We start from the raw sequence: 57,671 nt of genomic DNA, 5'->3' as shown, positions 1-57,671 counted from the left end.
ACGTAGCCGCCCATACCCAGCACCACATCAGGCTTAAACTGCTTCATGATGGCGCGCGCCTGACGCCAGGCATTAAAAATACGCACGGGGGCGGCAAGCAGCGCGTTAACACCTTTGCCACGCAAACCGGAGATGCGAATAAAGTCAATTTCAATGCCGTGTTTCGGCACTAAGTCCGCTTCCATACGATCGGCGGTGCCCAGCCAACGAACCTGCCAGCCCTGGGCCATTAAATGGTGCGCAACCGCCAGCCCCGGGAAGACATGTCCACCGGTACCGCCCGCCATCACCATTAACCGCTTCGGTTGACCACTCATCGTGCACCTCGTGTAAACGCCTGGGCTTTTTCCAGACGCGTTTCATAATCAATACGTAACAAAAACATGATGGCTGTCGACATGATCAACAAACTTGAACCACCATAACTGATCAACGGCAACGTCAGACCTTTCGTTGGCAGCATACCCGCCGCCGCGCCGACGTTTACCAGCGCCTGGAAGCTAAACCAAATCCCGATGGAGCAGGCTAAGAAACCTGAAAAACGGTGGTCAATTTCCAGCGCCTTACGACCAATCGACATCGCGCGAAAAGCGACGAAGAATACCATTAAAAGAGCGAGTACCACACCGATATAACCCAGCTCCTCCCCAATAATGGCGAAGATAAAGTCGGTGTGCGCTTCCGGCAAATACTCCAGTTTTTGGACTGAATTACCCAATCCCTGGCCCCACACTTCACCGCGACCAAAAGCCATCAGAGACTGTGTCAGCTGATAGCCGCTGCCAAACGGATCTTCCCACGGGTTCCAGAAGGAAGTTACGCGGCGAATACGATACGGCTCGGCAAGGATCAGCAGTACGACCGCCGAAATCCCCATGCCGATGATGGCGATGAATTGCCACAATTTGGCGCCAGCCAAAAATAGCATCGCCAACGTGGTAACAAACAGCACCACCACCGTACCGAGGTCAGGCTGCGCCAGCAGTAAAATAGCCAGCACCAGGATCACGCCCATCGGTTTTAAGAAGCCGCGCAGGTTGTTACGCACCTCATCCACTTTACGCACCAGATAATTGGCGAGATAACAGAACAGCGACAGCTTGGTAAATTCCGCAGGCTGAATACGCAGCGGGCCCAACGCAATCCAGCGCGACGCCCCGTTAACGGAGCTACCCACCACCAGTACGATCAGCAGCATGATGATTGAGGCTATCAGCATCGTCGTACTGTACTTTTGCCAGAACTCCATCGGCAGACGCAGCGTCACCATCGCCAGACAAAACGCGAGAAAGATGTACAACGCGTCACGCTTAGCAAACAGGAAAGGATCGCCCGCCAGGCGTTGCCCTACAGGCATCGATGCTGATGTCACCATCACAAAACCAATCGCTGCCAGACCAAAGGTCAGCCACAGCAGCATGCGGTCATACATGATCAGGCTGTCGGCGTCTTTATCACGCGAAGCCATCACCCAGCCTTTAAGCGCCGCAAAGATCCACGCCAGGACACCCAATCCCGGTACGCGCGGCATTCTCAGACGAGGGAGAGATAAACGCATCAACCCAACTCCTTCGCCAGACGGGCAAAGACGTCGCCACGTTGCTCAAAGTTCTTGAACTGGTCAAGGCTGGCGCAGGCTGGCGACAGCAGCACCATATCGCCCGGCTTCACGCGCGGCGCAAGCAGACGCATAGCCTGCTCCATGGTTTCAGTTTGTTCCGCAACATCAGGTCGCAGAGCGGCGAGTTGCGCGCCATCGCGACCAAAGCAGTACAGACGAATATTGTTGCCGCTCAGGTAACGTTGCAGCGGCATAAAATCAGCGGATTTTCCGTCGCCGCCCAGCAGCAGGTGCAGCGTGCCGTCAACGTGCAGGCCATTCAGCGCGGCTTCGGTACTGCCCACGTTGGTGGCTTTCGAATCGTTAATCCAGCGTACGCCGTTATGGTTCAGCACCAACTGAAAACGGTGCGCCAGACCGGTAAAGGTGGTCAGTGCTTTCAGGCTCGACGCCCGTGGCAGACCCGCAGCATCCGCCAGCGCCAGCGCTGCCAGGGCGTTGGTATAGTTATGCTGGCCGGTAAGCGTCATCTCTTTCACGTTGAGGACTTTTTCCCCTTTCACTCGCAGCCAGGTTTCGCCCTGCTGACGATTCAGGTGATAGTCCCCCATATTGACGCCAAAGCTCACGCAACGCTCATCTGCACCACGAACCGGCATAGTCAGCGCATCATCGGCGTTGACCACGCATACTTTCGCGTTCTCATAGACGCGCAGTTTGGCTGCACGGTACTGCTGCAGTCCAAACGGATAACGGTCCATATGATCTTCAGTGACGTTCAAAATGGTGGCCGCGACAGCCCGTAAGCTGGAGGTTGTCTCCAGTTGGAAGCTGGACAGTTCCAGAACATACAGTTCGCGTTCGTCATCCAGCAGCATCAGCGCAGGCAGGCCAATATTACCGCCAACGCCGACGTTTACTCCGGCCGCTTTCGCCATTTCGCCAACCAGCGTCGTGACGGTGCTTTTACCGTTGGACCCGGTGATCGCGACGATCGGCGCCTGTGCTTCGCGACAAAACAGCTCAATGTCGCCAACAATTTCAATCCCTGCATCAGCAGCGGCGCTCAACGAAGGATGCGCCAGGGCAATACCAGGGCTGGCGACGATGAGATCGGCAGCCAGCAGCCAGTCATCATTCAGGCTGCCAACATGACGCTCAACCGCTTCCGGTAATTTATCCAGGCCAGGCGGCGTCGCACGGGTATCCATCACGCGCGGCGTCACGCCACGCGCCAGAAAGAAATCCACGCAGGACAGCCCGGTCAATCCCAGACCGATAATGACGACTTTTTTACCCTGGTAATCAGCCATGATTAACGTACCTTCAGCGTTGCCAGGCCAATCAGCACCAGCATCAGCGAAATAATCCAGAAGCGCACAATAACGCGCGGTTCCGGCCAGCCCTTCAGTTCATAGTGATGGTGAATCGGCGCCATACGGAAGATGCGCTGTCCGCGCAGCTTAAAGGAGCCCACCTGCAGAATGACCGACAGCGTTTCTACAACAAATACGCCGCCCATGATCACTAACAGGAACTCCTGACGCAGCAGTACGGCAATAATGCCCAGCGCGCCACCCAGTGCCAGTGAACCGACGTCGCCCATAAAGACCTGCGCCGGATAGGTGTTAAACCACAGGAAGCCTAAACCTGCGCCGACAATCGCCGTACAGACAATCACCAATTCGCCAGCGTGGCGTAAATAAGGAATGTGCAGATAGTTAGCAAAGTTCATGTTACCGGTCGCCCATGCCACCAGCGCAAAACCGGCGGCCACAAACACGGTCGGCATAATCGCCAGTCCATCCAGGCCGTCGGTAAGGTTTACCGCATTCCCGGTACCGACAATCACGAAGTACGCCAGCAGCACGTAGAACAGCCCCAGTTGCGGCATCACGTCTTTAAAGAACGGCACCACCAGCTCGGTCGCCGGAGTGTCTTTACCGGCCAGATACAGCGCAAACGCGACCCCTAATGCAATGACCGACATCCAGAAGTACTTCCAGCGGGCAATCAGGCCCTTGGTATCTTTGCGCACCACTTTGCGGTAGTCATCGACAAAACCGATAATGCCGTAGCCAATCAATACCACCAGCACGCACCATACGTACGGGTTCGACGGATATGCCCACAGCAGTACGGAGATAACTATCGCGGTGAGGATCATGATCCCACCCATGGTTGGCGTACCGCGTTTACTGAAGTGCGATTCCGGACCGTCGTTACGTACGACCTGTCCAAAGGACATTTTTTGTAAGCGGGCGATCATGCGCGGGCCCATCCACAAAGAGATGAACAGCGCGGTCAGCAGGCTGACGATGGCGCGAAACGTCAGATAGGAAAAGACGTTAAAGCCGGAATAATATTTGACCAAATGTTCGGCCAGCCAAACTAACATGTCCCATTCTCCTGTAATGCGCGTACTACCTCTTCCATGGCGGCACTACGTGAACCCTTCACTAAAATCGTCATGATCTGATGTTCTGCAATCAGCGCTTTAAGATGCGCGGTCAGCGCGGTTTTATCCGCAAAATGCTCACCAACGCCGCTGGCATGGCTAATTGCCTGACTCAGTTTCCCTGTACTCAGCACACGGTCGATACCCGCCGCCTTCGCAGCGATACCCACCTGCACGTGGCAGGCTTCGCTTTCCGCGCCAAGCTCTGCCATATCGCCAACCACCAACACGCGGTAGCCAGGCATTTCAGACAGCACCTGTACCGCTGCGGTCATTGAGCCGACGTTAGCGTTATAGGAGTCGTCCAGCAGCAGCTGATTTTCCGCGAGTTGAATCGGAAACAGACGTCCCGGGACCGCTTGCAAATCTTTCAGACCCGCTTTGATCGCCTCTGGCGTCGCGCCTACCGCCATAGAAAGCGCCGCCGCCGCAAGGGCGTTAGCGATATTATGGCGACCCGGTAACGGCAGCAGGACATCAATGCTTCCGGTCGGCGTTTGCAGAGAAAATTCCGTGCCATGCGAGGTCACATGTACGTTGGCCGCCGAAAAGTCGCTGTTAGCCGCATTCGGCGAAAAACGCCAGACTTTGCGATCGCCGATGATGCTTTGCCAGTTCAGCCAGTCGTTGTTGTCGGCATTCATAATGGCGATACCGTTCGCTGACAGGCCGGTAAAAATCTCACCTTTTGCCTTCGCCACGCCCGCCAGAGAACCGAAGCCTTCCAGATGCGCGGCGGCCAGGTTGTTCACCAGCGCCGCTTCCGGACGCGTCAACCCAACGGTCCAGGCGATTTCACCCTGATGATTGGCGCCAAGTTCAATCACGGCATAGTCATAATCGTTGTTTAAGCGCAGCAGCGTCATCGGTACGCCGATGTCGTTATTCAGGTTGCCCGCGGTATATAGAGTGTTACCACACTGGCTCAGAATGGCAGCCGTCATCTCTTTAACGGACGTTTTACCGGATGAGCCGGTCAGCGCGACAACGCGCGCCGGAACCTGGGCGCGTACCCACGCCGCCAGTTCACCAAACGCCAGACGCGTATCTTTCACAATCAGCTGCGGCAGGTCGGTGTCCAACGGGCGGCTGACCAACAGCGCACCGGCCCCGCTCTCTTGCGCTTTGTCTGCAAAATCATGGGCATCAAAGCGTTCGCCTTTCAGCGCCACAAACAGGCAGCCCGGCGTCACTTTACGCGTATCGGTTGTCACCGCATCAAGGGCCAGATCGGCCCCTTTCAGTTCGCCACGGAGGATCTCCGCCAGTTGGCTGAGCGTTACGCTAATCATGCGATAACCCCCAGCAGACGTGCTGCCGTCACGCGATCGGAGTAGTCGAGACGGTGTGCACCAACAATCTGGTAATCTTCATGGCCTTTGCCAGCGACCAGCACCACGTCATTTTCTTTTGCCTGCATGATGGCGCTAGTGACCGCTTCAGCACGGCCTTCCATTACTTTGGCCTGCCCGGCATCCAGCATCCCCGCCAGAATGTCATTGATAATGGCGCGAGGCTCTTCGGTGCGCGGGTTGTCATCCGTAACCACAACGACATCGGCAAACTGCTCGGCAATGGCGCCCATCAACGGACGTTTACCTTTGTCGCGATCGCCGCCGCAGCCAAAGACGCACCACAGCTTGCCGGTGCAATGCAGACGGGCCGCCTGCAGCGCTTTTTCCAGTGCATCCGGCGTATGGGCGTAATCAACTACCACGGTGGTTTTGCCCGGCGCGCTGAACACTTCCATGCGCCCGCAAACCGGCTGCAGTCGTGCCGCCGTTTTCAGTAAATCAGCTAACGGATACCCCAACGCCAACAGTGTGGCCAGCGCCAGCAGCAAATTGCTGACGTTAAACGCCCCCATCAGGCGGCTTTCAATTTCGCCGTCGCCCCATGAGGAAGCAAATCGAATCGTCGCGCCGCTATCGTGATAATCCACGTCAATCGCTTTTAACCAACGACCGTGACAGTTCGGGTTAATGTGGTCTTCCATTGATACGGCAACCGCATCGGGAAGTTTAGCCAGCCAGCGGCGACCGACTTCATCATCCGCATTAACAATGGCCTGCCCGCAATGGTGCGTGGAATACAGCAGCCATTTCGCGGCTTCGTAGTGCTCCATATCGCCGTGATAATCGAGATGGTCACGGCTTAAGTTGGTAAATACTGAGGCCGCAAATTTCAGCGCCGCCACGCGGTGCTGAACCAGACCATGCGATGAAACTTCCATCGCGCCAAAGGTCGCGCCCTGTTCAACCAGACCCGCCAGCACATGCTGAACGTCAACGGCTGAACCAGTAGTATTTTCCGTCGGGATCACTTTACCCAGCAGGCCATTACCTACCGTTCCCATTACCGCACTGGTTTCACCAAGCAGTTGGCTCCACTGTGCCAGCAGTTGGGTGGTGGTGGTTTTACCGTTCGTTCCGGTCACACCGACCAGACGCATTTTTTCAGAAGGCTCGTGGTAAAAACGGCCCGCCAGTGCAGATAAGCGTTCGTTAAGCTGGCTCAGATAGATAACCGGTACACCGTGCATTTCGCGGATTTCACCGTCAGCAGCTTCATCTTTTGCTTCTGCAATAATGGCAGCCACACCTTGCGCTATCGCCTGCGGGATATACCGACGCCCGTCCGCCTGATGACCCAATACTGCGACAAAGAGATCGCCCGATGCAGCCACACGGCTGTCGAGTGTCATCTCTCGCAGTGCTCGCTCCGGTGCACCCGGCACCCATGGAGCAAGAAGGTCGCGCAAATTACGATCTGCCACCTGTTGCCTCGCCTTGATTATTCACAAATTCATTTTTATCGCCCGTTGTCAGCGCATCCGGCTCGATGTTCATGGTGCGCAAAACGCCGCCCATGATGGCACCAAAGACCGGCGCGGAAACGGCGCCACCGTAATATTTACCCGCCTGCGGATCGTTGATAACAACAACCAGCGCGAAGCGCGGCTGACTCGCAGGCGCAACACCTGCGGTATAAGCAATGTATTTATTGATGTAGCGGCCATCTGGCCCGACTTTTTTCGCCGTACCGGTTTTAATGGCGATGCGATAGCCTTTAATCGCCGCCTTCACGCCGCCGCCACCAGGCAGCGCCACGCTTTCCATCATGTGCACCACGGTGCGTACGGTCGCTTCCGGGAAGATACGCTCGCCCGGAACAGGAGGGTCAACTTTGGTAATCGACAGCGGGCGATAAACGCCATAGCTGCCGATCGTTGCGTAGACTCGCGCTAACTGTAACGGCGTTACCATTAGCCCATAGCCGAAAGAGAAGGTGGCCCTCTCTATGTCAGACCACCGTTGTTTTTGAGGATATAAGCCACTGCGTTCTCCGACCAACCCCAAATTGGTCGCTTTTCCCAGCCCAAAACGTGAGTAAGTATCTACTAACGCTGAGGACGGCATCGCTAACGCCAGCTTGGAAACACCGACGTTACTCGACTTCTGCAAAACCCCGGTAAGGGTCAATTCGCTATAACGCGCCACGTCTTTAATTTCGTGGCCATTAATTCGGTAAGGAATGGTGTTAAGTACGGTATTTTCACGTACCACGCCACGCTGCAGCGCGGTCATCACCACCATCGGTTTAACGGTAGAACCCGGCTCAAACACGTCGGTAATGGTACGGTTACGCATCGCGTCTTTCGGCGTACCGGTGAGATTGTTCGGGTTGTAAGACGGACTGTTGGCCATTGCCAGCACTTCACCGGTGTTCACATCCACCAGCACCGCACTGCCTGACTCAGCCTTGTTAAACGCCACGGCGTTATTCAGTTCACGGTAGACCAGCGCCTGTAAACGCTCATCGATACTCAGCGCCAGGTTGTGCGCCGCCTGGCTGTCGGTAGAGGAGATATCTTCAATGACGCGGCCATAGCGGTCTTTACGTACAATACGTTCACCCGGTTGTCCGGTGAGCCATTTATCGAAGCTCTTCTCAACGCCTTCAATGCCCTGGCTGTCGACGTTGGTAAAACCGATGAGGTGAGCGGTCACTTCTCCCGAAGGATAGTAACGGCGGGACTCTTCACGCAGGTGAATACCTGGCAGCTTCAGTTTTTTGATGTAGTCAGCCATGTCAGGGTTTACCTGACGCGCCAGATAGATAAAGCGCCCTTTCGGGTTGGCGTTAATGCGGGAAGCCAGTTGATCGAGCGGGAGATTCAGCGCGGTTGACAGCGCTCTCCAGCGTTCGCCAACGCTCACTCCGCCTGCATCATGTACTTCTTTCGGGTCGGCCCATATAGCTTTAACCGGAACGCTCACCGCCAGCGGACGACCAGAGCGGTCGGTAATCATTCCGCGCGATGTAGACACTTCCTGGACGCGTAAAGAGCGCATATCACCCTGACGCACCAGCATGTCCGGCGCGATGATTTGCAGCCAGGCAACGCGACCCAGCAGAAAACCCAGTGCCAGCAAAATACAGCCGCACAGTAACGCAAAACGCCAACTGATAAAGTTGGCTTGTTCTTCCTGGCGTTTTGGTTTGTGCGTTTTTGCCGCTGCTTTCATGCGTCGCGTTTATCCTTATTTTTGTACTACGATGTTTTCTTGTGAGGGATCAACATGCTGCATTTGCAGCTTTTCCGTTGCGATCCGTTCAACACGGCTATGGTCGCCGAGCGCGTTCTCCTCAAGGATCAAGTTGCGCCATTCGATATCCAGCGCATCTCGCTCCAGAACCAACTGCTCACGCTGCGCGGTCAGTAACCGCGTATGGTGTGCTGTTGTCACGACGGTAACCGCCGTCAAAATAATGCAAATGAACAGGCAGAGTGGCAGCTTCCCAAACCGCAAAAGATCGTCACCGATCACACCAGGCAAGGCATGGCGCTCGTTGCTTCCTATCGATCCCTTAACTTTGCTGAGGGCTTCTGTCACTCTGCTGATCATGCGTTCGTCCTCTCTGCAATACGCAGAACTGAACTACGGGCACGAGGATTTTCAGCTACCTCTTCTTCGCCCGGCATCATCTTGCCTAGTGCTCTTAACTCACGGCCGCCCAGCTTTTTGATCTGCGCTTCGGTCATCGGTATTCCAGCCGGAACCTGAGGACCACGGCTTTGTTCGCGCATAAAGCGTTTCACAATGCGATCTTCAAGCGAATGGAAACTGATTATCGAAAGGCGACCACCTGGTGCCAGCACGCTGAGCGAGCTTTTTAGCGCCTGCTCTATCTCCTCCAGTTCACTGTTCACCCAAATGCGCACCGCCTGGAAGGTACGGGTCGCGGGATGTTTGAATTTGTCTTTCACCGGCATTGCCGCCGCAATCACTTCCGCCAGCTCTTTGGTGCGAGTCATCGGTTCGATGCGATTGCGCTCGACAATGGCGCGAGCAATGCGTTTGCCGAAGCGTTCTTCGCCAAAGGTTTTAATCACCCAGGCAATGTCTGCTTCATCGGCGGTTTGCAGCCATTCAGCCGCTGACTGACCGCGTGTTGGGTCCATACGCATATCTAACGGACCGTCACGCATAAACGAAAAACCGCGCTCCGCGTCATCAAGCTGCGGAGATGAAACCCCAAGATCGAGAAGAATCCCGTCGATCTTACCGGTCAGTCCGCGTTCGGCGACATAGTCAGCCAACGCAGAAAAAGGTCCATGTACGATGGAAAAACGGGGATCTGTAATCGTCTTTGCAACGGCAATAGCCTGCGGATCGCGATCGATTGCCAGTAAACGTCCCTCTTCACCAAGCTGTGAGAGGATCAGACGTGAATGACCACCGCGACCAAATGTCCCATCAATGTAGATGCCGTCTGGACGAATATTCAGGCCGTTTACGGCTTCATCCAGCAACACCGTGGTGTGTTTATAATTTTCCATCATCTTATAGAGACAAGTCCTGCAATCGTTCCGACAGCGCGCCGGTCACAGACTGCTCAGCGTCGATATCTTCCTTGACCTGTTGATACCAGGTCGTTTCATCCCACAGCTCAAACTTATTGAACTGCCCAACCAGCATCACTTCTTTCGTTAGCCCTGCGTGTTGTCGCAGAATGGGCGCGATCAATAAGCGACCGGCGTTATCCATCTGACATTCGCTGGCATGACCCAGCAATAAGCGCTGTACGCGACGCTCAACTGGATTCATGCTCGACAGACGCGATAACTTCTGCTCGATAATTTCCCATTCAGGCAGGGGGTACAGCAGCAGGCACGGGTGATGGATGTCAATGGTACAAACCATTTGACCGGTAGCGCTCTCGAGCAGTTGATCCCGATAACGGGTAGGCACCGATAAGCGCCCTTTACTGTCGAGATTAACTAACGTTGCTCCCCGGAACATGCCAGTCTCACCCCCGATTACCACTTTATCCCACAAATTCCCACTTAAAGGAGTTTACGGAGCGGAGGAAAACCTTGTCAAGCAAGTCACGGCGCTTAGCGGAGCAAAAAACCCATTGTTTACGGCTAATATCTGCGTTGAACAAATTCCGTACAGCAAACGAAGCAAATTAACGTCATGAATATTTGTAAGAAAAAAATCCAACAACTCATCATTGTTTAAAACAACTCAATATCAACCGAGGAAAATATAAAGTGTCAGTTTGCGACGCGAGCGGCATTTTAGGACAATATGCAGCGAGATAACAGTACCAGTTCATCGGTCTGTACGGCCCGTACGGCCAAGGAAGGTGAGAGATTGCCGCAATTCGGCGGCAAAGTGTTTGTTAATTCGGCAAATCCACACAAGCATGTAACAAAATAATACAAACGTAACGCGCCGTTACGTATCAATAACCCAAAAAAGGATAGTTGCATTTTTAAATTAGGATAATTAAAGAATAAATTTCAGATAATTCTAAAGAATATTCTTAAATAGAATAAGGTTATTTCTGAGAATAAAATATTTGATGGCATCGAAGCATTCTCTCCAATGCCATCAATAGCAACCACTTAGTTACGGCTAAGGATGCCGCGGCGGTACAGATTACGCCGAATGCGCGTTAATCCTGGTTTTGGTTTACGCGGTTCATCAAGGCTTGCAAGGACGATCTCCAGCACACGTTCAGCCACATCTCGGTGGCGCTGTGCCACTGCCAGCACCGGACATTGCAGGAAGTCGAGCAGTTCGTGATCGCCAAACGTGGCAATGGCTAAATCGGATGGCAGTTGCCCATCGCGACGCAATGTCACATCCATCACCCCCTGCAATAGCGCGAATGAGGTGGTGAACAGTGCCTGAGGCATCGGATGTGTTTCCAGCCATTTATCAAACAACTGCGCTGCTGCCTCCCGCTCATAGCTATTGGCATACAGGAAGTGCACGTCACGCGGATCGTCTTTCCACGCGGTACGGAAACCCTGTTCGCGCAGGAAACTGACCGATAATTCAGGGAGCGCCCCCAGATAGAGCACGGTTTCAGCAGGGAATTTACGCAATTCCTCCGCCAGCATTTCCGCATCATCCTGGTCTGCGCCGACAACACTGGTGAAGTGTTCACGATCCAGCGCACGATCCAGCGCCACAATCGGGAATGAACTGTTCGCCCAGCGCTGATAGAACGGATGTTCCGGCGGTAATGAGGTAGACACAATAATGGCGTCAACCTGACGCTGCAAAAGGTGCTCAATACAGCGCATTTCGTTATCCGGCTGATCTTCAGAGCAGGCAATCAGCAGTTGATACCCACGCTGACGCGCCTGACGTTCCAGGTAGTTTGCAATGCGGGTATAACTCGTATTCTCCAGGTCCGGGATTACTAACCCGATAGAACGTGTGCGTCCAGCACGGAGCCCGGCCGCCACAGCATTAGGGTGGTAATTATGTTCGCGCACCACCGCCATGACTTTTTCGACCGTTTTGTCGCTTACGCGGTATTGCTTTGCTTTGCCATTAATAACGTAGCTTGCAGTCGTTCGCGAAACGCCGGCCAACCGAGCGATTTCATCCAGTTTCACAATTGCCCCTTGCGTAAAATGTACAAACCATAACCTTTAAGATGGCATGGGTTAAATTTATTAACATCTAAGCGCAGAATAATGACTGCGGCAACCGCTTTTGTCTCTGGTTACTGCTGATTTCGCAAAAAAAAGCGCAACAGGTAGCATCAGCGAAAACGGGTACGTTACCTGTAGGCCGGATAAGGCATTTACGCCGCCATCCGGCATGACCTCCACGATGATGCCTGATGGCACTGTGCTTATCAGGCCTACAGTCGGCTATTAACGCATGATTTTATCGCCTCGGGAGAGTCCCACCACGCCGGAACGGGCAACTTCCACAATTTTAGCGACTTCACGCAGCGTTGCCAGAAACGCATCCAGCTTATCGCTGGTGCCCGCCAGTTGTACGGTGTAGATCGACGGCGTAACGTCGATGATTTGCCCGCGGAAAATCTCCGTGTTACGTTTCACTTCTTCCCGGCCATAACCGCTGGCCTGGATTTTCACCAGCATGATTTCTCGTTCAACGTGAGCGCCCTGCCCCAGCTCGCTAACGCGCAGAACATCCACCAGTTTGTGGAGCTGCTTTTCAATTTGCTCGAGGACCTTTTCATCGCCCACGGTCTGGATCGTCATCCGTGATAAGGTCGGATCGTCAGTCGGCGCGACGGTCAGGCTTTCAATGTTGTAACCACGCTGAGCGAAGAGGCCTATTACGCGCGATAATGCCCCAGACTCGTTTTCCAGTAATACTGATAATATCCGGCGCATAATCAGGTCCTCTCCGTTTTGCTTAACCACATCTCATCCATACCGCCCCCTCGAATTTGCATCGGGTAGACATGCTCACTGCCATCGACGGTGACATCAACAAACACCAGCCGGTGGTTGCGCACATGTTCCAGTGCTTCCCCCAGTTTGCTTTCCAGCTCATCCGGATGATTTATCTGGATACCAATATGCCCATATGCTTCAGCAAGACGAACAAAATCAGGTAGCGACTGCATATAAGACTGCGAATGACGCCCGGAATAGATCATGTCCTGCCACTGTTTCACCATGCCGAGATAGCGGTTGTTAAGGTTGAGTACCAGCACCGGCAGCTCATATTGCAGCGCCGTCGACAGCTCCTGGATATTCATCTGAATACTGCCATCACCGGTAACGCAGACTACCGTTTCATTCGGCAGTGCCATCTTCACCCCTAACGCTGCGGGTAAACCGAATCCCATGGTGCCAAGACCGCCTGAGTTGATCCAGCGGCGCGGTTTATCAAACGGATAGTACAGCGCAGCAAACATCTGATGCTGACCAACGTCAGAGGTCACATACGCCTCCCCTTTCGTCAGACGCCAGATGGTTTCGATCACCGCCTGCGGTTTAATACTTTCGCTTTGAGTGTCGTATTTCAGGCACTGACGGGCGCGCCAGTGCTCAATCTGTTGCCACCAGTCACGGTTATCGTCCAGCGGCTGCTGCGATTTCTCCTGCTCCAGCAGCTCAAGCATCTGATCCAGCACCAGGAGAGCATCGCCCACGATTGGAATATCCGCCGTGACGGTTTTTGAAATAGAGGTGGGGTCGATATCGATATGTAACACGGTCGCATTCGGGCAATATTTTGCCAAATTATTGGTTGTACGATCGTCAAAGCGCACGCCGACCGCAAATATCACATCCGAATGATGCATAGTCATATTCGCTTCATAGGTACCATGCATACCCAACATGCCCAGCGCCTGACGATGCGTTGCCGGAAACGCACCTAAGCCCATCAGTGAGGAGACAACCGGCAGATTTAGTGCTTCAGCAATCTGCCTCAGCTGTTCGTGGCAGGCAGCATTCACCGCCCCGCCCCCCACGTACACAACCGGTTTTTTCGCGGCTACCAGCGTCTGCAGAGCACGTTTTATCTGTCCTTTGTGCCCGGTCGTCGTCGGATTATACGAACGCATGCTCACCGACTCCGGCCAGCTGTAAGGCAGTTTCTTCGCCGGATTCAGAATATCTTTCGGCAAATCCACTACCACCGGTCCCGGACGACCACTTGCCGCCAGCCAGAAGGCTTTTTTCAGCACTTGCGGGATGTCTTCCGTTTGTTTAACCAGAAAGCTGTGTTTTACCACCGGGCGAGAAATCCCCACCATGTCGCACTCCTGGAAGGCATCGTAGCCAATCAGAGAGGTAGCCACTTGTCCGGAGAGGATCACCAGCGGGATGGAGTCCATGTACGCCGTTGCGATACCGGTGATCGCATTGGTTGCTCCCGGCCCTGAGGTGACCAACACAACGCCCACTTCCCCCGTCGCACGTGCCAGACCATCGGCCATATGGACCGCTGCCTGCTCATGGCGGACCAGCACATGATCAATACCACCGACCGTATGCAAAGCATCATAAATATCGAGGACTGCGCCCCCGGGATACCCGAATACCTGCTTCACACCCTGATCGATGAGCGATCGGACGACCATCTCGGCTCCAGACAACATCTCCATGGCTTGCCTCCACTCTTATAATGAATAACGGTTTAACAACACATTAACCGCTGACGATAAGGCATGGCAATTGACACTGAAGTGGTGGCGTAACGGCGGATAAGAATAAAACGGAGGAAAGAATCGAATAAACGGAGAATTAAACCAGTATAAGCAAATGAAATGACAAATAATCGCTTAAAAATGAGCACTTACAGCGATTACTCTATTTTTTCGCCCTCCCGGGCAAAAAACAAAAGCAGATTTCAGCATAAAATTTCAAATAAAAATAAAAAAGCAGAATAAACCAGACGCATCATCGGATTTACTCTGCCATAGGTCACTGCTTACAGATGGAGACTAACAGCTCTTCCATCCATTGATGTCCTTTATCCCGACCAGCGGCTTCATGCCAGGAAAGATAACAAGTCCGGCTATTCAGTTTTAACGGTAGCGGTAATATTTGCAGTTCTAAAGCCTCAGAGAACTCTTCAGCTAACCAGCGTGGCGCAATAGAAACCAAATGAGTTTGGGATACAATATTCAGTACGCTGATTAATGCCATTCCCTGATAAGCTACGCAGGCTTGTTTATCCTGAGTGTCATACCAGGGTTGACTGAATGACGCAAAGCGTTCGAGAGAAACTACCGCATGCTGTTCATTATAAACATCACTCTCCAGTAATGGACCGCTAATGCGTGGGTGTTTTTTACTTGCGACTAACACCATTTCATCATTGAATAACGGGATGCTGGTGAACTCAGGACGGCGGAATTCTTCATAACTAATAACAAATTCTGTTTCCTGATACCGTAATTGATGTTCTGTATTTTGGTTGAGCGAGGATTTAAATACAACATGAATATTAGGCGCAACTTGCTCAACGCGATTGTAAATCAAGGACGTGAGGATATTATCCAATGGGCTACAGACGCAAAGATTAAATACACGTGAGCTGCTGGTGGGTTCAAAACCGGACCCTGGCAGTTCATTCTGCACCAATTGCAGCGCCTGACGAATAGAGCCAAATAGCTGAAAAGCTCGTGCAGTTGGCTGGATGCCTCGGCCATAGCGCACAAAGAGCTCATCATTAAACATAACCTTCAGACGCGCGACTGCGTTGCTGACTGCAGGCTGAGACATACCCAGAGAATGCGCTGCGCGAGTAATATTCTGTTCTTGCATCACCGCATCAAAAACGGTTAATAAATTAAGGTCAACCATGCGCAGCTGCGGTTTCCCCATCTCTAAAAGATTAGGTTTATCTATTATTTTTACTTCTGGCATATTTAACTCCACTGTCACTCAAAACTCCCTTTTCCCAGACGGAGCTCAGAAATAACCTCCGCTAATATGATTTACCATGCATATAAAATAAGAAAAAGGGAAAGCATTAAAATTAGGAAAACATAAAGCCCCTGGCCTGAATGAACAAAAACCAATGCGAGCGCAGTGGGGCAGAGGTCGCTGCACGATGATTCATACGTTTAAATGTCGAAAACAATATAAACATAACCATGACAAATACACAATCATGCACGAAGTGAATGTATATTTAAGATTTAATTAAATGTTTATATCATTAACACCGCGATGCTTAACATTTATTTATCAATCATTTTTACCACGGCACCTCAAATCTATTCAGGATTAGTATAAAAACCAATAAATCATAAAGATAGAAAATCCATCCACAAGTTATCTCTTCAATATGCCGTTACAATAGCTGAAAACAAATATGCTCAAATATGTCAAATCGTGAAAAGTATGTAATCCACACGCTGATTTATTTTATACAACCATAAAAATTCAGCACAATTCGCTCAAAGTTCAGGAGATTTTTTCCGCCGAGTGGGGGCATTTGTGGGGGATGGGGTTGACATCAATCTTCATATCCAGTACCACTAAAAGCATATCGCATTCGCCTGGAGCTTGATTGATGACTTACATTGCTCGTTTTAACGGTCTACTACTACTAAACGCATTCTCATTGCGCGGTAGACTGGTGGACGACATTCAGCATTAAGTCAGCTCCAGTTAAGACAAAAACCCGCGCCATTGCGCGGGTTTTTTTATGCTCGAAGCAAGGCGCCCTAAACACCAAGGACTTAAACCATGAGCCAGCAAGTCATTATTTTCGATACCACCTTACGCGATGGTGAACAGGCGTTACAGGCAAGCCTGAGTGTGAAAGAAAAACTGCAGATAGCTCTGGCCCTCGAGCGTATGGGCGTTGACGTGATGGAAGTGGGTTTCCCGGTCTCTTCTCCAGGTGACTTTGAGTCCGTACAAACCATCGCTCGTCAGGTTAAGAACAGCCGCGTGTGTGCCTTAGCACGCTGCGTAGAAAAAGATATCGACGTTGCCGCGGAATCGCTGAAGGTCGCTGAGGCTTTCCGCATTCATACCTTTATCGCCACCTCGCCGATGCATATCGCGACGAAATTACGCAGCACGCTGGATGAAGTGATCGAACGAGCAATCTATATGGTTAAGCGTGCGCGTAATTATACAGATGACGTGGAGTTCTCATGTGAAGATGCGGGACGTACTCCTATCGCCGATCTGGCCCGCGTGGTCGAAGCCGCCATTAACGCCGGTGCCAAAACCATCAATATCCCTGATACCGTCGGTTACACCATGCCATTTGAGTTTGGTGGAATCATTTCTGGCCTGTATGAACGCGTACCGAATATCGATAAAGCCATCATCTCCGTGCACACCCATGATGATTTAGGTCTGGGCGTTGGCAACGCGCTGGCGGCCGTTCACGCCGGTGCTCGCCAGGTGGAAGGCGCAATGAACGGTATCGGCGAACGCGCCGGTAACTGCTCACTGGAAGAAGTGATCATGGCGATCAAAGTACGCAAAGATATTCTGAACGTACAGACCCGCATTAATCACCAGGAAATTTGGCGTACCAGTCAGTTAGTCAGCCAAATCTGCAACATGCCTATCCCGGCCAACAAAGCGATTGTCGGTAGCGGCGCATTTGCCCACTCTTCCGGTATCCATCAGGACGGTGTGCTGAAAAATCGTGAAAACTACGAAATCATGACGCCTGAATCCATCGGCCTGAACCAGGTACAGTTAAACCTGACCTCCCGTTCCGGACGCGCTGCGGTAAAACACCGTATGGACGAGATGGGATATAAAGAAAATGAATACAACCTGGACAACCTGTACGACGCCTTCCTGAAACTGGCGGATAAAAAAGGTCAGGTATTTGATTACGACCTGGAAGCACTGGCCTTTATTAACAAACAGCAAGAAGAGCCAGAGCATTTCCGTCTGGATTACTTCAGCGTGCAGTCCGGCTCAAATGACATCGCCACCGCCTCCGTCAAGCTGGCCTGCGGTGAAGAAGTGAAAGCCGAAGCGGCGAACGGTAACGGCCCGGTCGATGCCATTTATCAGGCCATCAACCGTGTTACCGAATACAACATTGAACTGGTGAAATATAGCCTGACCGCCAAAGGGCACGGTAAAGATGCGCTGGGTCAGGTGGATATCGTCGCCAACTATAACGGTCGCCGCTTCCACGGCGTCGGTCTGGCAACGGATATCGTCGAATCTTCTGCTAAAGCAATGGTCCATGTGCTGAACAACATCTGGCGCGCTGAAGAAGTCGAAAAAGAATTGCAACGCAAAGCTCAGAACAACGAGAACAACAAGGAAACCGTGTGATGTCGAAGAATTATCATATTGCTGTTTTGCCGGGTGACGGTATTGGCCCGGAAGTGATGGCGCAAGCCTTGAAGGTACTGGACGCAATCCGCAACCGTTTTAACATGCGCATTACCACCAGCCACTACGATGTGGGTGGTGCGGCCATTGATAACCACGGCCAGCCGCTGCCGCCTGCGACGGTTGAAGGCTGTGAGCAAGCTGACGCCATTTTGTTTGGCTCCGTTGGCGGCCCGAAATGGGAACATCTGCCGCCTAACCAGCAACCCGAGCGTGGTGCGCTGCTGCCGTTGCGTAAGCACTTCAAATTATTCAGTAACCTGCGTCCGGCGAAGTTGTACCAGGGGCTGGAAGCCTTTTGCCCGCTGCGCGCCGACATTGCAGCTAACGGTTTCGACATCCTGTGCGTACGTGAACTGACCGGCGGGATCTACTTCGGTCAGCCAAAAGGCCGCGAAGGCAGCGGACAACATGAAAAAGCGTTTGATACCGAGGTTTATCACCGTTTCGAGATCGAACGTATTGCGCGTATCGCGTTTGAATCCGCTCGCCAGCGTCGCCGTAAAGTCACATCGATTGATAAAGCGAACGTACTGCAAACATCGATTCTGTGGCGCGAAATCGTCAATGAAATTGCGAATGAATATCCGGACGTTGAACTGGCGCATATGTACATCGACAATGCGACGATGCAGTTGATCAAAGATCCCTCCCAGTTCGACGTGCTGCTGTGTTCCAACCTGTTTGGCGACATTCTGTCTGACGAATGCGCCATGATCACGGGCTCAATGGGGATGTTGCCGTCTGCCAGCCTGAATGAGCAGGGTTTTGGCCTGTACGAGCCCGCTGGCGGTTCTGCACCCGATATCGCAGGGAAGAATATTGCCAATCCTATCGCGCAAATCCTGTCGCTGGCGCTGCTGTTGCGTTACAGCCTGGATGCCAATGATGCGGCAACCGCCATTGAGAGCGCCATCAACCGCGCATTAGAAGAAGGTATTCGCACCGGTGACTTAGCCCGTGGCGCTGCCGCAGTCAGTACCGATGAGATGGGCAATATCATCGCTCGCTACGTCGCTGAAGGGGTGTAATCATGGCCAAGACGTTATACGAAAAATTGTTTAATGCGCACGTCGTCTTTGAGGCGCAAAACGAAACCCCGCTGTTGTATATCGACAGACATCTGGTGCATGAAGTGACCTCTCCGCAGGCGTTTGATGGGCTGCGTGCGCATGGCCGCCAGGTGCGCCAGCCGGGTAAAACCTTTGCCACCATGGACCACAACGTTTCGACACAAACGAAAGACATTAACGCCTCCGGCGAGATGGCGCGTATTCAGATGCAGGAATTGATCAAAAACTGTAATGAATTTGGCGTCGAACTGTACGACCTGAATCATCCGTATCAGGGGATCGTCCACGTAATGGGGCCTGAACAAGGCGTGACGTTGCCGGGTATGACCATCGTCTGCGGCGACTCCCACACCGCCACCCACGGCGCGTTCGGCGCGTTGGCCTTTGGTATTGGCACCTCTGAAGTTGAACACGTGCTGGCGACGCAGACCCTGAAACAAGGGCGCGCCAAAACCATGAAGATTGAAGTCAACGGTAAAGCAGCCCCTGGTATTACCGCCAAAGATATCGTGCTGGCGATTATCGGTAAAACCGGTAGCGCGGGCGGCACCGGGCACGTGGTTGAGTTTTGCGGCGAAGCCATTCGCGAACTGAGCATGGAAGGCCGTATGACCCTGTGTAACATGGCCATTGAAATGGGTGCCAAAGCGGGTCTGGTCGCACCGGATGAAACCACCTTTAACTATGTGCAAGGGCGTTTACACGCACCGAAGGGCGAAGATTTTACCCACGCGGTTGAGTACTGGAAAACGCTGAAAACCGACGATGGTGCCACCTTTGATACCGTCGTCACCCTGCAGGCAGAAGAGATCGCGCCGCAAGTCACCTGGGGAACGAACCCGGGTCAGGTCATCTCGGTAAACGATAATATTCCCGACCCGGCATCATTTACCGATCCGGTGGAACGCGCATCGGCTGAGAAAGCGTTGGCTTACATGGGATTAAAACCGGGCATTCCGTTAACAGAAGTTGCTATCGATAAAGTGTTCATCGGTTCCTGCACCAACTCGCGTATTGAAGATTTACGCGCCGCAGCGGAAATCGCCAAAGGCCGTAAAGTCGCACCGGGCGTACAGGCGCTGGTGGTGCCGGGTTCTGGTCCGGTGAAAGCGCAAGCGGAAGCAGAAGGTCTGGATAAGATTTTTATCGAAGCAGGATTCGAATGGCGTTTACCGGGCTGTTCGATGTGTCTGGCGATGAACAATGACCGCCTGAATCCGGGTGAGCGCTGTGCCTCCACCAGCAACCGTAACTTTGAAGGCCGTCAGGGCCGTGGTGGTCGCACGCATTTAGTCAGCCCGGCCATGGCCGCCGCAGCCGCCGTTACCGGTCATTTTGCCGACATTCGCAGCATCAAATAAGGAAACTACCATGGCAGAGAAATTTACCCAGCATACCGGCCTGGTTGTCCCACTGGATGCCGCCAACGTTGATACCGACGCCATTATTCCCAAACAGTTTTTGCAGAAGGTGACGCGTACCGGTTTTGGCGCCCATCTGTTCAACGACTGGCGTTTTCTGGACGAAAAAGGTCAACAGCCTAATCCTGAGTTCGTGCTGAACTTCCCGGAATATAAAGGTGCGTCAATTCTGCTCGCGCGGGAAAACTTTGGCTGCGGCTCTTCTCGCGAACATGCGCCGTGGGCACTGACCGATTACGGCTTTAAAGTGGTGATCGCCCCAAGCTTCGCCGACATCTTCTACGGTAACAGCTTCAATAACCAACTGCTGCCGGTCACCCTGAGTGATGCGCAGGTGGATGAACTGTTTGCGCAGGTGTTAGCCAATCCAGGCATTAAATTTGAAGTGGATCTGGAAGCGCAGGTGGTGAAAGCGGGCGATAAGTCTTACAGCTTTAAAATCGACGACTTCCGCCGTCACTGCATGCTGAATGGTCTCGACAGCATCGGGCTGACGCTGCAGCATGAAGCGGCCATCACCGAGTACGAAAACGAGCAGCCAGCGTTTATGCGCTAGTCTTTTGTTATACCGGATGCGCTGCGCTTATCCGGCCTACATATGCGCTCCAATTGTAGGCCGGATAAGGCGTTTACGCCGCCATCCGGCACTTTATAAATCAAACATCCTTCACCCGCCCGGTCATCACCAACGTAACCACTGAAATCGCCGCGATTACCCAGTAAACGGCAAAATGTCCGTAACTTTGCGCAACAGCACCCTGAATCACCCCCGCCAGAATGACGCCGGTCGAAATACTGTTGGTAAATAATGTGGTCGCTGAACCCGCGCGTCCGGGCATCAGATCCTGAAACCACAGCATGCCTATCCCAGCGACAATACCGATGAATACGGCGTTAAACAGTTGCAATATAAGCAGAGCCGTATGGCTATGAAAGAAGATCAGCCCCAGATAAAACAGCACGCCGGCCGCCACGGCGACGATCATCATTCGCCGTTTACCAAAGTGTTTCACGTAGTAGCCCGCCAGAATCATCGCCGGAATTTCCAGCCCGGCAGCCGTCCCCATTAAAATGCCCGCCAGCTTATCGGGCAGCCCTAAATCCTGGCTAATCCACAGTGGCATATCAATGATGTACATGGTATTGCAGGTCCACATCAGCGTGGAGGCAATAAACAGCATACGCACATTTTTGTCCTGCCAACCGCCGGTTTGTTCCAGCGGCACGTCAACGGACTGCTCCACCCGAGCGACAGACGGCAGTATCAGCGCAATCAGCACCAGGCTAATGGCAAAAATCCCTGCGGCAATGGAAAACATCGCCGTAAAGCCGTAATTCAGCGCCAGCATGAAGGCCAGCGGCGGTCCGATCACCCAGGCCAGCGAAAGCTGCGCACGCATCACCGAACTAAACATCACTACTTCACGCGCGGAGTTATCCGCATATTCCCGCGCCAGCGCAAACAGCTGCGGCATGGCGGTATTCGCCAGCGAGGCCAGCAGCACACCGCAGGTGATCAACGTGAGATAATGGCGATTAAACGCAAACAGCAGCGCGTTGCCAATCGCCATCAGGCAGCAAAACATGATCAGCTTGCGCCGATCGCCCTGGCTGTCGGATCGTTTTGCAAGCCCGAGGCTAACCACGATCCCGGCAATCGCATTGACGGTGTAAAACAGCCCGACCCAAAATGGTTGCGCCCCGACTTCGCGGCTCAGGAACAGGCTCAGCGTGGGGGCCTGCAACGCCCCTGCCACGCCCATCATAAAAGCGACCAGCATAAATGCCGCGTAAACGCCGTTGAGGCGCCGTCCCATGGTCATAATCCAGAGCATTGTTATCCCTATTGGCTGGGCTGATACGAAAAAAGCCAGCAGAAAAAATCTGCTGGCGGGTGATTTTACACCAATACTCAGTCACACATGATGTCTGCAATGCGTAATTCAGAGGTCAGGCTGTCACCTCCCACTGCATCAGTTCTTCGAGCATCTTTAAGCGCTGCGGTGCGCTCAGGCAAGCCAACCAGGACGTTTTTTCCGTCGCGGTAAAGTACTTCAACCAGAATTGACGCATAGATGACCCCTTCGTTGTCTCATCGCTTCATCGGAATCTATTATTGGCTTAATATAGGGATAATAAAATTGCTGAGTTTTTCGCAGGAGTTCCCCTTTTATGTCTTCTGGTCGTTTGCAACAACAGTTCATCCGTCTGTGGCAATGCTGTGACGGCAAAACGCAAGACACCACGCTGAACGAGCTGGCAGAGCTGCTTAGCTGCTCGCGCCGCCATATGCGTACCCTGCTTAATACCATGCAGGAGCGCGGTTGGTTAACGTGGGAAGCCGAGGTTGGACGCGGTAAACGCTCACGCCTGACATTCCTCTACACCGGGCTGGCGCTCCAGCAGCAACGCGCAGAAGACCTGCTGGAACAGGATCGCATCGATCAACTGGTGCAACTGGTCGGTGACAAAACGGCCGTACGGCAAATGCTGGTTTCCCACCTCGGCCGCAGCTTTCGTCAGGGTCGGCATATCATGCGCGTTCTCTATTATCGTCCCATGCGCAACCTGCTACCTGGTACGGCGCTACGCCGCTCCGAAACCCATATCGCCCGACAAATCTTCAGCGCCTTACTTCGCGTAAATGAGGAAAATGGGGAACTGGAAGCGGACATTGCCCATCACTGGCAGCAGATTTCACCTTTACACTGGCGATTCTTCCTGCGACCGGGGATCCATTTTCATCACGGTCGTGAGCTGGAGATGGACGATGTGATCACCTCATTGACCCGAATTAACACGTTGCCTCTGTACTCTCACATTACACAAATCGTCTCTCCCACGGCCTGGACGCTGGATATCCATCTGTCCCAGCCCGACCGTTGGCTTCCCTGGTTATTGGGGCAAGTCCCCGCCATGATCCTGCCGCGAGAATGGGAAACGCTGAATAACTTCTCCAGCCACCCGATTGGTACTGGCCCATATGCGGTGATGAGAAACACCAATAACCAGCTGAAAATTCACGCATTTGATGATTACTTTGGTTACCGGGCGCTGATCGACGAAGTGAACGTTTGGGTGTTACCTGACATCGGCGAAGAGCCAGGCGGCGGTTTGACGCTAAAAGGTCCCACAGAGGATGAAAAGGCGATTGAAAGTCGCCTCGAAGAAGGTTGCTACTACCTGCTGTTTGATGCACGATCCCACCGCGGCGCAAATCAGGAGGTCCGCGAGTGGGCTAGCCGCGTACTCTCGCCAACCCATTTAATTTGCCACGCCGACGAACAGTATCAGCGACTGTGGTTCCCCGCCTACGGCTTACTGCCTCGCTGGCATCACGCCAGACCCGGCCATGGTGAAAAACCAGCCGGGCTGGAAACGCTGACGCTCACTTACTATCGCGATCACATCGAACACCGGATTATCGCGCAGATCATGAAAACGCTGCTGGCTGCGCATCAGGTGCAGTTGACTATTCAGGAGATCGACTACGATCAATGGCATGCGGGAGAAATCGTCAGCGATATCTGGCTAAACAGCGCCAACTTTACCCTACCGCTGGACTTCTCGCTGTTCGCCCATTTGTGCGAAGTCCCGCTGCTGCAAAACTGTATCTCACGGGACTGGGAAAACGATGCGGCTCGCTGGCGAACGGGCGAAATGAGCCTGGCAGCATGGTGCCAACAGCTGCTCGCCACAAAGGCCATTGTGCCATTAATCCACCACTGGTTGATTATTCAGGGACAGCGCAGTATGCGCGGGTTACGCATGAATACCCTCGGCTGGTTTGATTTTAAATCGGCGTGGTTTGCTCCGCCGGATCCTTAATTGCTGCTAAGCAACAAAATCATTACACTAACGCCGTTCTCAACGGGGTGCTAAATAAAAACATACACAGAATCATTCGATCTGCGTATGGGCTGAGAGATACCCGTCGAACCTGATCCGGATAATGCCGGCGAAGGGATTTGAGGCTTATCTCAAGTCCTTTGCCACCCAACTCTTGAGGTGCAAAGTGTTTAAAAAATATCTTCCGCTTTTACTGCTGTGCGCAGCGCCTGTCTTCGCCAAACCTGTACTGACCGTCTATACCTACGACTCGTTCGCGGCTGACTGGGGCCCGGGCCCAACAATCAAAAAAGCCTTTGAAGCTGACTGCAACTGTGAATTAAAACTGGTCGCGCTGGAAGATGGTGTTTCATTGCTTAACCGCCTGCGCATGGAAGGAAAAAACAGTAAAGCCGACGTTGTACTCGGTCTGGATAACAACCTTCTGGAAGCCGCCACACAAACCAAACTGTTTGCCAAAAGTGGTGTAGCAAACGACACCGTTAACGTACCCGGCGGCTGGAAAAACGATACCTTCGTTCCGTTTGACTACGGCTATTTCGCCTTCGTTTATGATAAGAACAAGCTGAAGAATCCGCCCAAAAGCCTGAAGGAACTGGTTGAAAGCGACCAAAAATGGCGCGTCATTTATCAGGATCCGCGCACCAGCACGCCGGGTCTGGGTCTGCTGCTATGGATGCAGAAAGTCTATGGCGATAAAGCGCCAGAGGCGTGGCAGAAACTGGCAGCCAAAACCGTCACCGTCACCAAGGGCTGGAGCGAAGCCTACGGCCTGTTCCTGAAAGGTGAAAGCGATCTGGTGCTCAGCTACACCACCTCTCCGGCCTATCACATCATCGCCGAGAAAAAAGACAACTACGCCGCCGCTAATTTTAGCGAAGGCCACTATTTGCAGGTGGAAGTCGCCGCGCGTACCACGGCCAGCAAGCAGCCGGAACTGGCCGAGAAGTTCCTGAAGTTTATGGTGTCTCCGGCATTCCAGAATGCGATTCCGACCGGCAACTGGATGTATCCGGTGACGCAGGTCGCCCTGCCGTCAGGATTCGAGCAACTGACTAAGCCAGCCACCGCGCTGGAATTTACGCCGCAGCAGGTTGCAGCTCAACGCCAGGCATGGATTAGCGAATGGCAACGCGCCGTCAGCCGTTAATCCCCGGCTGGCTGGTTCCAGGGCTTTCAGCTGCCACATTGATGGTGGCTGTCGCGCTGGCCGCGTTTCTGGCGCTGTGGTTTAACGCCCCGCAGGGAGAGTGGCTCTCACTGTGGCAAGACGACTACCTGTGGCACGTGGTGCGCTTTTCTTTCTGGCAGGCTTTTTTATCCGCAGTGCTATCGGTTGTCCCGGCGATTTTCCTTGCCAGAGCGCTCTATCGCCGCCGTTTTCCAGGACGTCTGGCGCTGCTGCGTCTGTGCGCCATGACGTTAATCCTGCCGGTGCTGGTCGCGGTCTTCGGTATTCTTAGCGTCTATGGTCGCCAGGGTTGGCTGGCCTCGCTCTGGCATACATTCGGGCTAGAGTGGACGTTTTCGCCATACGGCTTGCAGGGCATTCTGCTGGCGCATGTCTTTTTCAATCTGCCGATGGCCAGCCGCCTGCTGTTACAGTCGCTGGAGAATATTCCCGGCGAACAGCGGCAGTTAGCCGCTCAGTTAGGTATGCGTGGCTGGCATTTCTTCCGTTTTGTTGAATGGCCGTGGCTGCGTCGGCAAATCCTTCCCGTCGCGGCGCTCATCTTTATGCTCTGTTTCGCCAGCTTCGCCACCGTTTTATCGCTGGGCGGTGGGCCGCAAGCTACCACCATCGAACTGGCTATCTATCAGGCGCTGAATTTTGATTACGATCCCGCCCGCGCCGCCATGCTGGCGCTGATCCAGATGATTTGTTGTCTGGCACTGGTGCTGCTCAGCCAACGTTTGAGCCGCGCCATCGCCCCCGGCACCACGCTGGTTCAGGGCTGGCGGGATCCCGACGATCGTCTGCACAGCCGTCTGGCTGACTTAATTCTGATTGTTCTCGCTCTGTTGCTGTTGCTTCCGCCGTTGCTGGCGGTGATTGTCGATGGCTTAAACCGCCATGTACTGGATGTTCTTAGACAACCCGTACTGTGGCAGGCGCTGGGAACCTCGCTGCGCATTGCGCTGGCGACAGGTGCGTTGTGCGTCATACTCACCATGATGCTGTTATGGAGCAGTCGTGAACTGCGTGCCCGACAGCAGGTGCTGGCAGGTCAGATGCTGGAACTGAGCGGCATGATGATCCTCGCCATGCCGGGTATCGTGCTGGCAACCGGCTTCTTTCTGCTGCTCAATAACACTATTGGGCTTCCCGAATCTGCCGACGGCATTGTTATTTTTACCAATGCGCTGATGGCGATCCCTTATGCATTGAAGGTGCTGGAAAACCCAATGCGTGACGTCACTGCGCGCTATAGTATGTTGTGCCAGTCGTTGGGCATTGAGGGATGGTCGCGCCTGAAAGTGGTTGAACTGCGCGCCCTGAAGCGCCCGCTGGCACAGGCGATGGCGTTTGCCTGCGTGCTGTCGATTGGCGATTTTGGTGTAGTGGCGTTATTTGGTAATGAAGATTTCCGCACCCTGCCGTTTTATTTATATCAGCAGATTGGCTCTTATCGCAGTCAGGATGGCGCGGTTACGGCGTTATTACTGCTGATCCTGTGCTTTACGCTGTTTACCGTTATTGAGAAATTGCCGGGTCGAAATGTTAAAACTGATTGATATCACATGGCTTTATCACCATTTGCCCATGCGCTTTACGTTGTCGGTCGCGCGCGGTGAGCAGGTAGCGATACTCGGGCCAAGCGGCGCCGGGAAAAGTACGCTTCTGAATCTGATTGCCGGCTTTCTGACACCTGCCAGCGGCACGATGATGATTGCAGGTGAAGATCACACCACCACACCGCCCTCTCGTCGCCCGGTTTCGATGCTGTTTCAGGAAAACAACCTGTTCAGTCATCTGAACGTGCAGCAAAATATCGGTCTGGGCCTGAATCCAGGATTGAAGCTGAACGCATCGCAGCGGGAGAAAATGCTCCATATCGCCCGGCAAATGGGTCTTGATAACCTGCTGGACAGGCTTCCGGGCGAGCTTTCCGGCGGGCAGCGACAACGTGTGGCGCTGGCGCGTTGCCTGGTGCGCGAACAACCTATTTTGCTACTTGATGAACCGTTCTCTGCGCTTGACCCTGCGCTGCGCCAGGAGATGTTAACGCTGGTGGCTGAGGTCTGTCGCGATAAGCAGCTGACGTTGCTGATGGTTTCGCACAGCGTAGAAGATGCGGCGCGCATTGCGACGCGTTCGATTGTGGTCGCCGACGGGCGCATCGCCTGGCAGGGCGATACGGACGATCTGTTAAGCGGTAACGCCAGCGCCTCGGCGCTATTGGGCATTAAAGCATAATGCGTTGCCGGATAAGGCGAAGCCGCCATCCGGCAAAAGATTCGTCAGTAACCCACGACTTTACGCAGAATATCGATATACACCGGCATCAGTGGATGTCGCAGCAACGCCACCAACGCAACCACACCGATCCCGAGCGTCAACGGCGCCAGATACAGCAAACGGCTGCGGGGGAAATACGCCGTTAAGCGATCGACAGCCGCTTTGCCACTGCGCCATAGCCGCCAGCAAAACCAACCGCCTACCCACAACAGTAGCGCCGTCGCCAGCAGCAACCATTTGAAATCCCCACTCTGCATATCAGCAGGAATATCAATTGCCGCCCCCGCCAGGATCCCCGGCAGAAAATAGAACGGCGGCCACAACACGCAGCCGATGATATTGGGCACAATAAATTTCGCGACAGGCAGATCCAGCATGCCTGCTACCATCGGCACCAGCGGTCGCGTCGGGCCAACAAAGCGCCCTACCAAGATGGTAAACATGCTGTGCTGATGCAGCGCGTGCTCGGTTTTATCCAGCAATGCCTTGTTCTTTTTCATGAACGACCAGCGGTGCAGCGGCTTTTTAAAACGCCAGCCCAGCCAGAAGGAGATCCAGTCTCCCAATAAGCAACCAATGATGCCCGCAAGCCAGGCATGCCAGAAGTTCAGTTCGCCACTGCCAATCAGCGCCCCCAGCCCGGCCATCATCACGGTACCGGGCAGGATCAGGCCAACCAGCGCCAGCGACTCCAGAAAGGCCACCAAAAGTACGGCGATCAGAGAGTACAGGGCGGACTGGAGAATAAAGTGTTCCAGCAATGCTTGCATAATGTGTCCGTCAGATTTACGAAGCAGGGATTCTGCTAACCCTTCTCAACTTCGTCAAGCCATCAATTGTCTGAATAGATTGCGAGTTATGACAACTTTCAGGACACATCATTCACTTTTTATTCACATCCGGCGCGAAACTCGCTCGGACTGGCACCGGTACATTTTTTGAAAACGCGCGAGAAATAGAGCTGGTCGTCGAAGCCAACATTGCGACCCACCGTAGCAATAGGCATACGGGTGGTACTTAGCAATAGCTTGGCCTGGCTGATACGCTGATCCTCGCGCCAGCTTAATACGCTGATGCCCAACTGTTGGCGGAACAGATGCGACAACCGGGACGGTGACAGGCAGACATGCTGCGCAACGCTGGCAATATCAAAATTACTGTCCGCCAGATGATCGCTGATGTACTGGCAGGCATCGCGGACGCGGTTGTCCATGGGTGGGTGCAGCGATTCATTAATGGCGTCCATACGTCTGAGCAATAATTGCTCCAGCAGGTTTATCGCCAACAGTTCGGAATAGCGCCCTTCCCCCTGTCCGGCATGAATGATCTGTCCAAACAGTTCGTTAAAATGCGGCTGGTGCGCTTCATCCGGGCGGAAAAAACCGGTCTGGGCAAAGATTGCCGGCCAGGCCAGCCACTCCTGCCAGTAGGCGCGCGGGCGAAAATAAACCCACTGGTGATACCACTCGCTGGCGTCAGGGTGGCGTCCGTAGTGGTGAATTTCTCCGGGTGGAAACAACAGAATATCGCCAGGCCGGCAGACAAACTGTTTGCCCTGATTATTGATAACCCCTTCGCCACGGATGGTGAGATTGAGGATATAACCCTTCATACCCAGCGGTCTGTCGATAAAAAAATCCAGGTATCCGTTCGCCTCAATGGGGGTTAATCCGGCCACCAAATGCGCGTTAAACGAATAACCTGGCAACAGGGGATCGTTTTGCGTTTCAGCCATAAATTCAATACTCCCTATGTCCTGCCAAGAAACAATTTGTCCATATCACGCCAGACATTATCGCTGTCGCCCCTGCGGGCCGCTGTATTTGCGGTAATGGACCACCAACCCCGCTTGTGAAAAGCTCTTTGTAAAAAACATGTACTACGCCAACCTCAAAATCGGCTAACAAAAGTGTCTATAACTACGGCAGAAATGTCCACATTGATTATTTGCACGGCGTCACACTTTGTGATGCCACAGCATTTTAATCCATAAGATTAGCGAATCCTGCCTGACGGTTTTTATCCCTGGTCACTACTGTTTATCCATACCCGTATTTTTGGATGGAGTAAAACGATGGCGATTACAATTGGCCTCGATTTTGGTAGTGATTCAGTACGCGCGTTGGCAGTGGAATGCGCCACCGGTGAAGAAATCGCCACCAGCGTAGAGTGGTATCCACGTTGGCAGGAAGGGCAATATTGTGATGGCCCGAACAACCAGTTTCGCCATCATCCGCGCGACTATATTGAATCGATGGAAGCGGCGCTGAAAACCGTGCTGGCCGAACTGAGCGCTGAACAGCGTGCGGAAGTGGTCGGGATCGGCGTTGACAGTACCGGCTCAACCCCGGCGCCCATCGATGCAGACGGTAACGTACTGGCACTGCGTCCGGAGTTCGCTGAAAACCCGAATGCCATGTTTGTCCTGTGGAAAGATCACACCTCAGTAGAAGAAGCCGAAGAAATCACCCGCCTGTGCCACACACCGGGCAAGATCGATTACTCCCGCTATATCGGCGGCATTTATTCCAGCGAATGGTTCTGGGCCAAAATCCTGCATGTGACCCGCCAGGATGATGCGGTCGCAGAGGCTGCGGTTTCATGGATTGAGCTGTGCGACTGGGTTCCGGCCCTGCTCTCCAATACCGTACGCCCGCAGGATATTCGCCGCGGACGCTGCAGCGCCGGACACAAATCCCTGTGGCATGAAAGCTGGGGCGGTCTGCCGCCAGCCAGTTTCTTTGATGAGCTCGACCCCATCCTTAACCGCCATCTGCCATACCCAATGTTTACCGATACCGTCACGGCCGACCTGCCGGTTGGCACCCTGTGCGCCGAGTGGGCACAGCGCCTGGGGCTACCGGAAAGCGTGGTGATTGCAGGCGGCGCTTTTGACTGCCATATGGGCGCAGTCGGCGCGGGCGCACAGCCCAATACGCTGGTAAAAGTCATCGGCACCTCAACCTGCGACATTCTGATTGCCGACAAACACAGCGTCGGCGAACGCGCGGTGAAAGGCATATGCGGCCAGGTTGATGGCAGCGTAGTGCCTGATTTTATTGGCCTTGAGGCGGGACAATCTGCTTTCGGCGATATCTATGCCTGGTTTAGCCGCGTACTGAGCTGGCCTCTGGAACAGCTTGCCGCGCAGCATCCGGAGCTGAAGACCCAGATTAAAGCCAGTCAAAAACAGCTGCTGCCAGCGCTCACCGAAGCCTGGGCGAAAAATCCGTCGCTGGATCACCTGCCGGTGGTACTCGACTGGTTTAACGGTCGCCGTACGCCCAATGCCAACCAACGTTTGAAAGGGGTGATTACCGATCTCAATCTGGCCACCGACGCACCAGCGCTGTTCGGTGGGCTGATTGCCGCCACGGCCTTTGGCGCGCGCGCAATTCAGGAATGCTTCACCGAACAGGGCATTGCGGTTAACAACGTAATGGCGCTTGGCGGTATCGCGCGCAAAAACCCGGTCATCATGCAGACCTGCTGTGACGTGCTGAACCGTCCGCTACAAATCGTTGCTTCCGACCAGTGCTGCGCACTCGGTGCGGCTATCTTCGCTGCCGTAGCCGCTAAGGTCCACGCAGACATTCCCGCCGCCCAACAAAAAATGGCGAGCGCAGTAGAAAAGACGATGCAACCTCGCCCAGACCAGGCTCAACGTTTTGAACAGCTTTACCGCCGCTACCAGCAATGGGCAGTAAGCGCTGAACAACAATACCTTCCGACTGCCATGCCGGCGCAAAAAACACCGGTAAACCAGGCAACCCTGACACATTAAGGACACGACAATGACGATTTTTGATAACTATGAAGTGTGGTTTGTGATTGGTAGTCAGCATCTGTATGGCCCTGAAACCCTGCGTCAGGTAACCCAACATGCCGAGCACGTCGTTAACGCACTGAATACTGAAGCTAAACTGCCCTGCAAACTGGTCTTAAAACCGCTGGGTACCTCGCCTGACGAAATCACCGCTATTTGCCGTGACGCCAACTATGACGATCGCTGCGCAGGGATGGTGGTCTGGCTGCATACCTTCTCGCCGGCGAAAATGTGGATCAACGGCCTGGCGATCCTCAACAAACCGCTGATGCAGTTCCACACCCAGTTTAACGCCGCCCTGCCGTGGGACAGCATTGATATGGACTTTATGAACCTGAACCAAACCGCGCACGGCGGTCGTGAGTTCGGCTTCATCGGCGCACGTATGCGTCAGCAGCACGCCGTGGTCACCGGTCACTGGCAGGACAAACAGGCACACGAACGCATCGGCTCCTGGATGCGACAGGCCGTGTCCAAACAGGACACTCGCCATCTGAAAGTCTGCCGTTTTGGCGACAACATGCGCGAAGTTGCGGTCACCGATGGCGATAAAGTTGCCGCGCAGATCAAATTCGGCTTCTCGGTAAACACCTGGGCCGTGGGCGATCTGGTGCAGGTCGTGAACGCAATTAGCGACGGCGAAATCAACGCACTAATCGATGAGTATGAAAGCTCTTACACCATGACGGCGGCAACGCAAGTCCACGGTGAAAAACGTCAGAACGTCCTGGAAGCCGCCCGTATTGAACTGGGGATGAAGCGCTTCCTGGAACAGGGCGGATTCCACGCCTTCACCACCACATTTGAAGATTTACACGGCCTGAAACAGCTCCCGGGTCTGGCCGTACAGCGTCTGATGCAGCAAGGCTATGGCTTTGCTGGCGAAGGCGACTGGAAAACCGCCGCTCTGCTTCGCATCATGAAGGTGATGTCAACCGGTCTGCAGGGCGGCACCTCATTTATGGAGGATTACACCTACCACTTCGAGAAAGGCAACGATCTGGTACTTGGTTCGCACATGCTGGAAGTGTGCCCGTCCATCGCGGTGGAAGAGAAACCGATCCTCGACGTACAACACCTCGGCATTGGTGGTAAAGACGATCCCGCCCGTCTGATCTTCAACACTAAAACCGGCCCGGCCGTGGTTGCCAGCCTGATCGATCTCGGCGATCGCTATCGCCTGCTGGTTAACTGCATTGACACGGTACAAACGCCGCACTCTCTGCCAAAACTGCCTGTAGCTAACGCGCTGTGGAAAGCTCAACCGGATCTGCCAACCGCATCTGAAGCCTGGATCCTCGCCGGTGGCGCGCACCACACCGTGTTCAGCCACGCGCTGGATCTGAACGATATGCGCCAGTTCGCTGAAATGCACGATATCGAGATCGCCGTGATCGACAACGACACCCGTCTGCCAGCCTTTAAAGACGCGCTGCGCTGGAACGACGTGTATTACGGTTTTAAACGCTAAGGTACGGATTGCCCGGTGGCACTGCGTTTACCGGGCCTACGATCCTGTAGGCCGGATAAGCGAAGCGCCATCCGGCAGGGAGACAATAATGTTAGAAGATCTTAAACGTCAGGTGCTGGAAGCCAATCTGGCGTTGCCTAAGCACAACCTGGTCACCCTGACCTGGGGCAACGTTAGCGCCGTCGATCGCGAACGCGGCGTATTTGTGATTAAACCATCCGGTGTCGATTACAGCGTAATGACCGCAGAAGATATGGTCGTCGTCAGTATCGCTACCGGTGAAGTGGTGGAAGGTAATAAAAAGCCCTCTTCCGATACCCCAACGCACCGTCTGCTGTATCAGGCTTTCCCGACCATTGGCGGCATTGTTCACACCCATTCCCGTCATGCAACCATCTGGGCGCAGGCGGGTCAGTCGATTCCGGCCACAGGGACCACCCATGCGGACTATTTCTACGGTTCGATTCCCTGCACACGGAAAATGACCGACGAAGAAATCAACGGCGAATATGAATGGGAAACCGGCAATGTGATCGTTGAAACCTTTGAGAAACAAGGTATTGACGCCGCACAGATGCCTGGCGTGCTGGTGCACTCTCACGGTCCGTTTGCCTGGGGAAAAGATGCCGAAGATGCTGTACACAACGCTATCGTGCTGGAAGAAGTGGCCTATATGGGGATCTTCTGCCGCCAGCTCGCACCGCAATTGCCGGATATGCAACAAACCCTGTTAGATAAACACTACCTGCGCAAACACGGTGCAAAAGCCTACTACGGACAGTAACCTTGATATAAGCGCGTTTTGATCGTCACGCGCTTTATTTCTACTCGGCTATATATTCAGCAAAAGCACTTTGATAAACACAGTTATTAGAACAAACATACTCAATCACATTGTCATAATTCCCATGAGTTTCCTCTCCTTCCAGAGAATGGAAGAAAATATAATCTGTTATCGTTGACTGCCATTTCTGCCCACGCAACAAATAATTAATTACCGTATCACGATGACCATTTCTTCTGTCATGCCCCTGCCAGTGAAAAAAAACGTTTCCACTTTCAATTATTTCAGCCCGCCAAATTTGTCCGGTCCATGTTTTGTACTCAATATATTTGCTCACAGTTTTGATTGATGGGTTTGAAAGTTGAGTGTTAACAAACAGATAATACTGGTATCCAGGCAAAATCGCCTGAGTATAGACATTCATAAAAACTCCATTTCATCATTTTCCCGGATATGTATTAAGAAGCACCCGAACAGCAAGCTGAGAATAAAATCATATCCCGAGATAAAAACCAAATTATACAGAGAGACTCCCGACGAATTCGAACTGAAAATCCGTTTCTATTCGGCAATAAACATGATTAAATATATATTATATTTCAAACTCATATCCGGATGCTTCGAATAAAATCTTTACATCAACCATTAATAAACACAAATGAAAAAAGTAATTTTTCCTGAATCCGAGAAAGATGTAGCAAAAATAAATAAGCACAAATCTGAAAAATAGCAAACATCCGATAATGGACTTAATAATACCAATCAATAACCCAGATGGACAGTTTCCATTTAAAACAACAGCCACACAAATAAAATAGTTTACTGCAACGCGTCTTAGGCACGACATTCATATATTAAATGCGAAGATAACCCATGCTGACACAACACATTTTTTACTCAGAGACGCTTTTTACTCCAGCGGATACCGCGTCTTACGCCTCATACCTGTACAAAATAACAGTACAATCATGTAAACCAGGCTATAATAATGTCTGGTTTTTTGATGGATACGCAGCGTGGCGCAGGCAGGATTTATTTTAACCCGGCACTGGCGGGATACCCCGCAGGGGACAGAGGTTTCATTCTGGCTGGCAACAGACAGCGGGCCATTGCAGGTCACGCTAGCGCCGCAGGAGTCGGTCGCTTTTATCCCCACCAGCCAGACACCCCGCGTCACCACACTGTTACGCACTGAAAAAGGTTATCGCCTGACGCCGCTTCAGCTGCAAGACTTTCACCGTCAGCCCGTTTCTGGCCTGTATTGCCATTCACATCGCCAGCTTATGCGGCTGGAAAAACTACTGCGCGAAAATGGTGTAACGGTCTACGAGGCCGATATCCGTCCGCCGGAGCGCTATTTGATGGAGCGCTTTATTACATCTCCTGTCTGGGTCGAGGGCGACAGGCATGACAGCGCGCTGATCAATGCCCGCCTGAAGCCGAATCCGGATTATCGACCGCCGCTGAAATGGGTCTCGCTGGATATCGAAACCACGCGCCACGGTGAACTCTACTGCATCGGTCTTGAAGGTTGCGGGCAGCGTATTGTCTATATGCTCGGTCCGCCGAATGGCGATGCCTCCCGGCTGGATTTTGAACTTGAGTACGTTGCGAGCCGTCCGCTGTTGCTGGAAAAGCTCAATGACTGGATCGCCCATCACGATCCTGATGTGATAATCGGCTGGAACGTCGTGCAATTCGATTTACGCGTCCTGCAAAAGCACGCCGAACGCTACCGTATTCCCCTGCTTTTTGGTCGGGATAACAGCGAACTGGAGTGGCGCGAGCATGGATTCAAAAATGGCGTTTTCTTCGCGCAGACTAAAGGTCGTCTGATTATTGAAGGCATTGAGGCGCTCAAGTCCGCATTCTGGAATTTCTCATCGTTCTCGCTGGAAACGGTGTCGCAGGAGCTGCTGGGCGAAGGAAAGTCGATTGATAACCCATGGGACAGAATGGACGAAATCGATCGCCGGTTTGCCCACGATAAGCCCGCGCTTGCCACCTACAATCTCAAAGACTGTGAACTGGTCACCCGCATTTTTCATAAAACCGAGATCATGCCATTTCTGCTGGAGCGTTCAACGGTTAACGGCCTGCCAGTCGACAGGCACGGCGGTTCGGTCGCCGCTTTTGGCCATCTCTACCTGCCGCGCATGCACCGGGCGGGTTATGTGGCACCGAATCTGGGTGAAATCCCTGCGCACGCCAGCCCCGGCGGCTACGTGATGGACTCACGTCCGGGTCTGTACGACTCCGTGCTGGTGCTGGATTACAAAAGCCTGTACCCCTCAATAATTCGTACTTTTTTAATCGATCCGGTGGGGCTTATCGAAGGGATGGCGCAGCCGGATCCGGAGCACAGCACCGAAGGGTTCCTTGACGCCTGGTTCTCACGTGAAAAGCACTGCCTACCGGAAATCGTGACCCGGATCTGGCATGGGCGCGATGAAGCAAAACGCCACGGGAATAAGCCGCTCTCGCAGGCGCTGAAAATCATCATGAACGCATTTTACGGCGTGCTGGGAACCACCGCCTGTCGCTTTTTCGACCCGAGACTGGCCTCGTCCATTACCATGCGCGGTCATGCGATCATGCGCCAGACCAAAGCACTGATTGAAGCTCAGGGTTACGACGTTATCTATGGCGATACCGACTCGACCTTTGTCTGGCTGAAAAAGGCGCACTCAGAAGATGATGCCGCCCGGATTGGCCGTGAGCTGGTGAGCTATGTCAACGACTGGTGGGCGCAGTCCCTGAAGCAACAAAACCTGACCAGCGCGCTGGAGCTGGAATTTGAAACCCACTTTTGTCGATTTCTGATGCCGACCATTCGCGGTGCAGATACCGGCAGTAAAAAGCGCTACGCCGGGATGATTCAGGAAGGTACAGAGCAACGCATGGTGTTTAAGGGCCTGGAAACGGTAAGAACCGACTGGACGCCACTGGCCCAACAGTTTCAGCAGGAGCTATACCTGCGAATTTTTCGAAACGAACCTTATCAGGAGTTTGTTCGCGAGACTATCGACCGTCTGATGGCGGGTGAACTGGACGACCAACTGGTGTATCGCAAACGCCTGCGTCGCCCGTTAAGTGAATACCAGCGCAATGTGCCGCCACACGTGCGCGCCGCGCGCCTCGCCGATGAGCAAAATGTAAAGCTGGGACGTCCGCCGCAGTATCAGAATCGCGGCACCATTAAATATGTCTGGACGATAAATGGTCCAGAACCCGTGGATTATCAGCTTTCAGCCCTTGACTACGAGCACTATTTGACCCGGCAGATCCAGCCCGTAGCCGAGGGAATACTTCCCTTTATCGATGATAACTTTGCTACACTACTCACAGGGCAACTGGGGTTATTTTGACGCGTGACGAAACCGTCGCCATCCAGTACCATAGCGCCCTTTCCATTCCTGGACCCCAATACACTTGCTGCCACTTTACTCTGGCAGAGGGTGAGTATTGCCTGCAACTAAAGATATAGAGCCGAACATATATGCCTTTTACACTTGGTCAACGCTGGATCAGCGATACAGAAAGCGAATTGGGACTTGGTACCGTTGTCGCCATGGATGCGCGAACCGTCACTTTACTTTTCTCTTCGACGGGTGAAAACCGTCTGTATGCGCGCAGTGATTCCCCCGTGACCCGCGTGATGTTCAATCCTGGTGATACGATAACGAGCCATGAAGGCTGGCAACTGCATGTCGATGAAGTAAAAGAAGAAAACGGCCTGCTTGCCTATATCGGAACCCGCCTTGATACCGAAGAAACCGGTGTAACGCTGCGTGAAGTGCTGCTGGACAGCAAGCTGGTATTCAGCAAACCACAGGATCGCCTGTTTGCCGGCCAGATTGACCGTATGGACCGCTTTGCGCTGCGCTATCGCGCACGTAAATTTCAGAGCGAGCAGTACCGTATGCCGTGGAGTGGTTTGCGTGGTCAACGTACCAGCCTGATCCCCCACCAGCTCAACATTGCCCATGACGTCGGCCGTCGTCATGCCCCTCGCGTATTGCTGGCAGACGAAGTGGGTTTAGGTAAAACCATTGAAGCCGGGATGATCCTGCATCAACAGCTGCTGTCAGGCGCCGCAGAGCGCGTACTGATCATCGTCCCGGAGACGTTACAGCACCAGTGGCTGGTCGAAATGCTGCGTCGCTTCAACCTGCGTTTTGCGCTGTTTGATGATGAGCGTTATGCAGAAGCGCAGCACGATGCCTACAACCCGTTTGAAACCGAACAGTTGGTTATCTGTTCGCTGGACTTTGCCCGTCGCAGTAAACAGCGCCTGGAGCATCTGTGTGACGCCGAATGGGATCTGCTGATTGTCGATGAAGCGCATCACCTGGTGTGGAGCGAAGACGCGCCCAGCCGTGAATATATGGCCGTTGAACAACTGGCAGAACGCGTACCGGGCATCCTGCTGCTGACCGCAACGCCGGAACAACTGGGCCTGGAAAGCCACTTTGCGCGCCTGCGCCTGCTGGACCCAAGCCGCTTCCACGATTTCGCCCAGTTTGTTGAAGAACAGAAAAATTACCGTCCTGTCGCCGATGCCGTCGCTATGCTGCTGGCTGGCAACAAACTGAGCAACAATGAGCTGAACATGTTAGGCGACATGATTGGCGAGCAGGACATTGAGCCGTTATTGCAGGCGGCAAACAGCGACAGCGAAGATGCCCAGAGCGCGCGTCAGGAGCTGGTTTCAATGCTGATGGACAGACACGGCACCAGCCGCGTGCTGTTCCGTAACACCCGTAATGGTGTGAAAGGCTTCCCAAAACGCGAGCTGCACACCATCAAGCTGCCGCTGCCGACCCAATACCAGACGGCGATTAAAGTCTCCGGCATTATGGGTGCGCGTAAAAGCGCGGAAGACCGGGCGCGCGACATGCTCTACCCGGAACAGATTTATCAGGAATTCGAAGGCGATACCGGCACCTGGTGGAACTTTGACCCGCGCGTGGAATGGCTGATGGGCTACCTGACCAGCCACCGCTCGCAAAAAGTATTAGTTATCTGTGCAAAAGCCACCACCGCGCTTCAGCTGGAGCAGGTTCTGCGCGAGCGCGAAGGTATCCGCGCGGCCGTGTTCCATGAAGGGATGTCGATCATTGAGCGTGACCGCGCCGCTGCCTGGTTTAGCGAAGAAGATAGCGGCGCTCAGGTAATGCTGTGTTCTGAAATCGGCTCCGAAGGGCGTAACTTCCAGTTCGCCAGCAATCTGGTGATGTTTGACCTGCCGTTTAACCCGGACCTGCTGGAACAGCGTATTGGCCGTCTGGACCGTATTGGTCAGGCGCATGATATTCAGATTCACGTTCCGTACCTGGAAAAAACCGCGCAATCCGTGCTGGTGCGCTGGTACCACGAAGGTCTGGATGCGTTCGAACACACCTGCCCGACCGGCCGTACCATCTACGACACGGTCTATAACAATCTGATCGGCTACCTGGCTGAACCAGAAAATACCGATGGCTTTGACGATCTGATCAAAACCTGTCGCGAACAACATGACGCGCTGAAAGCTCAGCTGGAGCAAGGTCGCGATCGTCTGCTGGAGATCCACTCTAACGGCGGTGAAAAAGCGCTGGCACTGGCTGAGAGCATTGAAGAGCAGGACGACGATACCAGCCTGATCGCCTTCGCCATGAACCTGTTTGATATCGTTGGTATTAATCAGGATGACCGTGGCGACAATTTGATCGTGCTGACACCGTCCGATCATATGCTGGTGCCTGATTTCCCTGGGCTGCCGGAAGATGGCTGCACCATTACGTTTGAACGTGATGTCGCCTTATCGCGTGAAGATGCGCAGTTTATTACCTGGGAGCATCCGTTAATCCGTAATGGTCTGGATCTTATCCTCTCCGGCGATACCGGTAGCAGCACCATTTCGTTGTTGAAAAACAAAGCATTGCCGGTCGGAACTCTGTTGGTTGAGCTGGTGTATGTGGTTGAAGCGCAAGCGCCGAAACAGCTGCAGTTGAACCGCTTCCTGCCACCAACGCCGGTACGCATGCTGCTGGATAAAAACGGCAATAACCTTGCCGCACAGGTTGAATTCGAAACCTTTAACCGCCAGCTCAGCGCTGTTAACCGCCACACCGGCAGTAAACTGGTCAACGCCGTGCAGCAGGACGTTCATGCCATTCTGCAACTGGGTGAAGCACAGGTGGAAAAATCAGCTCGCGCGCTGATCGACGCGGCGCGTAAAGAAGCGGACGAAAAACTGACTGCGGAACTGTCGCGCCTCGAAGCGCTGCGTGCCGTTAACCCGAACATCCGTGATGACGAACTCAGCGCAATTGAAAGCAACCGTCAGCAGGTGATGGAAAGCCTGGATCAGGCTGGCTGGCGTCTGGATGCCCTGCGCCTGATCGTCGTGACGCATCAGTAACGGAGCCATACATGGGGATGGAAAACTACAATCCACCGCAGGAACCCTGGCTGGTTATCCTGTATCAGGATGAGCATATTATGGTGGTCAACAAGCCGAGCGGTTTGTTGTCCGTGCCGGGTCGTCTGGATGAGCACAAAGACAGCGTGATGACGCGTATTCAGCGCGACTATCCGCAGGCTGAATCCGTACATCGTCTGGATATGGCCACCAGCGGCGTGATTGTAGTGGCGCTAACAAAAGCGGCAGAACGTGAGCTAAAACGCCAGTTTCGCGAACGCGAGCCGAAGAAACAGTACGTGGCACGGGTGTGGGGACATCCCGCACCTGCCGAGGGACTGGTTGATTTGCCGCTGATTTGCGACTGGCCGAATCGGCCAAAGCAGAAAGTGTGTTATGAAACCGGGAAATCAGCGCAAACTGAGTATGAGGTGGTGGAGTTCGCGGCGGATAACACCGCCCGAGTGGTGCTCAAACCCATTACCGGACGCTCCCACCAGTTGCGTGTACATATGCTGGCTTTAGGGCATCCAATCCTGGGCGACCGCTTCTATGCGCCGCCGGAAGCGCTGGCGTTGGCGCCGCGCCTGTTGCTGCATGCAGAGATGTTAACCATCACCCATCCCGAATACGGCAACAGTATGACGTTTAAAGTCCCGGCGGATTTTTAAATTCAGTTCCCATTTATGCCGGRTAAGGCACTAGCCGCCATCCGGCATAACGATTATTTAAAGCCTTTCTGCTCTTTAATTAGCTCGTAGGCTTTTTGAATTTCCTGCGCTTTTTGCTTCGCCATTTCCATCATTTCTGGCGGCAGGCCTTTCGCAACCAGCTTGTCAGGGTGGTGCTCGCTCATCAGCTTACGGTAGGCGCGCTTAATGGTGGTCGCATCATCGGTCGCTTTCACACCCAGCACATTGCAGGCGTCTTCCAGCGTCGGGCCGCGTTGCGCCTGCTGCCAGCCACCGCCGCCGGACTGCTGCTGATATCCGCCGCCAAACTGCGCGCCGCCCTGCATCATACGCAGGAACTGATCAAATTGGGTCCGTGAGATCCCCAACTCTTCAGCAATAACATACAGCACTTCACGCTCGTTAGGGTGCAATGACCCATCGGCAAATGCCGCCTGAATCTGAATCTCCAGGAACATGCGGATCAGATCGAATCGACCAAAACAGACGCTGCGAAACTGACGCATTTTTTCACGTAATGGGTAATTGTCTGATTTTCCCACCCGGAAAGCATGCTGCGCGGCCGTACGCGAATCACCGTGCAAATTCATGCGGTCCATCAATTGGCTGGCGATATGAATATCGGCTTCCGTGACGCGGCCTTTGGATTTGGTCAGATGCCCCATCACCTCAAAAGTGGTGGCAAAAAACAGCGCCTGACGCTCTCGTTGGTTGGCGAACCACGCCATTTTGCGCATGCGGGCTTTGTCGAACATATGGCCAACTAACAGGCCTAACACCACACCCCAGAAGCCGCCGCCCATCATTAAGGCCACGGCCACACCAATAATCTTTCCCCAATACTGCATATATTCCCCAAATCTTTATGCTCTTGGCCAGGCTATGTCCCACAATATAAGGTGCTTTTACCGTTTTACGGCTGCGGTCAATTGTGGGACATCGCCTATAATTTGCATTATCATACCTGTCATTCAATGCCGTGCCTAACACCACGGAGCCTTAATCGGCAGGATTAACACTAGCGCAGTGAAGATGAGATAAGTTAGGCTGTGACCGTTTGTCACGCGCGACGCTACTGATGATGGAACAATAAATACAACGTATGAAAAAACGTATTCCCACTCTTCTGGCCACCATGATTGCCAGCGCCCTTTATAGCCAACAGGGTCTGGCAGCCGATCTCGCCTCACAGTGCATGTTGGGCGTGCCAAGCTACAACCGTCCTCTGGTGCAGGGCGATACCAATGAGTTACCTGTCACCATCAATGCCGATCACGCGAAAGGGAACTACCCTGATGACGCCGTGTTTACCGGCAACGTGGATATTGCGCAGGGTAACAGCCGCCTACAAGCCGATGAAGTGCAGCTTCATCAAAAGCAGGCCGAAGGTCAACCCGCTCCCGTTCGTACCGTCGATGCGTTGGGCAACGTCCATTATGATGACAACCAGGTCATTCTGAAGGGACCAAAGGGTTGGGCAAACCTGAATACGAAAGACACCAACGTCTGGGAAGGTGACTACCAGATGGTGGGACGCCAGGGGCGCGGGAAAGCGGACCTGATGAAACAGCGCGGTGAGAATCGCTATACCATTCTGGAAAACGGCAGTTTTACCTCCTGTCTTCCGGGTTCCAATACCTGGAGCGTCGTCGGTAGCGAAGTGATCCATGACCGTGAAGAACAGGTCGCTGAAATCTGGAACGCCCGTTTTAAGCTGGGCCCGGTTCCTGTGTTTTACAGCCCCTATTTACAACTCCCAGTCGGCGATAAACGCCGTTCCGGTTTCTTGATCCCGAACGCAAAATACTCCACCAAGAACTATTTTGAGTTCTACCTGCCGTATTACTGGAATATCGCGCCCAACATGGACGCCACCATTACGCCGCATTATATGCATCGCCGTGGCGGCATTATGTGGGAAAACGAATTCCGTTACCTGACCCAGGCGGGCGCAGGTCTGATGGAACTCGATTATCTGAATTCCGACCGGGTCTACGACGACGAACATCCGAATGATGATAATTCACGCCGCTGGCTGTTTTACTGGCAACACGCCGGTGTGATGGACCAGGTGTGGCGTTTCAACGTCGACTACACCAAAGTCAGCGACTCCAGCTACTTTAATGATTTTGACAATAAGTACGGTTCCAGCACCGACGGTTATGCGACACAGAAATTCAGTGTCGGCTATGCGGTGCAAAACTTTGATGCGACGGTCTCAACCAAAAAATTCCAGGTTTTTGACGATCAGAACAACAGCAGTTATTCCGCAGAACCACAGTTAGACGTCAACTTCTATCAGAATGACGTCGGTCCATTTGATACCCGTATTTATGGACAGGCGGTGCATTTCGTCAATACCAATGACGACATGCCGGAAGCGACGCGTGTTCACCTTGAGCCGACCATCAATCTGCCGCTATCCAATCAGTGGGGAAGTATCAACACTGAAGCGAAGCTGATGGCAACGCACTACCAGCAGACCAATCTGGACTGGTACAACAACAATCAGGATAACGTAAATAAGCTCGACGACTCCGCTAACCGCGTCATGCCGCAGTTCAAAGTCGACGGTAAGTTGGTATTCGAACGTGACATGGAAATGCTGGCGCCGGGCTATACCCAGACGCTGGAGCCGCGTGCGCAGTATTTGTATGTGCCTTATCGCAACCAAAGTCATATCTATAACTATGACTCTTCCCTGCTGCAAGCTGACTACAGTGGCCTGTTCCGTGACCGTACCTATGGCGGTCTGGACCGTATTGCCTCCGCTAACCAGGTAACGACTGGCGTCACATCTCGCGTTTATGATGACGCGGCCGTTGAACGTTTTAATATTTCTGTGGGTCAAATCTACTATTTCACCGAGTCTCGCACTGGCGATGACAACATAAAATGGGAGAATGACGACAAAACCGGTTCATTGGTATGGGCAGGTGATACTTACTGGCGCATCTCCGATCGTTGGGGTTTACGCGGTGGGATCCAGTACGACACGCGTCTGGACAGTGTCGCCACCAGCAGCAGCAGCATCGAGTACCGTCGCGACGAAAACCGCATGCTGCAGTTGAACTACCGCTATGCCAGCCCGGAATATATCCAGGCAACACTGCCGTCGTATTACTCTACGGCAGATCAGTATAAAAACGGGATTTCTCAGGTGGGTGCAGTGGCGAGCGTGCCGATCGCTGAGCGTTGGTCAATCGTCGGAGCTTACTACTTCGATACCAATGTGAACAAAGTGGCGGATTCCATGCTGGGCTTACAGTACAACTCCTGCTGTTATGCCATTCGCGTCGGCTATGAACGTAAGCTGAATGGTTGGGATGACACCCAGAAACACGCGGTATATGACAACTCGATCGGCTTTAATATCGAACTGCGCGGCCTGAGCTCTAACTATGGTCTTGGCACCAACCAGATGCTGCGTTCGAACATTTTGCCGTATCAAAGCTCTTTATGATCTGATTGATTTACAACGTAATCCGCATTGCGGTTAATTGATAATGGAAAAAGTATGAAGAACTGGAAAACGCTGCTTCTCGGTATCGCCATGGTCGCGAATACCAGTTTCGCTGCCCCACAGGTAGTCGATAAAGTCGCAGCCGTCGTCAATAACGGCGTCGTTCTGGAAAGCGACGTCGATGGCTTAATGCAGTCAGTAAAACTGAACGCGGGTCAGGCAGGTCAGCAATTACCGGACGATGCCACGCTGCGTCATCAGATCCTGGAGCGTTTGATCATGGATCAAATCGTTCTGCAGATGGGTCAGAAGATGGGCGTAAAAATCTCTGATGAACAGTTAGATCAGGCCATCGCCAATATTGCCAAGCAGAACAATATGACGCTGGATCAAATGCGCAGCCGTCTGGCTCAGGATGGTCTGAGTTATTCGACCTATCGCAACCAGATCCGTAAAGAGATGACCATCTCTGAAGTGCGTAATAATGAAGTTCGCCGTCGCGTCACGATCCTGCCACAGGAAGTTGATGCCCTGGCGCAGCAGGTCGGCAACCAAAATGATGCCAGCACCGAACTGAACCTGAGCCACATTCTGATCCCACTGCCGGAAAACCCAACTTCCGATCAGGTAAACGAAGCGGAAAGTCAGGCGCGTTCAGTGGTTGATGAAGCACGTAATGGTAGCGATTTCGGCAAACTGGCCATCACTTATTCTGCCGATCAGCAGGCGCTGAAAGGCGGCCAGATGGGCTGGGGACGCATTCAGGAACTGCCGGGCATCTTCGCCCAGGCGTTAAGCACCGCGAAAAAAGGCGATATCATCGGCCCAATTCGCTCTGGTGTCGGCTTCCATATCCTGAAAGTCAACGACATGCGTGGCCAAAGCCAGAGCATCTCCGTGACTGAAGTTCATGCCCGCCATATTCTGCTGAAACCGTCGCCGATCATGACCGATCAACAGGCGCGTCTGAAACTGGAACAAATCGCGGCAGATATTAAGAGCGGTAAAACTACCTTTGCGGCAGCGGCTAAAGAGTTTTCTCAGGATCCGGGGTCTGCCAACCAGGGCGGTGACCTGGGTTGGGCTGCAGCCGATATTTTCGATCCGGCTTTCCGCGATGCGCTGACTAAACTTCATAAAGGCCAGATGAGCACCCCGGTGCACTCCTCATTCGGCTGGCATCTTATCGAGCTGCTGGATACGCGTAATGTTGATAAAACTGACGCGGCACAGAAAGACAGAGCTTATCGCATGCTGATGAACCGTAAATTCTCGGAAGAAGCAGCGACCTGGATGCAGGAACAGCGCGCCAGTGCGTACGTTAAAATTCTGAGCAACTAATGACTCAAATTCAACGTGTTGTGATCACTCCCGGCGAACCTGCCGGGATTGGTCCGGACCTTGTGATCCAGCTTGCACAGCGCGAGTGGCCGGTAGAACTCGTTGTTTGTGCTGATGCCACGCTACTCCGTGACCGGGCAGCCATGCTCGGTTTGCCGCTCTCGCTCCTTCCCTACTCTCCAGATATCCCAGCCCAACCACAATCAGCGGGTACGCTGACGCTATTGCCGGTTGCGTTGCGCGCGCCTGTCGTCGCGGGCCAACTGGCGGTAGAGAATGGGCAATATGTAGTCGACACGCTGGCTCGCGCCTGCGATGGTTGTCTGCAAGGTGAGTTTGCAGCGCTGATTACCGGTCCGGTTCACAAGGGCGTCATCAATGACGCTGGCGTCCCGTTTACCGGGCATACCGAGTTTTTTGAAGAGCGTTCACAGGCGAAGAAGGTTGTCATGATGCTGGCAACCGAAGAGCTGCGTGTTGCCCTGGCGACCACGCATCTGCCGCTTAAAGCCGTTGCTGAAGCCATTACCCCSGCATTATTGCGAGAAGTAATCGGTATTCTGCATCATGATCTACGCACTAAGTTTGGCCTGAACGATCCGCGTATTCTGGTGTGCGGCCTTAACCCGCATGCCGGTGAAGGCGGTCATATGGGAACGGAAGAGATAGACACCATCATCCCGGTACTGGATGAAATGCGTGCGCAGGGGATGAAATTAAACGGTCCACTGCCCGCAGATACGCTGTTTCAGCCTAAATATCTCGACCACGCGGATGCCGTGCTGGCAATGTACCACGATCAGGGCCTCCCCGTGCTAAAATACCAGGGATTTGGTCGCGGTGTGAATATCACGCTGGGCCTGCCCTTTATTCGCACATCCGTCGATCACGGTACCGCGCTTGAACTTGCGGGACGTGGACAAGCAGATGTCGGCAGTTTTATTACGGCGCTTAATCTCGCCATCAAAATGATTGTTAATACCAATGAATAATCGAGTCCATCAGGGCCATTTAGCCCGTAAACGTTTCGGGCAAAACTTCCTCAACGATCAGTTTGTGATCGAAAGTATTGTCTCTGCTATCAACCCGCAAAAGGGCCAGGCAATGGTCGAAATCGGCCCGGGCCTGGCTGCATTGACCGAACCAGTAGGCGAACGTCTGGACAAGCTCACGGTCATTGAGCTGGACCGCGATCTCGCCGCGCGCCTGCAAACGCACCCGTTTTTAGGGCCGAAGCTGACTATTTATCAGCAAGATGCCATGACCATGAACTTCGGTGAGCTTTCACAAACGATGGGTCAGCCGCTGCGCGTATTTGGCAACCTGCCGTACAACATCTCCACGCCGCTGATGTTCCATCTTTTTACCTATACTGATGCCATTGCCGACATGCATTTTATGTTGCAAAAAGAGGTGGTCAATCGTCTGGTTGCAGGGCCAAACAGTAAAGCGTATGGTCGATTAAGCGTCATGGCGCAATATTACTGCAATGTGATCCCGGTGCTCGAAGTTCCACCGTCGGCTTTCACACCAGCACCGAAAGTAGATTCCGCCGTTGTACGCCTGGTCCCTCACGCGACGATGCCGTACCCGGTTAAAGATGTTCGCGTCCTGAGCCGCATTACCACCGAAGCGTTTAATCAGCGCCGTAAAACGGTACGTAACAGCCTCGGTAATCTGTTCAGCGTTGAAGTGCTGACAGAGTTGGGCATTGACCCGGCAATGCGAGCGGAAAATATCTCTGTCGCGCAATACTGCCGGATGGCTAACTATCTGTCAGAAAACGCGCCTTCGAAGGAGAGTTAAGCATGATCAATTCGCCCCGAGTGTGTATTCAGGTACAAAGCGTCTACATTGAGGCGCAATCCTCACCTGATGATGAACGTTACGTTTTTGCTTATACCGTGACTATCCGCAATTTGGGGCGAGCGCCAGTGCAGCTGTTGGGGCGTTATTGGTTGATAACCAATGGTCATGGGCGCGAAACCGAAGTTCAGGGTGAAGGTGTGGTTGGTGTTCAGCCCCATATCGAACCTGGCGAAGAGTACCAGTACACCAGCGGCGCCGTTATTGAAACGCCGCTGGGCACCATGCAGGGTCATTACGAAATGATCGATGAGCAGGGCATCGCCTTTACTATCGATATTCCCGTATTCCGACTCGCCGTTCCAACACTCATTCATTAAAACAATAACTATGGCGACATACCTTATTGGCGACGTTCACGGTTGTTACGATGAACTGGTAGCCTTGCTGCATCAGGTAGACTTTAATTCCAAAAAAGACACCCTATGGCTCACCGGCGATCTGGTCGCTCGTGGGCCGGGTTCGCTGGACGTTTTGCGCTACGTGAAATCACTGGGCGACAGCGTGCGGTTAGTATTGGGTAATCACGATTTACACCTGCTGGCCGTGTTTGCCGGCATCAGTCGTAATAAACCAAAAGACAGAGTCACATCGCTGCTCGAAGCGCCGGATGCTGACGAATTAATCAACTGGCTTCGTCGTCAGCCGCTGCTGCAGGTAGACGAAGAGAAAAAACTGGTCATGGCGCACGCTGGCATTACCCCTCAATGGGATTTGCAGACCGCGAAAGACTGCGCACGGGACGTAGAAGCCGTGCTGTCGAGCGACTCGTATCCGTTTTTTCTTGATGCGATGTATGGCGACATGCCGAACAACTGGACCCCGGAGCTGACGGGGCTGGCGCGCCTGCGTTTTATTACCAACGCGTTTACCCGCATGCGTTACTGCTTCCCCAATGGTCAACTGGATATGTACAGCAAAGAGTCACCAGAAGACGCACCTGCCCCGCTGAAGCCGTGGTTTGCCATTCCTGGACCTGTCAGTGAAGCGTACAGCATTGCATTCGGGCACTGGGCATCGCTGGAAGGCAAAGGCACACCAGAAGGTATTTACGCGCTGGATACGGGGTGTTGCTGGGGAGGCGATCTCACCTGTCTGCGCTGGGAAGACAAACAGTACTTTGTGCAGCCATCAAATCGCCATCTGAATCTGGATCCCGGCGAGGCGGTCAACGCCTGATAGTCGTCTGCTGAGAGGTTTATGCCTGAGGGTGCTACGCTTATCAGGCCTACACTTGGCACAAGAGTAGGCCTGATAAGGCGTTTCGCAGCCATCCGGCACTTACAGGATTAACGACGCTCCAGAATCTCGAAGCAGTAGCTGTGAGAGTTTTGCGCGTCGGCATCATGGAACTCACTGGAAACAGACTCCCAGTCATCCGGTTCGTAGTCCGGGAAATGCGTATCCCCTTCGACTTCAGCATCAATGTGCGTCAGATACAGCTTCTGCGCTTTTGGCAGGAACTGCTCATACACGCGCCCACCGCCAATCACCATAATCTCTGGTTCATCACCGCAGGCCGCAATGGCTTCATCAACAGACTTCACCCACTGCACGCGATCGTCGGTGCCGGGTTTGCTGCTGATGACGATATTTTTACGCCCAGGTAACGGTCGCCCGATGGATTCCCAGGTGTGGCGTCCCATGACAACCGGCTTGTTTAAGGTATTACGTTTAAACCAGGCGAGATCGGCAGGGAGGTTCCACGGCATGGCGTTCTCCATACCGATGACGCGATCTACCGCTAACGCCGCAATCAGACTGATCATTGAATATTTCCCGGATACAAAAAAATTGTCGCCACTATACGGAAAGCGCAATCTTTCGTCGACTGGCGGAAAGAGGATGAACAGGAAAATTTTCCGTTCTGCTGGCGAACCGACCTATTTAAGGTGGTACGCCAGCATTACAGTAGTTCAAAAACAGCCAATTAGCAGTAAAGTTTGCAGAACATCACATTTTTTACCCTATGCTGACGGTTTCACTTCCGGCTCATCGGCGACGTCGCCCGTATGTTTACCTTCATCCGTGCCTTGCCAGCCATGGCGTTGAATCAACGATAAATGTTGACGATCTTCGGCAATAATTTCACTCAGCATTGCGCTGGTGCGCTTATAAACAGCCGCACGCGAAATCGCGTCATTTTCCCCTTTCACCATCTCCTCTACCATCATGGTATTGAATCGGCGGAATACGTCGGCCCGCTCACGCGCTTCATAGCGCCCAAGCCCGAGACCCTCCAACGCCAGACGTCCGGTCTTCAGTGCACCTTCAAAGGTTTCGCGTTCCGGCATATCCACGCCTGCCTGGCGTAGACGGATGTAATGATCCACGTCGCGCGCACGGGCAATAATTTGTAGATGCGGGAAATGTTCTTTCACCATTTCGGTCAGTTGCAGGCTGGTTTGCGGATCGTCAATGGCATTAATGATCACTTCCGCTTTGGCTGCTCCGGCTGACTCCAGCAGATCCATCCGGGTCGCATCGCCATAGAAAACCTTCATCCCGAATTTACGCAGCGTTTCGATATGGTCCGGGTCATGATCAAGAACCACCATTTTGACCCCGCTCGACAACAACAGACGACCGGTTATCTGGCCAAATCGCCCAAATCCAGCGATGATCACCCGCGGTTGCTCCTCATCGATTTCATCCGCTTCCCGCGCTTCACCGGTCGCCGATTTTTCCAGACGCGTAAGAATCACCAGTAAAATCGGCGTCGCCGCCATCGACAGCGCGACTGCCAGCGTCAGCGATTTCGCCCAGTCAGGGTCAAGCACGTTCGCCATTTGCGCCGCGCCAAATACCACGAACGCAAACTCACTACCCTGCCCAAGTAATACGGCAAACCAACGACGCTGCTTGTTCGGCACCTGCAAGGGTTTCGCTATCAGCCACAGCATGACGGTTTTAATCACCAGGAAACCGACCAGCAAAATGATAATGCGCAAGGGATTATCAATCAGCGTACCGAAGTCGATAGACATCCCCACGCCGATGAAGAACAGCCCCAGCAGCAGCCCTTTAAACGGCTCAATATCACTTTCCAGCGCGTGGCGATACTCAGAGCTCGCCAGCAGCACCCCGGCCAGGAAGGCCCCCATCGCCATCGACAGGCCAACCTCTTCCAGGAGCAGACCAAAACCGAAAACGAGGAACAGCGCGACGGCGCTGAACACTTCCCGCAGGCCCGAGCGCGCAACAAAACGTAAGGCAGGACGGGTGACATAACGCCCTAACAGCACCACCAGCACCAGCGCGCCCGCGACCTTAAGGGCGGACAATGCAAATGCCCCAAGCGTGGTCGATGCACCGCTCGCCGCCAGCAATGGGATCATCGCCACCAATGGAATAGCGGCGATATCCTGGAACAGCAGCACGGCAAACGCGCTGCGGCCCAGTTGCGAAACCATCAGGTTGCGTTCATTCATTGCCTGCATAGCGATGGCCGTTGAGGAAAGCGCCAGCGTCATGCCGATCAGTTCCGCTACCTGCCAGCGCAGGCCAAGGAACATACAGAACAAACCAATTAAGCCGCCGCAAACCACCATCTGTAGCGCGCCGCCGCCGAACACCGAGGCCCGCAGCTTCCACAAACGCTGTGGATCCAGCTCCAGACCAATGACAAACAGCATCAGCACCACGCCGATTTCCGCAAAATGCAGGATAGATTCGGCGTCCGTCACCAGCCTCAAACCCCATGGTCCGATAATGCACCCGGCGATGAGATAGCCCAGCACCGACCCTAACCCCAGCCGCACGGCAATGGGGACTATCAGCGCCGCCGATCCGAGATAAATCAGCGCCTGTATCAGCGTATGGCTATCCATGGTGTTCCTCCTGCCATTCCATCAGACGCTGTTTGTAGTGACGCGCCTGCGCCTGCAGCGTTTCGTCATCACAGATAAACGTACAGTGCATCGCAAACGGCGGCAGCCATTTGAGTCCGCAATATAACGCTGTTGCCTGTAAAGGCTGAGAAAGTACATCAAAACCAGGATGGGAGCCGATATCGAAGTGGTTTTCACCGCCGCCGGTCGTCACCGCCCACAGCAGTTGTTTACCGTGCAGCGCAGTACCGCCGTGACCATACGCCCAGCCGTGGGAGAGGACCTTATCCATCCACAATTTGAGTAACGGAGGAGTGCTGTACCATTGCATGGGATGTTGCCAGATAATCAGGCTCGCACGTAACAGCGCGTCCTGTTCTGCGGCGATATCGATATTGAAATCGGGATAGAGTTCATAGAGCGAACGAACCTCCACCCCTTCCAGTGTCCTTACCTGCTCAAGCATCCGCTTATTCGCATGCGAATGCTGCGGATAGGGATGCGCATAAATGATGAGAATCATGATTAGCCTGTGTCACTGCATTATTGTAATAACAGTGAGTTTAGTCACTTAATCCACAGGCTAACAGTCAATATTATTGAGTGGCTGAATGGAGAAAACTGAACTAGTTGTCCAGTTCGCTCATATCCTTAACCTGATCGCGGTTAATTTGTTCCGTCTTACCCGTTTGCGCGTTTTTGTACGAGACCAGGCCCGTATCTTCATCCACTTGCGGTTTGCCATCAGTGACGATCGTTTTGCCGTCGGTCGTTTTAACCGCCTGATTAGAAGAGCAACCGGCAACGGTAAACAGCGCTGCGGCGGTAAAAATGGAGGTGATCAGAATATGTTTTTGCATGGTGTTCTCCCTGCTTTTCAGTCATTTTCAGTGATATGCCCGTTAACTGTAGGCTAACTGACTGAGTTGCAGGGAAAATACAGAACACTCTTAACCGCTCGCTCTGGACATCGGTTTTCTGCGAATCGTCATTTGGCTGGTTTGCGCCAGCGTCAGACCTCGCGTTTCCGGGGCGAAGGCAATAGAAACCAACAGACCAATCAATGAAATCCCTGCCCCCATTAACATCACGGAATTAATCCCATATTTCGTGATGAAGATCGGCAGTGCCCAGGTTGAAACAATAGTGCCAATACGGCTTAAGGACATAATCACGCCGACGGCAGAGGCACGAATATCGGTGGGGAACAGTTCGTTAGGGTATAGCCACTGCAGGTTCCCGGGTCCCCCTGAGAAAAACGCGTATACGGCAAACGCCAGCACCACCAGCCATGCGCCCATATCAGGGATTAGCCCCAGCACGGCCAACGCCAGCGTCATCATAATAAAGCTGCCAATCAACAGCGGTCGACGGCCCGCGCTATTGAGCCAGAACATCGGTGGAATACATCCCAGCATGAAGCACAGGCTGATCACCACGTTACCCAACACGGCGCTTTTTCCAACACCAAGGCCCAGCAAGCCGACAATCTGCGGGCCGAAAGTATAAATAGCAAACATCGGGATCACCTGACAGGTCCAGATGGCGGCAACAAACAGGACAAATGGAAAGTGACGACGATTAAACAACTGAAGGAAACGCGTCTCCTGCGGTGCTTCTTCGTCGAATACCACCGGTTCGCCAAACAGTTTGATCATCATCTCTTCGCACTCTTTCACCCGACCTTTACGCAGCAACCAGCGTGGCGATTCAGGAAGATCGAAACGCCCAATCAGGATCAAAATGCAGGGGATCACCGCGCTGCCCAACATCCAGCGCCATCCGCCCTCAACATCATACAAACAGTAACCGACCAGATCGGCACAGGTGGCGCCGACATACCACATCGCGGCGATAAAACCGATGGAGAAAGCGCGCTGACGAGTATTGGAGAACTCGGTAATCATCGAGGTTGCAATCGGGTAATCGGCACCAATCACAATGCCGATCAGCACGCGCATCACCAACAGTTCAACGGGCGAGGAAACAAACATGGTTGCTGCCGATATCACGCCAATGGCGATAATATCGATGATGAACATTTTGCGCCGCCCGACCTTATCGGAAATGTAGCCAAACAGCGACGTCCCCACAAACAGACCGGCGAGCGTGCCGGCGCCCAGCAGACCAATCCACTGTGCGTCCAGTTTCAATGCTGGCGTGAGCTGTTCCAGCGCCACGCCAATCATCACCAGCACATAACCATCCAGAAACGGCCCACCGCTTCCCCACAGCATTATCCGGCGGTGAATAGAGGTAAATTTGATGTCATCAAAGTTCCTGGGCTGCTGCATAGCGACTTCCTGTTTCAACACGGGCAAAGCGTCATCTGTAGGCCGGATAAGGCATTTACGCCGCCATCCGGCACTGGCGCCACATGATTGCCGGATGGCGACGCTACCGCATCTTATCCGGCCTACGGGTGCACAACCTGGTACTTATTAGCCGTAGCGGAACTCCACGCCAAACGTCCCGCGCGGGTATTCCCACTTTTCCAGCGCTGTATCGAGCCCGAGAATGCGGCACGTTCCGCACTCCAGGCACCCGGCGTAATCAAACCGTACGCTGCCGTCGTCCTGTTTTTTATACAGCCCTGCTGGACAGGCCTTAATCAGCACTTCCAGCGCCTGTTTATCAGGATCGGTTTTGAGAATGATATGCGGGCTGTCTTCATCGACATTGAACTTATTGACGCCCAGTTTGACGTCCACATTGACGGGAGATGTCATAATACGGTCACTCCTTTCAGGCCATCTTTCATCAGGTTGATGAAGCCCACTTTCTTCGCATGGCGCAGGATTTTTTTACGCATTGGCACTGGGGCGGAACCATCTACGGTGAACAGGTCGCGTGCGATACTGACCGCCATTTCGGGATAGGCGGTAAACATGCGCGGGTTATCAAGAAATGCAGGCAGCTTCTGGTACATACGCATATCGCGCATCGGGCCATCGTCCAGATGCTGACGATATTCACCCAGCGACTGCTTGCTAAAGTCGTCGCGTTTCATGGCTGAAAGCACCGTTTTCGCCGCCGCCTCGCCTGCGGAAATGGCGAGATCCATACCGCGAATGGTAAAGCCGAGGTTCATACACATTCCGGCAGCGTCACCGGCAATCAGCACACCGTCCCCCACCAGTTCTGGCTGCATATTCATACCGGCTTCAGGTACGACGTGCGCGGAATATTCCACCAGCTTGCCACCGGCGATCAGTGGGGCAACCGCCGGATGCTGTTTGAAATCTTCCAGCATTTGCGGGACCGATTTTTTCGCGTCTTTCAGGTGATGAAGGCCGCAGACCAGCCCCAGAGAAAGGGTCGTTTCATTCGTATAGAGAAAGCCACCGCCCATCAACCCATCGGTTGGCGATCCGGCAAACAGGCAGGCTGCGCCTTCGTTCCCCTGTAACTGGAAACGATCTTCAATCACTGATTTTGGCAATTCGATCAGCTCTTTTACGCCGACGGCAACATGCGATGCCTCGACGCGCTTTGCCATACCCAGCTTTTCAGCCAGCAGAGAATTTACCCCGTCGGCGAGGATCACTACTTTGGCTTCCAGAATATCGCCGTCGGCTTCCACGCCCACGACTTTACCCTCGCGCTGCACAACGTTATCCACGCGAATACCGGTGATGAGCTGAGCGCCCGCCTCTTCGGCCTGCTCCATCAGCCAGGCGTCAAATTTGCTACGTAAGACGGAATAAGAAACCTGCGACGATGCGGCCTCTTCACCATTGCAATAGTCGATGGTCATCGCCCCTTTGTCGGTCATAAAGGCGAGCTTTTCGTGGGTGATTATGCGTTCAATGGGGGCCTGCTCAGCAAAACCGGGAATGATGCGCTCCAGGCTATGCGCATACATGCGCCCACCGGTGACATTCTTCGCGCCAGCAGAATTGCCGCGCTCGATAACCAGCACCTGTGCGCCTTCCCGAGCCAGCACCAGCGCCGCAACCGAACCAGCCAGACCTGCACCCACGATGATGGCATCAAAGATATCTTCGGACATACGTACTCCTGTCAGCGGCAGGACGCCTTCGCATCCTGCCCGAATGATTTAACGCGCTAAGGCAGCCGTCAGCGCAGGCAGGATCTTCAGCGCATCGCCAACGATGCCGTAATCCGCATACTGGAAAATCGGCGCATTTTTATCTTTGTTAATGGCGAAAATCGTCTGTGCGCCGTTGGCGCCGACCATATGTTGGATCTGCCCGGAGATCCCCACCGCCAGGTACAGTTCAGGCTTGAGCATCAGGTTGGAAATGCCGACGTAGCGTTCGTGCTCCATCCACTTCTCGTTTTCCGCCACCGGACGGGAACAAGCCAACTCAGCGCCAATCGTCTGGCACAGCGCTTCTGCCAGCGAGATATTTTCTTTGCTACCAATACCGCGTCCCACGCTGACCACCAGACGGGCTTTGTCGAGATCGACGCTGTTGCTCTGACGCGCCTGAGTTGCCGTACGGGTCACGGCAACGGACGGATCCTGCCACTGGACGCTGTGCACTTCGCCGCTGCGAGCGGTATCCGGTTGCTGCGCGTCAAACGTTCCGCTACTGAGCGTTACCACGGCAAACGGTGAAGCGATTGTTTCTGCTCCCATCGCCAGGCCGCCGTAAACCATATGTTTGACCGCCGCTTTACCGTCCTGCACGGCGACTGCGCTGGCGTCGTTTGAAACGGCTGCCGACAAGCGAAAACCCAGTTTTGCCGCTAACAGCTTGCCGCGACGCGTATTCGGCAGCAGCACTGCGCCGCCCTCGCTGTGCTGACGAATGGTTTCGGCCATCGCATCGGCGTAGTCTTCAACCATACGGTCTTCTGGTTTGCCGCTGAGCAACCAGACATGATCTGCACCCAAATGACATGCCGTTGCGCTGTCCGCATCGCTGAGCACAAACGTGTTAACTTTTTCACCTAAAGCCTGCGCACCTTTCATCAGTTCCGGCAGACGAGAAGGGGTATCGCTGAATACCCAGACACTGGAAAATTTGTTCATAACATCCCCTGATAATTAAATGATTTTGCGAAGATTCTCGACAAACGCGGCAATCTGTTCTTCACCGTCACCTTCAATTACAACGCGCTGACGCTCGCGCTGTTTCGGTGCAGCAACCTGCTGTGCGGAATACGCCTGCACGCTGTTCAGCCCAATGTCTGCAGGCGACCAAACCTGAACCGGTTTTTTCGCCGCGACAAGAATGGCTTTCATGGAAGGGATTTGAGGGGTGTTGATATCCGTTGAGACCGCGATCACCGCCGGGAGCGGGATGCTCAGTGTTTCGACTTCATCTTCCAGCTCACGCTCTACCGTCAGCGTGCTATCGGTAAGAGAGAGGATTTTACTCACGCCATTAATCGTGGGAACGTTCAGCGCTTCGCCCACCAGCAGACCAACCTGCTGAGCATAGAGATCGGAAGAACCGTCACCACAGATAATCAGATCGAAACCGGCTTTTTGCGCGGCGGCGGCCAGCGCGGTAGCCGTTTGTTGTGGTAACGCCTGTTCAAATTGATCGTCAATCACAACAATCAGTTCATCAGGGCCACGGGAGAGTACATCTTTGCGCCCTTTTGCATTGGTCAGCGCTTTGCCGCCGACGCTCATGGCGACAACCTGGGCCTCTCCTGCCTGTTGTTTTAACTGACAAGCCGCTTCGATCGCATTCAGGTCGTACTGGCTGATTTTGCCATCCGCTTTGCTGAAATCGAGTGAACCATCAGTATTATTAATCGCAATATCCTGTTCATCAGGTACACATTTGTAGCAAGTAATTATCTTCATTGCATCTCCAGAAATCATGAAGGAAACGTATTTATATCGGCGGTGTTAAATACAGATATCACGCTCTTTAATTCGGAAATAAAACCTTAATCACCAATATTGAAAATGTCACACATTGAAATTCGTAACTTTCAATAGTGTTACGTACCTCACCAATATTGAAAGAGTCACGTCAAATATGAAAATTTTCAATATTGTCTGCGGGTTCAACAATATTGAACGCCAGTCACTTAAAAAAGTTAAAAAAC

Annotated in this window: 50 protein-coding genes and 1 riboswitch (1 of these 51 only partly in view); of the genes, 21 read left to right on the top strand and 29 right to left on the bottom strand. The window is 53.3% G+C overall.

From position 1 onward, the window contains the following. The 14 genes from murG to leuO form a co-directional block, all read right to left on the bottom strand. Positions 1–317 carry the start of an undecaprenyldiphospho-muramoylpentapeptide beta-N-acetylglucosaminyltransferase gene (murG, locus tag JTI85_RS04940; protein ID WP_219352206.1) on the bottom strand. Its footprint begins 751 nt before the window's first position, so only the first 317 of its 1,068 coding nucleotides appear in the window; it begins with the start codon at positions 315–317; its stop codon lies off the left edge, out of view. After that, positions 314–1,558, bottom strand: a complete 1,245-nt coding sequence (gene ftsW, locus JTI85_RS04935) for a cell division protein FtsW (protein ID WP_048212695.1) — start codon at positions 1,556–1,558, stop codon at positions 314–316. The genes murG and ftsW overlap by 4 nt, the downstream gene beginning before the upstream one ends. Beyond that, entirely contained in the window at positions 1,558–2,874 is a 1,317-nt protein-coding gene (murD, locus tag JTI85_RS04930; protein ID WP_199954283.1) for a UDP-N-acetylmuramoyl-L-alanine--D-glutamate ligase, read from the bottom strand. The genes ftsW and murD overlap by 1 nt, the downstream gene beginning before the upstream one ends. A 2-nt stretch (positions 2,875–2,876) precedes the next feature. Further along, entirely contained in the window at positions 2,877–3,959 is a 1,083-nt protein-coding gene (gene mraY, locus JTI85_RS04925) for a phospho-N-acetylmuramoyl-pentapeptide-transferase (RefSeq protein ID WP_003018774.1), read from the bottom strand. After that, positions 3,953–5,311, bottom strand: coding sequence for a UDP-N-acetylmuramoyl-tripeptide--D-alanyl-D-alanine ligase (gene murF, locus JTI85_RS04920; protein WP_199954284.1), 1,359 nt, complete (start codon positions 5,309–5,311; stop codon positions 3,953–3,955). Before murF ends, mraY begins: the two co-directional genes overlap by 7 nt. Then, positions 5,308–6,795 (bottom strand): UDP-N-acetylmuramoyl-L-alanyl-D-glutamate--2,6-diaminopimelate ligase, encoded by a 1,488-nt coding sequence (gene murE, locus JTI85_RS04915; protein ID WP_048212698.1) that lies wholly within the window; start codon positions 6,793–6,795, stop codon positions 5,308–5,310. The genes murF and murE overlap by 4 nt, the downstream gene beginning before the upstream one ends. Beyond that, positions 6,782–8,548 (bottom strand): peptidoglycan glycosyltransferase FtsI, encoded by a 1,767-nt coding sequence (gene ftsI, locus JTI85_RS04910; protein ID WP_003018783.1) that lies wholly within the window; start codon positions 8,546–8,548, stop codon positions 6,782–6,784. The genes murE and ftsI overlap by 14 nt, the downstream gene beginning before the upstream one ends. A 15-nt stretch (positions 8,549–8,563) precedes the next feature. Beyond that, positions 8,564–8,929, bottom strand: coding sequence for a cell division protein FtsL (ftsL, locus tag JTI85_RS04905; protein ID WP_000625651.1), 366 nt, complete (start codon positions 8,927–8,929; stop codon positions 8,564–8,566). After that, positions 8,926–9,867: a 16S rRNA (cytosine(1402)-N(4))-methyltransferase RsmH gene (rsmH, locus tag JTI85_RS04900; protein ID WP_006686694.1), complete on the bottom strand. Its 942-nt coding sequence runs from the start codon at positions 9,865–9,867 to the stop codon at positions 8,926–8,928. The genes ftsL and rsmH overlap by 4 nt, the downstream gene beginning before the upstream one ends. 1 nt (position 9,868) lies before the next feature. After that, positions 9,869–10,327, bottom strand: a complete 459-nt coding sequence (gene mraZ, locus JTI85_RS04895) for a division/cell wall cluster transcriptional repressor MraZ (RefSeq protein WP_003018792.1) — start codon at positions 10,325–10,327, stop codon at positions 9,869–9,871. A gap of 611 nt (positions 10,328–10,938) precedes the next feature. Next, positions 10,939–11,943 carry a catabolite repressor/activator gene (cra, locus tag JTI85_RS04890; RefSeq protein ID WP_005124558.1) on the bottom strand — a complete coding sequence of 335 codons (1,005 nt, stop codon included), beginning with the start codon at positions 11,941–11,943 and terminating at the stop codon, positions 10,939–10,941. Between the two features lie 264 nt (positions 11,944–12,207). Continuing rightward, complete coding sequence (gene ilvN, locus JTI85_RS04885) at positions 12,208–12,699, bottom strand: acetolactate synthase small subunit (protein WP_003829566.1); 492 nt, start codon at positions 12,697–12,699, stop codon at positions 12,208–12,210. Positions 12,700–12,701: 2 nt separating this feature from the next. Next, on the bottom strand, positions 12,702–14,426 hold the full coding sequence (ilvI, locus tag JTI85_RS04880; protein ID WP_115600973.1) for an acetolactate synthase 3 large subunit: 1,725 nt from the start codon (positions 14,424–14,426) through the stop codon (positions 12,702–12,704). 319 nt (positions 14,427–14,745) lie between these two features. Next, on the bottom strand, positions 14,746–15,693 hold the full coding sequence (gene leuO, locus JTI85_RS04875; RefSeq protein WP_101741376.1) for a transcriptional regulator LeuO: 948 nt from the start codon (positions 15,691–15,693) through the stop codon (positions 14,746–14,748). A gap of 652 nt (positions 15,694–16,345) precedes the next feature. Here leuO and leuL point away from each other — a divergent pair. The 5 genes from leuL (at position 16,346) to leuD (ending at position 21,203) form a co-directional block, all read left to right on the top strand. Then, a complete protein-coding gene (leuL, locus tag JTI85_RS21730) occupies positions 16,346–16,432 on the top strand; it encodes a leu operon leader peptide (protein ID WP_075551415.1) in 87 nt (28 codons plus the stop codon). An 89-nt stretch (positions 16,433–16,521) separates the two neighbouring features. Next, positions 16,522–18,093, top strand: a complete 1,572-nt coding sequence (leuA, locus tag JTI85_RS04865) for a 2-isopropylmalate synthase (RefSeq protein WP_048212702.1) — start codon at positions 16,522–16,524, stop codon at positions 18,091–18,093. Next, positions 18,093–19,184 carry a 3-isopropylmalate dehydrogenase gene (gene leuB / locus JTI85_RS04860; protein WP_048212703.1) on the top strand — a complete coding sequence of 364 codons (1,092 nt, stop codon included), beginning with the start codon at positions 18,093–18,095 and terminating at the stop codon, positions 19,182–19,184. The genes leuA and leuB overlap by 1 nt, the downstream gene beginning before the upstream one ends. A 2-nt stretch (positions 19,185–19,186) precedes the next feature. Beyond that, positions 19,187–20,587 carry a 3-isopropylmalate dehydratase large subunit gene (leuC, locus tag JTI85_RS04855; protein WP_048212704.1) on the top strand — a complete coding sequence of 467 codons (1,401 nt, stop codon included), beginning with the start codon at positions 19,187–19,189 and terminating at the stop codon, positions 20,585–20,587. A 10-nt stretch (positions 20,588–20,597) separates the two neighbouring features. Beyond that, positions 20,598–21,203: a 3-isopropylmalate dehydratase small subunit gene (leuD, locus tag JTI85_RS04850; RefSeq protein WP_048212705.1), complete on the top strand. Its 606-nt coding sequence runs from the start codon at positions 20,598–20,600 to the stop codon at positions 21,201–21,203. Between the two features lie 100 nt (positions 21,204–21,303). Here the strand turns inward: leuD and JTI85_RS04845 are convergent, their stop codons facing one another. Then, entirely contained in the window at positions 21,304–22,482 is a 1,179-nt protein-coding gene (locus JTI85_RS04845; protein ID WP_048212706.1) for a sugar efflux transporter, read from the bottom strand. Between the two features lie 115 nt (positions 22,483–22,597). Beyond that, positions 22,598–22,720 carry a glucose uptake inhibitor SgrT gene (gene sgrT / locus JTI85_RS04840; RefSeq protein WP_048212707.1) on the bottom strand — a complete coding sequence of 41 codons (123 nt, stop codon included), beginning with the start codon at positions 22,718–22,720 and terminating at the stop codon, positions 22,598–22,600. Positions 22,721–22,819: 99 nt separating this feature from the next. On the opposite strand from sgrT, the gene sgrR reads away from it, so the two are divergent. The 4 genes from sgrR (at position 22,820) to thiQ (ending at position 27,914) form a co-directional block, all read left to right on the top strand. Further along, entirely contained in the window at positions 22,820–24,475 is a 1,656-nt protein-coding gene (gene sgrR, locus JTI85_RS04835; RefSeq protein ID WP_086523579.1) for an HTH-type transcriptional regulator SgrR, read from the top strand. Between the two features lie 33 nt (positions 24,476–24,508). Next, positions 24,509–24,632: riboswitch (TPP riboswitch) on the top strand. A 30-nt stretch (positions 24,633–24,662) separates the two neighbouring features. After that, the gene (thiB, locus tag JTI85_RS04830; protein WP_219352205.1) at positions 24,663–25,646 is read left to right on the top strand and encodes a thiamine ABC transporter substrate binding subunit; all 984 of its coding nucleotides are present in this window, start codon (positions 24,663–24,665) and stop codon (positions 25,644–25,646) included. Beyond that, complete coding sequence (gene thiP / locus JTI85_RS04825; RefSeq protein ID WP_219352204.1) at positions 25,622–27,232, top strand: thiamine/thiamine pyrophosphate ABC transporter permease ThiP; 1,611 nt, start codon at positions 25,622–25,624, stop codon at positions 27,230–27,232. Before thiB ends, thiP begins: the two co-directional genes overlap by 25 nt. After that, positions 27,216–27,914 (top strand): thiamine ABC transporter ATP-binding protein ThiQ, encoded by a 699-nt coding sequence (gene thiQ / locus JTI85_RS04820; protein WP_101741373.1) that lies wholly within the window; start codon positions 27,216–27,218, stop codon positions 27,912–27,914. Before thiP ends, thiQ begins: the two co-directional genes overlap by 17 nt. A 44-nt stretch (positions 27,915–27,958) precedes the next feature. Here thiQ and JTI85_RS04815 read toward each other — a convergent pair whose 3' ends face one another. Continuing rightward, entirely contained in the window at positions 27,959–28,726 is a 768-nt protein-coding gene (locus JTI85_RS04815; RefSeq protein WP_061067229.1) for a DedA family protein, read from the bottom strand. Between the two features lie 119 nt (positions 28,727–28,845). Further along, a complete protein-coding gene (gene araC / locus JTI85_RS04810) occupies positions 28,846–29,691 on the bottom strand; it encodes an arabinose operon transcriptional regulator AraC (RefSeq protein WP_005124526.1) in 846 nt (281 codons plus the stop codon). A 339-nt stretch (positions 29,692–30,030) separates the two neighbouring features. Here araC and araB point away from each other — a divergent pair, with 339 nt between their 5' ends. The 3 genes from araB to araD all read left to right on the top strand — a co-directional run bounded on the left by araB (position 30,031) and on the right by araD (position 34,037). Beyond that, the gene (gene araB, locus JTI85_RS04805; protein ID WP_219352202.1) at positions 30,031–31,740 is read left to right on the top strand and encodes a ribulokinase; all 1,710 of its coding nucleotides are present in this window, start codon (positions 30,031–30,033) and stop codon (positions 31,738–31,740) included. A 10-nt stretch (positions 31,741–31,750) separates the two neighbouring features. Further along, complete coding sequence (araA, locus tag JTI85_RS04800; RefSeq protein ID WP_219352201.1) at positions 31,751–33,253, top strand: L-arabinose isomerase; 1,503 nt, start codon at positions 31,751–31,753, stop codon at positions 33,251–33,253. A gap of 88 nt (positions 33,254–33,341) precedes the next feature. Beyond that, entirely contained in the window at positions 33,342–34,037 is a 696-nt protein-coding gene (gene araD / locus JTI85_RS04795; protein ID WP_199982398.1) for an L-ribulose-5-phosphate 4-epimerase, read from the top strand. A gap of 40 nt (positions 34,038–34,077) precedes the next feature. Here the strand turns inward: araD and JTI85_RS04790 are convergent, their stop codons facing one another. Further along, on the bottom strand, positions 34,078–34,461 hold the full coding sequence (locus JTI85_RS04790; protein ID WP_061067225.1) for a DUF4751 family protein: 384 nt from the start codon (positions 34,459–34,461) through the stop codon (positions 34,078–34,080). Positions 34,462–35,053: 592 nt separating this feature from the next. On the opposite strand from JTI85_RS04790, the gene polB reads away from it, so the two are divergent. The 3 genes from polB to rluA all read left to right on the top strand — a co-directional run bounded on the left by polB (position 35,054) and on the right by rluA (position 41,114). Beyond that, positions 35,054–37,405 carry a DNA polymerase II gene (gene polB, locus JTI85_RS04785; RefSeq protein ID WP_199982397.1) on the top strand — a complete coding sequence of 784 codons (2,352 nt, stop codon included), beginning with the start codon at positions 35,054–35,056 and terminating at the stop codon, positions 37,403–37,405. Positions 37,406–37,536: 131 nt separating this feature from the next. Further along, positions 37,537–40,443 carry an RNA polymerase-associated protein RapA gene (gene rapA, locus JTI85_RS04780; protein ID WP_005124513.1) on the top strand — a complete coding sequence of 969 codons (2,907 nt, stop codon included), beginning with the start codon at positions 37,537–37,539 and terminating at the stop codon, positions 40,441–40,443. Positions 40,444–40,454: 11 nt separating this feature from the next. Then, positions 40,455–41,114, top strand: coding sequence for a bifunctional tRNA pseudouridine(32) synthase/23S rRNA pseudouridine(746) synthase RluA (gene rluA, locus JTI85_RS04775; RefSeq protein WP_003018849.1), 660 nt, complete (start codon positions 40,455–40,457; stop codon positions 41,112–41,114). Between the two features lie 53 nt (positions 41,115–41,167). Here rluA and djlA read toward each other — a convergent pair whose 3' ends face one another. Further along, on the bottom strand, positions 41,168–41,983 hold the full coding sequence (djlA, locus tag JTI85_RS04770) for a co-chaperone DjlA (protein ID WP_005124510.1): 816 nt from the start codon (positions 41,981–41,983) through the stop codon (positions 41,168–41,170). A gap of 254 nt (positions 41,984–42,237) precedes the next feature. Between djlA and lptD the strand changes: the two genes are divergently transcribed. From lptD to apaH, 6 genes are read left to right on the top strand one after another with little or no spacing between them, the layout of a single operon-like run. Next, entirely contained in the window at positions 42,238–44,598 is a 2,361-nt protein-coding gene (gene lptD / locus JTI85_RS04765) for an LPS assembly protein LptD (RefSeq protein WP_199946096.1), read from the top strand. Between the two features lie 54 nt (positions 44,599–44,652). Further along, entirely contained in the window at positions 44,653–45,939 is a 1,287-nt protein-coding gene (gene surA, locus JTI85_RS04760; RefSeq protein ID WP_048212721.1) for a peptidylprolyl isomerase SurA, read from the top strand. After that, positions 45,939–46,931: a 4-hydroxythreonine-4-phosphate dehydrogenase PdxA gene (pdxA, locus tag JTI85_RS04755; RefSeq protein WP_199982396.1), complete on the top strand. Its 993-nt coding sequence runs from the start codon at positions 45,939–45,941 to the stop codon at positions 46,929–46,931. Before surA ends, pdxA begins: the two co-directional genes overlap by 1 nt. Continuing rightward, the gene (gene rsmA / locus JTI85_RS04750) at positions 46,924–47,745 is read left to right on the top strand and encodes a 16S rRNA (adenine(1518)-N(6)/adenine(1519)-N(6))-dimethyltransferase RsmA (RefSeq protein WP_048212723.1); all 822 of its coding nucleotides are present in this window, start codon (positions 46,924–46,926) and stop codon (positions 47,743–47,745) included. Before pdxA ends, rsmA begins: the two co-directional genes overlap by 8 nt. 2 nt (positions 47,746–47,747) lie before the next feature. Continuing rightward, positions 47,748–48,125 (top strand): Co2+/Mg2+ efflux protein ApaG, encoded by a 378-nt coding sequence (apaG, locus tag JTI85_RS04745; RefSeq protein WP_003018867.1) that lies wholly within the window; start codon positions 47,748–47,750, stop codon positions 48,123–48,125. Between the two features lie 10 nt (positions 48,126–48,135). Further along, positions 48,136–48,984, top strand: coding sequence for a bis(5'-nucleosyl)-tetraphosphatase (symmetrical) ApaH (gene apaH / locus JTI85_RS04740; protein ID WP_061067221.1), 849 nt, complete (start codon positions 48,136–48,138; stop codon positions 48,982–48,984). A 110-nt stretch (positions 48,985–49,094) separates the two neighbouring features. Here apaH and folA read toward each other — a convergent pair whose 3' ends face one another. From folA to JTI85_RS04695, 9 genes are all read right to left on the bottom strand, one after another. Further along, on the bottom strand, positions 49,095–49,574 hold the full coding sequence (gene folA / locus JTI85_RS04735; protein ID WP_219352199.1) for a type 3 dihydrofolate reductase: 480 nt from the start codon (positions 49,572–49,574) through the stop codon (positions 49,095–49,097). Positions 49,575–49,772: 198 nt separating this feature from the next. After that, positions 49,773–51,635, bottom strand: a complete 1,863-nt coding sequence (kefC, locus tag JTI85_RS04730) for a glutathione-regulated potassium-efflux system protein KefC (protein ID WP_219352197.1) — start codon at positions 51,633–51,635, stop codon at positions 49,773–49,775. After that, a complete protein-coding gene (gene kefF / locus JTI85_RS04725; RefSeq protein ID WP_219352196.1) occupies positions 51,628–52,158 on the bottom strand; it encodes a glutathione-regulated potassium-efflux system oxidoreductase KefF in 531 nt (176 codons plus the stop codon). Before kefF ends, kefC begins: the two co-directional genes overlap by 8 nt. A gap of 103 nt (positions 52,159–52,261) precedes the next feature. Then, on the bottom strand, positions 52,262–52,495 hold the full coding sequence (locus tag JTI85_RS04720) for a YgdI/YgdR family lipoprotein (RefSeq protein WP_040230165.1): 234 nt from the start codon (positions 52,493–52,495) through the stop codon (positions 52,262–52,264). 90 nt (positions 52,496–52,585) lie between these two features. Beyond that, positions 52,586–53,929 (bottom strand): MFS transporter, encoded by a 1,344-nt coding sequence (locus JTI85_RS04715; RefSeq protein ID WP_219352194.1) that lies wholly within the window; start codon positions 53,927–53,929, stop codon positions 52,586–52,588. Between the two features lie 147 nt (positions 53,930–54,076). Beyond that, on the bottom strand, positions 54,077–54,364 hold the full coding sequence (gene fixX, locus JTI85_RS04710) for a ferredoxin-like protein FixX (protein WP_000203736.1): 288 nt from the start codon (positions 54,362–54,364) through the stop codon (positions 54,077–54,079). Further along, complete coding sequence (locus JTI85_RS04705) at positions 54,361–55,647, bottom strand: FAD-dependent oxidoreductase (protein ID WP_219352192.1); 1,287 nt, start codon at positions 55,645–55,647, stop codon at positions 54,361–54,363. The genes fixX and JTI85_RS04705 overlap by 4 nt, the downstream gene beginning before the upstream one ends. 48 nt (positions 55,648–55,695) lie before the next feature. Continuing rightward, complete coding sequence (locus tag JTI85_RS04700) at positions 55,696–56,637, bottom strand: electron transfer flavoprotein subunit alpha/FixB family protein (protein ID WP_219352191.1); 942 nt, start codon at positions 56,635–56,637, stop codon at positions 55,696–55,698. Positions 56,638–56,652: 15 nt separating this feature from the next. Further along, a complete protein-coding gene (locus JTI85_RS04695) occupies positions 56,653–57,423 on the bottom strand; it encodes an electron transfer flavoprotein FixA (RefSeq protein ID WP_219352190.1) in 771 nt (256 codons plus the stop codon). Between the last annotated feature and the right edge of the window lie 248 nt (positions 57,424–57,671).

The sequence above is a fragment of the Citrobacter sp. Colony219 genome (assembly GCF_019382635.1).
Taxonomy (GTDB): domain Bacteria; phylum Pseudomonadota; class Gammaproteobacteria; order Enterobacterales; family Enterobacteriaceae; genus Citrobacter; species Citrobacter youngae.
The sequence above is the reverse complement of the archived record's forward strand: the minus strand, read 5'-3'. Positions and strand labels throughout refer to the sequence as shown.

What these genes read in the sequence shown, in the direction of transcription:
- rluA (WP_003018849.1), top strand. Translation starts at nt 40,455, where the DNA reads ATGGGGATGGAAAACTACAATCCACCGCAGGAACCCTGGCTGGTTATC.
- rapA (WP_005124513.1), top strand. Translation starts at nt 37,537, where the DNA reads ATGCCTTTTACACTTGGTCAACGCTGGATCAGCGATACAGAAAGCGAA.
- JTI85_RS04720 (WP_040230165.1), bottom strand. Translation starts at nt 52,495, where the DNA reads ATGCAAAAACATATTCTGATCACCTCCATTTTTACCGCCGCAGCGCTG.
- surA (WP_048212721.1), top strand. Translation starts at nt 44,653, where the DNA reads ATGAAGAACTGGAAAACGCTGCTTCTCGGTATCGCCATGGTCGCGAAT.
- mraZ (WP_003018792.1), bottom strand. Translation starts at nt 10,327, where the DNA reads ATGTTCCGGGGAGCAACGTTAGTTAATCTCGACAGTAAAGGGCGCTTA.
- araA (WP_219352201.1), top strand. Translation starts at nt 31,751, where the DNA reads ATGACGATTTTTGATAACTATGAAGTGTGGTTTGTGATTGGTAGTCAG.
- rsmH (WP_006686694.1), bottom strand. Translation starts at nt 9,867, where the DNA reads ATGATGGAAAATTATAAACACACCACGGTGTTGCTGGATGAAGCCGTA.
- JTI85_RS04715 (WP_219352194.1), bottom strand. Translation starts at nt 53,929, where the DNA reads ATGCAGCAGCCCAGGAACTTTGATGACATCAAATTTACCTCTATTCAC.
- JTI85_RS04705 (WP_219352192.1), bottom strand. Translation starts at nt 55,647, where the DNA reads ATGTCCGAAGATATCTTTGATGCCATCATCGTGGGTGCAGGTCTGGCT.
- leuC (WP_048212704.1), top strand. Translation starts at nt 19,187, where the DNA reads ATGGCCAAGACGTTATACGAAAAATTGTTTAATGCGCACGTCGTCTTT.
- kefC (WP_219352197.1), bottom strand. Translation starts at nt 51,635, where the DNA reads ATGGATAGCCATACGCTGATACAGGCGCTGATTTATCTCGGATCGGCG.
- araB (WP_219352202.1), top strand. Translation starts at nt 30,031, where the DNA reads ATGGCGATTACAATTGGCCTCGATTTTGGTAGTGATTCAGTACGCGCG.
- JTI85_RS04815 (WP_061067229.1), bottom strand. Translation starts at nt 28,726, where the DNA reads ATGCAAGCATTGCTGGAACACTTTATTCTCCAGTCCGCCCTGTACTCT.
- sgrR (WP_086523579.1), top strand. Translation starts at nt 22,820, where the DNA reads ATGTCTTCTGGTCGTTTGCAACAACAGTTCATCCGTCTGTGGCAATGC.
- leuB (WP_048212703.1), top strand. Translation starts at nt 18,093, where the DNA reads ATGTCGAAGAATTATCATATTGCTGTTTTGCCGGGTGACGGTATTGGC.
- ftsW (WP_048212695.1), bottom strand. Translation starts at nt 1,558, where the DNA reads ATGCGTTTATCTCTCCCTCGTCTGAGAATGCCGCGCGTACCGGGATTG.
- rsmA (WP_048212723.1), top strand. Translation starts at nt 46,924, where the DNA reads ATGAATAATCGAGTCCATCAGGGCCATTTAGCCCGTAAACGTTTCGGG.
- JTI85_RS04700 (WP_219352191.1), bottom strand. Translation starts at nt 56,637, where the DNA reads ATGAACAAATTTTCCAGTGTCTGGGTATTCAGCGATACCCCTTCTCGT.
- ftsI (WP_003018783.1), bottom strand. Translation starts at nt 8,548, where the DNA reads ATGAAAGCAGCGGCAAAAACGCACAAACCAAAACGCCAGGAAGAACAA.
- thiQ (WP_101741373.1), top strand. Translation starts at nt 27,216, where the DNA reads ATGTTAAAACTGATTGATATCACATGGCTTTATCACCATTTGCCCATG.
- kefF (WP_219352196.1), bottom strand. Translation starts at nt 52,158, where the DNA reads ATGATTCTCATCATTTATGCGCATCCCTATCCGCAGCATTCGCATGCG.
- thiP (WP_219352204.1), top strand. Translation starts at nt 25,622, where the DNA reads ATGGCAACGCGCCGTCAGCCGTTAATCCCCGGCTGGCTGGTTCCAGGG.
- ilvN (WP_003829566.1), bottom strand. Translation starts at nt 12,699, where the DNA reads ATGCGCCGGATATTATCAGTATTACTGGAAAACGAGTCTGGGGCATTA.
- ftsL (WP_000625651.1), bottom strand. Translation starts at nt 8,929, where the DNA reads ATGATCAGCAGAGTGACAGAAGCCCTCAGCAAAGTTAAGGGATCGATA.
- araC (WP_005124526.1), bottom strand. Translation starts at nt 29,691, where the DNA reads ATGGCTGAAACGCAAAACGATCCCCTGTTGCCAGGTTATTCGTTTAAC.
- djlA (WP_005124510.1), bottom strand. Translation starts at nt 41,983, where the DNA reads ATGCAGTATTGGGGAAAGATTATTGGTGTGGCCGTGGCCTTAATGATG.
- araD (WP_199982398.1), top strand. Translation starts at nt 33,342, where the DNA reads ATGTTAGAAGATCTTAAACGTCAGGTGCTGGAAGCCAATCTGGCGTTG.
- leuD (WP_048212705.1), top strand. Translation starts at nt 20,598, where the DNA reads ATGGCAGAGAAATTTACCCAGCATACCGGCCTGGTTGTCCCACTGGAT.
- mraY (WP_003018774.1), bottom strand. Translation starts at nt 3,959, where the DNA reads ATGTTAGTTTGGCTGGCCGAACATTTGGTCAAATATTATTCCGGCTTT.
- murD (WP_199954283.1), bottom strand. Translation starts at nt 2,874, where the DNA reads ATGGCTGATTACCAGGGTAAAAAAGTCGTCATTATCGGTCTGGGATTG.
- JTI85_RS04845 (WP_048212706.1), bottom strand. Translation starts at nt 22,482, where the DNA reads ATGCTCTGGATTATGACCATGGGACGGCGCCTCAACGGCGTTTACGCG.
- apaH (WP_061067221.1), top strand. Translation starts at nt 48,136, where the DNA reads ATGGCGACATACCTTATTGGCGACGTTCACGGTTGTTACGATGAACTG.
- leuO (WP_101741376.1), bottom strand. Translation starts at nt 15,693, where the DNA reads ATGCCAGAAGTAAAAATAATAGATAAACCTAATCTTTTAGAGATGGGG.
- folA (WP_219352199.1), bottom strand. Translation starts at nt 49,574, where the DNA reads ATGATCAGTCTGATTGCGGCGTTAGCGGTAGATCGCGTCATCGGTATG.
- sgrT (WP_048212707.1), bottom strand. Translation starts at nt 22,720, where the DNA reads ATGCGTCAATTCTGGTTGAAGTACTTTACCGCGACGGAAAAAACGTCC.
- ilvI (WP_115600973.1), bottom strand. Translation starts at nt 14,426, where the DNA reads ATGGAGATGTTGTCTGGAGCCGAGATGGTCGTCCGATCGCTCATCGAT.
- murF (WP_199954284.1), bottom strand. Translation starts at nt 5,311, where the DNA reads ATGATTAGCGTAACGCTCAGCCAACTGGCGGAGATCCTCCGTGGCGAA.
- apaG (WP_003018867.1), top strand. Translation starts at nt 47,748, where the DNA reads ATGATCAATTCGCCCCGAGTGTGTATTCAGGTACAAAGCGTCTACATT.
- leuA (WP_048212702.1), top strand. Translation starts at nt 16,522, where the DNA reads ATGAGCCAGCAAGTCATTATTTTCGATACCACCTTACGCGATGGTGAA.
- fixX (WP_000203736.1), bottom strand. Translation starts at nt 54,364, where the DNA reads ATGACATCTCCCGTCAATGTGGACGTCAAACTGGGCGTCAATAAGTTC.
- lptD (WP_199946096.1), top strand. Translation starts at nt 42,238, where the DNA reads ATGAAAAAACGTATTCCCACTCTTCTGGCCACCATGATTGCCAGCGCC.
- JTI85_RS04695 (WP_219352190.1), bottom strand. Translation starts at nt 57,423, where the DNA reads ATGAAGATAATTACTTGCTACAAATGTGTACCTGATGAACAGGATATT.
- leuL (WP_075551415.1), top strand. Translation starts at nt 16,346, where the DNA reads ATGACTTACATTGCTCGTTTTAACGGTCTACTACTACTAAACGCATTC.
- JTI85_RS04790 (WP_061067225.1), bottom strand. Translation starts at nt 34,461, where the DNA reads ATGAATGTCTATACTCAGGCGATTTTGCCTGGATACCAGTATTATCTG.